Annotated in this window: 57 protein-coding genes (2 of these 57 running past the window's edge); 22 read left to right on the plus strand and 35 right to left on the minus strand. The window is 65.7% G+C overall.

The genetic code is table 11. The features are described 5' to 3' along the window. The 4 genes from FU260_RS11125 to FU260_RS11140 all read left to right on the plus strand — a co-directional run. On the plus strand, nt 1-617 hold the 3' portion of the coding sequence (locus FU260_RS11125; RefSeq protein WP_147917122.1) for a carbohydrate ABC transporter permease. It extends 250 nt beyond the left edge of the window; 617 of the gene's 867 nt are visible here — the last part of the coding sequence; its start codon lies beyond the left edge, outside the window; it ends in the stop codon at nt 615-617. Next, nucleotides 614-1,441, plus strand: a complete 828-nt coding sequence (locus FU260_RS11130) for a carbohydrate ABC transporter permease (protein ID WP_147917123.1) — start codon at nt 614-616, stop codon at nt 1,439-1,441. The genes FU260_RS11125 and FU260_RS11130 overlap by 4 nt, the downstream gene beginning before the upstream one ends. A gap of 185 nt (nt 1,442-1,626) precedes the next feature. Further along, entirely contained in the window at nt 1,627-2,763 is a 1,137-nt protein-coding gene (locus tag FU260_RS11135; RefSeq protein WP_168211744.1) for an enolase C-terminal domain-like protein, read from the plus strand. 56 nt (nt 2,764-2,819) lie between these two features. After that, entirely contained in the window at nt 2,820-3,827 is a 1,008-nt protein-coding gene (locus FU260_RS11140) for a ketopantoate reductase family protein (RefSeq protein ID WP_147917125.1), read from the plus strand. A 60-nt stretch (nt 3,828-3,887) separates the two neighbouring features. On the opposite strand, the gene FU260_RS11145 is transcribed toward FU260_RS11140, so the two are convergent. The 6 genes from FU260_RS11145 to FU260_RS11170 form a co-directional block, all read right to left on the minus strand. Further along, nucleotides 3,888-4,805, minus strand: a complete 918-nt coding sequence (locus tag FU260_RS11145) for an N-acetylmuramic acid 6-phosphate etherase (protein WP_147917126.1) — start codon at nt 4,803-4,805, stop codon at nt 3,888-3,890. A 7-nt stretch (nt 4,806-4,812) separates the two neighbouring features. Further along, nucleotides 4,813-5,676, minus strand: a complete 864-nt coding sequence (locus tag FU260_RS11150) for a carbohydrate ABC transporter permease (protein WP_147917127.1) — start codon at nt 5,674-5,676, stop codon at nt 4,813-4,815. Continuing rightward, complete coding sequence (locus FU260_RS11155; RefSeq protein WP_147917128.1) at nt 5,673-6,632, minus strand: carbohydrate ABC transporter permease; 960 nt, start codon at nt 6,630-6,632, stop codon at nt 5,673-5,675. The genes FU260_RS11150 and FU260_RS11155 overlap by 4 nt, the downstream gene beginning before the upstream one ends. Before the next feature lie 3 nt (nt 6,633-6,635). Beyond that, the gene (locus FU260_RS11160) at nt 6,636-8,012 is read right to left on the minus strand and encodes an ABC transporter substrate-binding protein (protein WP_168211745.1); all 1,377 of its coding nucleotides are present in this window, start codon (nt 8,010-8,012) and stop codon (nt 6,636-6,638) included. Between the two features lie 43 nt (nt 8,013-8,055). After that, complete coding sequence (locus FU260_RS11165) at nt 8,056-9,468, minus strand: sulfatase family protein (protein WP_210418253.1); 1,413 nt, start codon at nt 9,466-9,468, stop codon at nt 8,056-8,058. Nucleotides 9,469-9,807: 339 nt separating this feature from the next. Then, a complete protein-coding gene (locus tag FU260_RS11170) occupies nt 9,808-11,415 on the minus strand; it encodes an alpha-amylase family glycosyl hydrolase (protein ID WP_147917130.1) in 1,608 nt (535 codons plus the stop codon). Nucleotides 11,416-11,552: 137 nt separating this feature from the next. Between FU260_RS11170 and FU260_RS11175 the strand changes: the two genes are divergently transcribed. From FU260_RS11175 to FU260_RS11200, 6 genes are all read left to right on the plus strand, one after another. Beyond that, on the plus strand, nt 11,553-12,548 hold the full coding sequence (locus FU260_RS11175; RefSeq protein WP_147919443.1) for a LacI family DNA-binding transcriptional regulator: 996 nt from the start codon (nt 11,553-11,555) through the stop codon (nt 12,546-12,548). Between the two features lie 60 nt (nt 12,549-12,608). Continuing rightward, nucleotides 12,609-13,823: a D-mannonate dehydratase ManD gene (gene manD / locus FU260_RS11180; RefSeq protein ID WP_147917131.1), complete on the plus strand. Its 1,215-nt coding sequence runs from the start codon at nt 12,609-12,611 to the stop codon at nt 13,821-13,823. Nucleotides 13,824-13,828: 5 nt separating this feature from the next. After that, nucleotides 13,829-15,352 carry a mannitol dehydrogenase family protein gene (locus FU260_RS11185; protein WP_147917132.1) on the plus strand — a complete coding sequence of 508 codons (1,524 nt, stop codon included), beginning with the start codon at nt 13,829-13,831 and terminating at the stop codon, nt 15,350-15,352. Between the two features lie 76 nt (nt 15,353-15,428). Next, nucleotides 15,429-16,427 carry a TRAP transporter substrate-binding protein gene (locus FU260_RS11190; RefSeq protein ID WP_147917133.1) on the plus strand — a complete coding sequence of 333 codons (999 nt, stop codon included), beginning with the start codon at nt 15,429-15,431 and terminating at the stop codon, nt 16,425-16,427. 2 nt (nt 16,428-16,429) lie between these two features. After that, entirely contained in the window at nt 16,430-17,047 is a 618-nt protein-coding gene (locus tag FU260_RS11195) for a TRAP transporter small permease (RefSeq protein WP_147917134.1), read from the plus strand. Then, nucleotides 17,044-18,321 carry a TRAP transporter large permease gene (locus FU260_RS11200; protein ID WP_147917135.1) on the plus strand — a complete coding sequence of 426 codons (1,278 nt, stop codon included), beginning with the start codon at nt 17,044-17,046 and terminating at the stop codon, nt 18,319-18,321. Before FU260_RS11195 ends, FU260_RS11200 begins: the two co-directional genes overlap by 4 nt. 57 nt (nt 18,322-18,378) lie before the next feature. Here FU260_RS11200 and FU260_RS11205 read toward each other — a convergent pair whose 3' ends face one another. From FU260_RS11205 to FU260_RS11230, 6 genes are all read right to left on the minus strand, one after another. Further along, nucleotides 18,379-18,591: a PIN domain-containing protein gene (locus tag FU260_RS11205; protein WP_235912203.1), complete on the minus strand. Its 213-nt coding sequence runs from the start codon at nt 18,589-18,591 to the stop codon at nt 18,379-18,381. Between the two features lie 260 nt (nt 18,592-18,851). Next, nucleotides 18,852-19,847: a family 43 glycosylhydrolase gene (locus tag FU260_RS11210; protein ID WP_147917137.1), complete on the minus strand. Its 996-nt coding sequence runs from the start codon at nt 19,845-19,847 to the stop codon at nt 18,852-18,854. A gap of 27 nt (nt 19,848-19,874) precedes the next feature. Beyond that, the gene (locus tag FU260_RS11215) at nt 19,875-21,248 is read right to left on the minus strand and encodes an MFS transporter (protein WP_147917138.1); all 1,374 of its coding nucleotides are present in this window, start codon (nt 21,246-21,248) and stop codon (nt 19,875-19,877) included. Between the two features lie 71 nt (nt 21,249-21,319). After that, entirely contained in the window at nt 21,320-22,351 is a 1,032-nt protein-coding gene (locus FU260_RS11220; RefSeq protein WP_147917139.1) for an ADP-ribosylglycohydrolase family protein, read from the minus strand. Next, nucleotides 22,348-23,298 carry a carbohydrate kinase family protein gene (locus FU260_RS11225; RefSeq protein ID WP_147917140.1) on the minus strand — a complete coding sequence of 317 codons (951 nt, stop codon included), beginning with the start codon at nt 23,296-23,298 and terminating at the stop codon, nt 22,348-22,350. Before FU260_RS11225 ends, FU260_RS11220 begins: the two co-directional genes overlap by 4 nt. A gap of 38 nt (nt 23,299-23,336) precedes the next feature. Beyond that, nucleotides 23,337-24,071, minus strand: coding sequence for a GntR family transcriptional regulator (locus FU260_RS11230; RefSeq protein ID WP_147917141.1), 735 nt, complete (start codon nt 24,069-24,071; stop codon nt 23,337-23,339). 121 nt (nt 24,072-24,192) lie between these two features. On the opposite strand from FU260_RS11230, the gene FU260_RS11235 reads away from it, so the two are divergent. Further along, nucleotides 24,193-24,852, plus strand: coding sequence for a hypothetical protein (locus FU260_RS11235; protein ID WP_147917142.1), 660 nt, complete (start codon nt 24,193-24,195; stop codon nt 24,850-24,852). Nucleotides 24,853-24,968: 116 nt separating this feature from the next. Then, nucleotides 24,969-25,517, plus strand: coding sequence for a DUF421 domain-containing protein (locus FU260_RS11240; protein WP_147917143.1), 549 nt, complete (start codon nt 24,969-24,971; stop codon nt 25,515-25,517). Between the two features lie 62 nt (nt 25,518-25,579). Here the strand turns inward: FU260_RS11240 and FU260_RS11245 are convergent, their stop codons facing one another. Beyond that, on the minus strand, nt 25,580-26,527 hold the full coding sequence (locus tag FU260_RS11245; RefSeq protein ID WP_210418254.1) for a hypothetical protein: 948 nt from the start codon (nt 26,525-26,527) through the stop codon (nt 25,580-25,582). 182 nt (nt 26,528-26,709) lie between these two features. Between FU260_RS11245 and FU260_RS11250 the strand changes: the two genes are divergently transcribed. After that, entirely contained in the window at nt 26,710-27,240 is a 531-nt protein-coding gene (locus FU260_RS11250) for a hypothetical protein (protein WP_147917144.1), read from the plus strand. A 21-nt stretch (nt 27,241-27,261) separates the two neighbouring features. Here the strand turns inward: FU260_RS11250 and FU260_RS11255 are convergent, their stop codons facing one another. From FU260_RS11255 to FU260_RS11280, 7 genes are all read right to left on the minus strand, one after another. After that, the gene (locus tag FU260_RS11255; protein ID WP_147917145.1) at nt 27,262-27,747 is read right to left on the minus strand and encodes a PIN domain-containing protein; all 486 of its coding nucleotides are present in this window, start codon (nt 27,745-27,747) and stop codon (nt 27,262-27,264) included. Next, nucleotides 27,747-28,253 (minus strand): helix-turn-helix domain-containing protein, encoded by a 507-nt coding sequence (locus FU260_RS11260; protein ID WP_147917146.1) that lies wholly within the window; start codon nt 28,251-28,253, stop codon nt 27,747-27,749. Before FU260_RS11260 ends, FU260_RS11255 begins: the two co-directional genes overlap by 1 nt. Nucleotides 28,254-28,296: 43 nt before the next feature. Further along, nucleotides 28,297-29,451: a N(5)-(carboxyethyl)ornithine synthase gene (locus FU260_RS11265; RefSeq protein ID WP_413038330.1), complete on the minus strand. Its 1,155-nt coding sequence runs from the start codon at nt 29,449-29,451 to the stop codon at nt 28,297-28,299. A 2-nt stretch (nt 29,452-29,453) separates the two neighbouring features. Next, the gene (locus FU260_RS24380) at nt 29,454-29,588 is read right to left on the minus strand and encodes a hypothetical protein (RefSeq protein ID WP_268957770.1); all 135 of its coding nucleotides are present in this window, start codon (nt 29,586-29,588) and stop codon (nt 29,454-29,456) included. A gap of 87 nt (nt 29,589-29,675) precedes the next feature. Then, the gene (locus FU260_RS11270; protein ID WP_147917148.1) at nt 29,676-30,749 is read right to left on the minus strand and encodes an aminotransferase class V-fold PLP-dependent enzyme; all 1,074 of its coding nucleotides are present in this window, start codon (nt 30,747-30,749) and stop codon (nt 29,676-29,678) included. A gap of 2 nt (nt 30,750-30,751) precedes the next feature. After that, on the minus strand, nt 30,752-31,129 hold the full coding sequence (locus tag FU260_RS11275) for a RidA family protein (RefSeq protein ID WP_147917149.1): 378 nt from the start codon (nt 31,127-31,129) through the stop codon (nt 30,752-30,754). A gap of 17 nt (nt 31,130-31,146) precedes the next feature. After that, nucleotides 31,147-31,461, minus strand: coding sequence for a M20/M25/M40 family metallo-hydrolase (locus FU260_RS11280; RefSeq protein ID WP_147917150.1), 315 nt, complete (start codon nt 31,459-31,461; stop codon nt 31,147-31,149). Between FU260_RS11280 and FU260_RS24610 the strand changes: the two genes are divergently transcribed. After that, nucleotides 31,411-31,611 (plus strand): PAS domain-containing protein, encoded by a 201-nt coding sequence (locus FU260_RS24610; protein WP_147917151.1) that lies wholly within the window; start codon nt 31,411-31,413, stop codon nt 31,609-31,611. The two genes, FU260_RS11280 and FU260_RS24610, sit on opposite strands and share 51 nt — an antisense overlap. Continuing rightward, nucleotides 31,608-31,817, plus strand: coding sequence for a helix-turn-helix domain-containing protein (locus FU260_RS11290; RefSeq protein WP_147917152.1), 210 nt, complete (start codon nt 31,608-31,610; stop codon nt 31,815-31,817). The genes FU260_RS24610 and FU260_RS11290 overlap by 4 nt, the downstream gene beginning before the upstream one ends. Before the next feature lie 37 nt (nt 31,818-31,854). Here the strand turns inward: FU260_RS11290 and FU260_RS11295 are convergent, their stop codons facing one another. The 6 genes from FU260_RS11295 to FU260_RS11320 form a co-directional block, all read right to left on the minus strand. Then, a complete protein-coding gene (locus FU260_RS11295; RefSeq protein WP_147917153.1) occupies nt 31,855-33,372 on the minus strand; it encodes a DUF3604 domain-containing protein in 1,518 nt (505 codons plus the stop codon). Nucleotides 33,373-33,391: 19 nt separating this feature from the next. After that, entirely contained in the window at nt 33,392-34,321 is a 930-nt protein-coding gene (locus FU260_RS11300) for a LysR family transcriptional regulator (RefSeq protein WP_147917154.1), read from the minus strand. Nucleotides 34,322-34,342: 21 nt separating this feature from the next. After that, entirely contained in the window at nt 34,343-35,644 is a 1,302-nt protein-coding gene (locus tag FU260_RS11305) for a sulfatase family protein (protein ID WP_168211748.1), read from the minus strand. A gap of 85 nt (nt 35,645-35,729) precedes the next feature. Beyond that, nucleotides 35,730-37,055, minus strand: a complete 1,326-nt coding sequence (locus FU260_RS11310; RefSeq protein ID WP_147917156.1) for an extracellular solute-binding protein — start codon at nt 37,053-37,055, stop codon at nt 35,730-35,732. Nucleotides 37,056-37,081: 26 nt separating this feature from the next. After that, entirely contained in the window at nt 37,082-37,918 is an 837-nt protein-coding gene (locus FU260_RS11315; RefSeq protein WP_147917157.1) for a carbohydrate ABC transporter permease, read from the minus strand. Further along, nucleotides 37,918-38,850, minus strand: a complete 933-nt coding sequence (locus FU260_RS11320) for a carbohydrate ABC transporter permease (protein ID WP_147917158.1) — start codon at nt 38,848-38,850, stop codon at nt 37,918-37,920. Before FU260_RS11320 ends, FU260_RS11315 begins: the two co-directional genes overlap by 1 nt. 466 nt (nt 38,851-39,316) lie before the next feature. Between FU260_RS11320 and FU260_RS11325 the strand changes: the two genes are divergently transcribed. Both FU260_RS11325 and FU260_RS11330 read left to right on the plus strand, forming a co-directional pair. Beyond that, nucleotides 39,317-39,988, plus strand: coding sequence for a GntR family transcriptional regulator (locus FU260_RS11325; RefSeq protein WP_210418256.1), 672 nt, complete (start codon nt 39,317-39,319; stop codon nt 39,986-39,988). Between the two features lie 198 nt (nt 39,989-40,186). Then, nucleotides 40,187-41,401 (plus strand): MFS transporter, encoded by a 1,215-nt coding sequence (locus FU260_RS11330; RefSeq protein WP_268957774.1) that lies wholly within the window; start codon nt 40,187-40,189, stop codon nt 41,399-41,401. Nucleotides 41,402-41,465: 64 nt separating this feature from the next. On the opposite strand, the gene FU260_RS11335 is transcribed toward FU260_RS11330, so the two are convergent. The 9 genes from FU260_RS11335 to FU260_RS11375 form a co-directional block, all read right to left on the minus strand. Then, on the minus strand, nt 41,466-43,208 hold the full coding sequence (locus FU260_RS11335) for an IlvD/Edd family dehydratase (RefSeq protein WP_147917160.1): 1,743 nt from the start codon (nt 43,206-43,208) through the stop codon (nt 41,466-41,468). A 5-nt stretch (nt 43,209-43,213) separates the two neighbouring features. Then, complete coding sequence (locus tag FU260_RS11340; RefSeq protein ID WP_147917161.1) at nt 43,214-44,419, minus strand: mandelate racemase/muconate lactonizing enzyme family protein; 1,206 nt, start codon at nt 44,417-44,419, stop codon at nt 43,214-43,216. Between the two features lie 46 nt (nt 44,420-44,465). Further along, complete coding sequence (locus FU260_RS11345; RefSeq protein WP_147917162.1) at nt 44,466-45,434, minus strand: 2-hydroxyacid dehydrogenase; 969 nt, start codon at nt 45,432-45,434, stop codon at nt 44,466-44,468. Between the two features lie 11 nt (nt 45,435-45,445). Continuing rightward, nucleotides 45,446-46,723, minus strand: coding sequence for a TRAP transporter large permease (locus FU260_RS11350; protein WP_147917163.1), 1,278 nt, complete (start codon nt 46,721-46,723; stop codon nt 45,446-45,448). Beyond that, nucleotides 46,720-47,226, minus strand: a complete 507-nt coding sequence (locus FU260_RS11355; protein WP_168211749.1) for a TRAP transporter small permease — start codon at nt 47,224-47,226, stop codon at nt 46,720-46,722. Before FU260_RS11355 ends, FU260_RS11350 begins: the two co-directional genes overlap by 4 nt. Before the next feature lie 85 nt (nt 47,227-47,311). After that, on the minus strand, nt 47,312-48,346 hold the full coding sequence (dctP, locus tag FU260_RS11360; protein ID WP_147917165.1) for a TRAP transporter substrate-binding protein DctP: 1,035 nt from the start codon (nt 48,344-48,346) through the stop codon (nt 47,312-47,314). 38 nt (nt 48,347-48,384) lie between these two features. Beyond that, a complete protein-coding gene (locus tag FU260_RS11365; RefSeq protein WP_147917166.1) occupies nt 48,385-49,047 on the minus strand; it encodes an RraA family protein in 663 nt (220 codons plus the stop codon). Nucleotides 49,048-49,641: 594 nt separating this feature from the next. Next, nucleotides 49,642-51,087, minus strand: a complete 1,446-nt coding sequence (locus FU260_RS11370) for a sulfatase family protein (RefSeq protein WP_147917167.1) — start codon at nt 51,085-51,087, stop codon at nt 49,642-49,644. Further along, nucleotides 51,084-51,866 (minus strand): DeoR/GlpR family DNA-binding transcription regulator, encoded by a 783-nt coding sequence (locus tag FU260_RS11375; protein ID WP_147917168.1) that lies wholly within the window; start codon nt 51,864-51,866, stop codon nt 51,084-51,086. The genes FU260_RS11370 and FU260_RS11375 overlap by 4 nt, the downstream gene beginning before the upstream one ends. A 333-nt stretch (nt 51,867-52,199) precedes the next feature. On the opposite strand from FU260_RS11375, the gene FU260_RS11380 reads away from it, so the two are divergent. From FU260_RS11380 to FU260_RS11400, 5 genes are all read left to right on the plus strand, one after another. Beyond that, on the plus strand, nt 52,200-53,498 hold the full coding sequence (locus FU260_RS11380) for an ABC transporter substrate-binding protein (RefSeq protein WP_147917169.1): 1,299 nt from the start codon (nt 52,200-52,202) through the stop codon (nt 53,496-53,498). 104 nt (nt 53,499-53,602) lie between these two features. Further along, nucleotides 53,603-54,493 carry a carbohydrate ABC transporter permease gene (locus FU260_RS11385; protein WP_147917170.1) on the plus strand — a complete coding sequence of 297 codons (891 nt, stop codon included), beginning with the start codon at nt 53,603-53,605 and terminating at the stop codon, nt 54,491-54,493. Nucleotides 54,494-54,496: 3 nt separating this feature from the next. After that, nucleotides 54,497-55,411, plus strand: a complete 915-nt coding sequence (locus FU260_RS11390) for a carbohydrate ABC transporter permease (RefSeq protein WP_168211750.1) — start codon at nt 54,497-54,499, stop codon at nt 55,409-55,411. Between the two features lie 36 nt (nt 55,412-55,447). After that, entirely contained in the window at nt 55,448-56,314 is an 867-nt protein-coding gene (locus tag FU260_RS11395; protein ID WP_147917171.1) for a ketose-bisphosphate aldolase, read from the plus strand. Nucleotides 56,315-56,333: 19 nt separating this feature from the next. Continuing rightward, nucleotides 56,334-56,667 carry the beginning of a ketose-bisphosphate aldolase gene (locus FU260_RS11400; RefSeq protein ID WP_147917172.1) on the plus strand. The gene runs 527 nt beyond the window's last position, so the window shows 334 of its 861 coding nt (coding positions 1-334); the start codon lies at nt 56,334-56,336; its stop codon lies beyond the right edge, outside the window.

Consider the following 56,667-nt stretch of genomic DNA (forward strand, 5'->3'; position numbering starts at 1 on the left):
TTGGTATCGGTACCGCGCTCTTGCTCCGCAGACCATTTCGTGGGCACAACGCGGTCAAGACGATCCTCATCCTCCCGCTGGTGACGAGCCCGGTGGCTGTTGCTTCCATCTGGCTTCTCATGCTGGAGCCGAACCTGGGTATTGTGAACGAGGTCCTTGGCTGGTTCCAGATCGCACCACAGGGATGGCTCAAAGATCCGGGCCAGGCGTTTCCGACGCTCATCCTGCTGGACATCTGGCAGTTCACCCCTCTCATTGTGTTGATTACCCTCGCCGGTTTGAGTGGCCTGCCCGAAGAGGTCGAAGAGGCGGCTGTCGTGGACGGAGCCAACTATCTGCAGAGAACCCGTCACGTCACTCTGCCGCTTCTGCGCAACACCATCGTTGTGGCTGCTGTGCTCCGCGGTGTCGATGCCATGAAGACCTTCGACATTATCTATGCGACCGTCGGGCCAGGTGGTGGGGGCGGACACACCGCGGAAACGTTGAACGTGTACGTGTATGGCCTCAGCTTTGACTATATTGAGATCGGGAAGGCTGCGGTTGCTCTCATCGCGTTCTTCATTATGGTGCTGGCCGTCGCACTCCTTATTATCAGAAGGGCGGCACGAGAATGAGTATCGCAGTCAAGACTGGTCGCATCACCAAATCCATGCGCGCCCTCGCGATCGTGAGCGTGACCCTGGTAGCAGCGTTCCCCTTTGTGTGGATGTTGTTGGCGTCATTCAAGCACAATGTTCAGATCTCCGACGTGAGCCAGTCCTTCGTCTTCTCGCCGACTCTGGACAACTACGTGTCGGTGCTGGAGACCAACAACTACTTCCAGTATTTCGTCAACAGCCTCACGGTATCGCTCGGCGCCACGATCGCATCGCTGGTGCTCGGTGTGCCGGCGGCGTGGGCGATAGCCAAGTTCAGTATGGCGCGGTTGAATACGATGGTTCTACTGGCGCGGATCATCCCTGCTGTAACGCTTCTGGTGCCGTGGTACCTGCTATTCTCCAAACTAGAGATGGTCGGCGGATACCCAGCGCTGATCTTGAGCCATGTGTTCATCTGCATGCCCCTGATCATGTGGATCATGACAGGATTCTTTGCATCGCTGCCAGCGGAGTTGGACGAGGCAGGCCGGATTGATGGGTTGAGCGAGTTCGGAACATTTCTCCACATCTCCCTTCCGCTGTCCGTTCCTGGTATCGCGACCGGCAGTATTCTGGCTATCATCTTCAGTTGGAACAACTTCCTGTTCTCGCTGGTGCTCGCCGATACGAGTACCTTGACCCTGCCGGTTGCCATCTACCAGTTCATGTCTTATGCCGGCATCGATTGGGGTGGTCTGATGGCGGCCGCTTCGGTCATGACGTTGCCCATCATCGTGTTCGGACTGTTCGCGCAGCGCTACGTTGTCGCCGGACTCACCGCCGGCGCGACGAAGGGCTAGATGAAGGATCGTCCACGTGTGGGCTGCTCGATCAACGGGCCGCCCGGGTGTGGTGGACGTTGAGTGCCCCTGTGATGTGTGTCCGTTGAGATGAGAGGTCTCTTGTGGTTGTACTCGATAGCACGTTGATGGCTCCTTGGGATGATGGGACGTCGTCGCCCCGGATTGAGGACGTGCAGACGTTCGTGACGGCTCCCGAAGGCCTGAACCTGGTGGTGGTTCGCGTCGAGACGGACGTTCCGGGCCTGTACGGGCTGGGCTGCGGAACTCATGCCTTCCGCGCCAAGGCCGTGAAGGACATTGTGGACGACTACCTCACGCCCCGGGTGATCGGCCGCAGCGCTCGGGATGTCACCGACATCTTCCAGACGTTGAAGCTGGCGCCGTACTGGCGCGGGGGGCCGGTAGACAACAGTGCGTTGTCGGGCATCGACATGGCGCTCTGGGACATCAAGGCCAAACTGGCCAACCAGCCGGTGTGGAGCCTGACGGGCGGTCTGGTGCGCTCCTACCTGCCCACCTACATCTCGGTGTTCGCCACATCGCTCGAGGAGCTCGTGGTGGGAGTTCGGAAGCGTTGGGACGAGGGATATCGAAGCTTTCGGCCGATGATCGCCGGGCACGACTACGGGTCCCAGCGGTGCACCGGGCGTGCCTACATCGCTGACTGGGTCGCTACCTTGACCCGGCTGGTGGAGGAGTTCGGTACCGAGGCAGAGTACGTGGTCGACGTCCATGGGCGTCTGCAGCCGCAAGAAGTGTTCGAGCTCGCACGAGCCATGGATGAGTTCCCACTGGTGTATCTGGAGGACCCGTTCCCGCACGAGCTGACCCGGTGGCTGCCGCAGCTCCGTGGCTTCAGTTCGCTGCGCATCGCGATCGGTGAGACGTTCGCCAGCATCGAGGAGTTTCTCCCGCTGATCGTCGCATCGAGCATCGACGTGGTCCGGAGTCATATCTCGATGATCGGCGGGTTCAGTGCAGCGCACCGGCTGGCGACGTTGGCCGAGCAGTTCGGGGTGCAAACCGCCTGGCATGGCCCGCTGGACCTGAGTCCGCTCGGCCACGCGGCGAACGCGGCCCTGGGCCTGGCCAGCCCGAACTTCGGAATTCACGAGCATCACGAGCCCAGCGAAGCAGCCATCGAGGTGTTCCCCGGGGCGCACACAGCCGAGGCGGGCCGGATCGTGCCGTGGCACACGCCGGGCTGGGGCGTGGAATTCGACGAGGCCGCGGCACGCAGGCACCCCCCGATGTCCCCCTTCACCATCTCCCGTTTGGAGGCGAATCGTGCGCTGGATGGCAGCCTGCTGAAACCCTAGAAGGTGCTGCTGGTCGGCACGGAGCGTGCCGCGACTGACGATGGGAGCGTTGTGCCGTGAGGAAAAGTCGATACGTAGTGGTGGGCGCGGGCGGGGTAGGCGGGGTGGTGGCAGGCTTCCTCGCGGCGGCCGGTGAGGACGTGCTGCTGATCGCGCGTGGCGAACACGGCGACCGGATCCGTGCCCAGGGTCTGTTGATCGGCACGCCCCGGGGCAGCTTCGTGGCCCACCCGGCCGTGGTCGATTCGGTGGACGAGTGGCGTCCGCTGGCCCGCGACGTGCTCCTGGTGGCGGTCAAGTCGCAGGACGCGGTCGGGCTGTTCGCCGACCTGGCCGCCAAACCGGTGCAGGATTCGTTCGTGGGCCACCACGTTCCGCTGTTCTGCTTCCAGAACGGAGTCTCGAACGAGCGGAGTGCACTGCGCTACTTCTCGAGGGTGCATGGCGTCTGCGTCGGCGTCCCGGGCGTCTACCTGCAGCCCGGCAGGGTTGATGATCACGGCAGTCCGGTCCCCGGCGTGCTGGAGATCGGTCGCTTCCCACACGGCTCCGACGAGGGCGACGCTCGCCTGGTGGATGCACTCGCCCGTGCCGGCTTTCGCGCCTACGTGACCGAAGAGATCGGGCCGTGGAAGGCAGACAAGCTGATCGGTAACCTCCGCAACGCGATCGATGCGCTGTTCCCAGCCGATCGCGGAAGCAGCGCCGCCCAGCTGCTCACCGATGCTGCACGCAGCGAAGCACGCGCGTGCTTCCAGGCAGCATCGATGAGCGTGATCGATCCCACCGAGCTGGAGGAGCATCGGACGGGATTCTCCGAGGTACCGGTCGACGGCACGGCCCGGGCTGGTGGATCGACCTGGCAGAGCGTGGCGCGGGGGTTGTCCTCGGTGGAGACTGACTACCTGAACGGCGAGATAGCGCTGCTCGGGCGGCTGCATGGAGTTCCGACACCAGTGAACGACGCGTTGCAAGAGCAGATGTGGGCACTAGTGGTGGAGGAGCGACGCGACCGCGCGAGCACCGCCGCCGAGCTGCTCGACTCGCTCCGCATCGTGGCCTGAGCGGCAACTCCGCGTGGCAGGCCGCACTCGGCGTCTGCGGTCACGGTGCCACCGGGGCAGTCAGCCGAGCCTGCGCACCGCCGACCGCACCCCACCGCCGGCGGCCAACGCCTCCCGCGCCGCGGCCGGCGAGGCACCGGAGAGCATGGACGTCAGCGCGGCCGGCAGGTCACCGTCGCCGGCAGCCAGCGCCGCCCGGCACTCTGCCTCCGGCGCCTCGGTGGACATCACCAGGATCCGCACCGCTCGCTCGTCCAGCTTGGTGTTGGTGGCCAGCATGTGCGTCATCAGGTTGGACCAGGTGCGCCCGGCGCGGATCATCAGCGCCGTGGAGAAGGCGTTGATCAGCACCTTGGTGGCGGTGCCGGCCTTGAGCCGGGTGGACCCGGTCAGGGCCTCCGGCCCGGTGGCCGCCTCGATCGCCAGGTCCACACCGCGGGAGAGCACGGCACCGGACTGGTTGGTGATCAGCGCCGTGTACGCCCCACGCTCGTGCGCCGCGGCCAGCGCGCCGCGGACGTACCCGGTGCTGCCCGAGGCGGTCACTCCGATCACCACGTCCGCACTGGTGACCGAACCTGCCTCGGCAGCCCCGGCAGCCTCGGCGTCCTCCTCATCGATCGCCGAGTCCAGCAGCGCCGGCGCGCCACCGGGGAAGTGCCAGACGAAGGTGTCCTCCAGCCCGAAGGTGGGGCGGGACTCGGTCACGTCGATGAACGCCAGCCGCCCGGACGCCCCGGCACCGAAGTAGTGCACCCGCCCACCCGCCTGTAGGCGTTCGTGCGCGGCCTCCACCAGCACGGCCAGCTGCCCGGCCACGCCCAGCGCCGCCTGCACACCCACCAGGTCCTCGGTCAGGATCGCCTCGATCGCAGCCTGCGGATCGAGCGTGTCGATGTCCATCATGGCCGGGTTCCGGTCCTCGGTGGACAGCCCCAGAGGGCTGGCCTGCGGCCAGGTGGGGGTCTGGTCGGTCATCGCGTCCTCACTTCTCGGCGCCGGAGGCGAGGCCGCTGATCAGTAGCCGCTGGGCGAAGATGAACAGCACCACCACCGGGATGGTCACCACGATCGAGCCCGCGAGCAGGATCGTCACCGGGGTGTCGAACTCGGTGAGCTGGGCGATCCCCAGTGGTGCGGTCCACAGCTCGCGGGACTGCACCAGGAACAGTAGCGCGTACAGGTACTCGTTCCAGGCGATCATGAACATGTACATCGCCGTGGCGGCGATCCCGGGCAGGGCGATCGGCAGCACGATCCGCCAGATCACCCCCATCAGGGAGCAGCCATCGATCAGTGCCGCATCCTCGATCGAGGACGGCAGCGCGATGAAGTAGTTCCGCAGCATGTACAGCGAGACCGGCACGGTCAGCGCCACGTACACCACCACTAGCCCCACCAAGGTGCCGGTCAGCCCCGCCCGGGAGAGCAGCACGAACAGCGGTACGGCCAGCACCACCCCGGGGAACATGTACACGGCCACGATGATCGCGTTGCCCACGCTGCGTCCGGAGAACCGGATCCGTGCAGTGGCATAGGCGCCCAGGATGCTCACCAAGATCGAGGCGAGCACCGTGCCCACGGCCAGGATCAGCGAGTTGACCAGGAACCCGCCCAGGCCGTAGCCGCCGTCGGCCGTGGACCTCAGGGCATCGGCGTAGGCGCTGAAATCGAGTTCGCTCGGCGCGGGGAACAGGTTCAGCGGGTCGTTCAGCACCGCGGCGAACGGCCGCACCGAGAGCACGATCCCGTACAGCACCGGCCCGATGGACAGCACCAGGGTGATGATGATGATCGAGGCGCGCAGCGCCTTCACGCCGCCCGACTCTCTGCGAACCGAGGTACTCACATCGCCTCCTTCCGCCGGTTGGCCAACGCCCAGAGGATCCCGAACACGATCAGGATCGCCGTCATGCACAGCCCGTAGGCGGCAGCGCTACCGACATCGGCGCGCACGGTCAGCTCCTTGAACACCTTCACCGCCATCACCTCGGTGCCACCGGCGCCCTGGGTGAGCAGGTAGATGTCGTTGAAGTTCTGGAAGGACCAGATGAACCGCAGCAGCAGCAGCACCATCACCACGGTCCGCAGCTGCGGCAGCACGATGTGAGTGAGCCGCTGGCGGGCGTTCGCACCGTCGATCGCGGCCGCGTCCTCGAGCTCGGCCGGCACGTTCTGCAGCCGGGCGGTCACGAACAGGAACGTGAACGGCGCCGACTTCCAGATCTCGAACAGGATCACCACGATCAGCGCCAGCGGGATGCCCACCCCGGCCACGTCGAAGGACTTGGTGGTCAGGAACGCGATCGGCGCTTCCCAGCCGAGCACCTGCATCCCGAAGGCGTTGATGATCCCGTACTGCGGGTTGAGCATCGTGCGCCAGATGGTCGCCCCGGCGATCACCGGCAGCACGTACGGCACCAGGAACAGCGCCCGCACCACGTTCTGCCCGCGGAACCGTTTGCGCATCGCCAGCGCCACGATCACCCCGCCGCCGATCACCCCGATCGTGGTGAAAACGGCGTAGGCCACCGTGGTGCCCAGCGCGCCCCAGAACGCACCCGAGCCGAGCGCGTCCCGCATGTTCCCCAGCGACCACTCGATGTTGCCCAGGTTCAGCTGGGGGATGTCGATCAGCCGGAAGTCGGCGAAGGCGAACACCACCACCGCGCAGAACGGGATGAGGATCACCAGCGTGATCGCCAGGTAGGACGGTGCGGAGAGCAGGTACCCGTGCAGGTTGGCGCGCTGGGCCCGGCTCAGCCGGGACCCGCGCGCCACCTTCGTCGTGCGTGCGTCAGCCATCTACTAGCCGAGGTCGTCCTGCAGGGCCTGCACGTCCGCCGCCATATCGGTCACGACCTGCTGCGGGTCGGTGCCGGAGTAGAGCGCGTCCAGGTGCTCGGCCAGGGTGTTCTGCGCGAACGCTTCACCGGCGAGCACGGCGTCGTCGGTGCCCAGGCCCCACGCGGAGACGGCGTCCATCCCCTCTCCGAGTCCGGTCACCATCTCCTCGCCGTAGATGTCCGCCACGGTCTGCTCCGAGCCGGCCATCGGCAGGGTGCCCCACTCGTCCAGGTACTGGGTCGGGTTCTCGGCGTTGCCCGGGCGCAGCGGGATGCGGCCCTCCGGAGCGGTAGCGAGCATGTCCGCGTACCCGGTGGAGAGGATGTACTCCACGAACGCACTTGCCCCCTCGGCGTTGGCGCCTTCGGGGATCACGTAGTTCAGCGTGGTGCCGTACTGGGCGGGGAACTCCTCGTCCAGCACGGTGATGAAGTCGGAGTTCTCCACGAAGAAGTTCTCGTTGTCGGAGCACTCGGCGCAGGTCAGCGGGTTGTCCGAGTCCAGCCCGGCGAGCTCGTCCAGGATGTGCGTGGAGAACAGCAGGAACGCTGCCTCCCCGTTCAGGTAGGTGGACCGAGCGCTGGTCACGTCGAACTGCCCGGCGGCGCTGGACTCGGCCAGGGTGGCGAAGTGTCCGGCGGCCTCGGCGCACTCCGGGGCGTCGATGGTCACCGTGCCCTCGCTCACCAGCTGGCAGCCGGTCTGCTGGAAGGTGGACTGAATCCCCTCGGTGGCCGACGGCGTGCCCACCTGGGTACCGAACGCCATCCCGGTGATGCCCTGGTCCTGCCGGATCGTCTCGGCCGCGGAGGCGAGCTCTTCCAGCGAGGTGGGTACCTCCAACCCGGCCTCCTCGAGCAGGTCGGTGCGGTAGACGATCACGTGCGTCCACCCGTCGGAGGGGACCGCCTGGTAGGCGCCGTCGATGTTGATGAAGTCCAGCGCGCGCTGGTTGAACGTGTCCGCGCCGAGGTTCTCGATCACCGCGGTGGCGGCGTCGGAGTCGACCAGTCCCTGGGACTGCCAGGCGGACAGGTCCGGGGCGTGCAGGGCCACGTCCGGCACATCACCGGAGGCGGCACCGGTGACCAGCGCCTGGTCCTGGTCGGCGCCGGCCATCGCGACGATCTCCACCTCGATGCCGGTCTCCTCGGTGAACGCGGCGGCCACCTCCTCCTGGGCGGCCATCCGGTCCGGCTGCACGTGCGGGGTCCAGAAGGTGATCGGCCCGGAGTCGTCACCGCCGTCCCCGTCGCCGCCACCCGAACAGGCGGCCAGCGCCAGGGCAGAGGCCAGGGTCACAGCGACACCGCCGATGATCCGTCGGTCTACTTTCATTGTCCTGCTCCTTTGCATCGAGGTTCCGGGAACGGTGAACGGCTTACGAAACGAGCGAGGCCAGGCTCGGGGGAGGAACGTCGTCGGCCTCGTGAATGGACTGCAGCAGCAGCGCGGTGAGCTCTTCGCGCACCTGCGCATAGGCGGGATCGCCATAGACCGACTGCAGCTCCGCCGGGTCGGTCTCGGTGTCGAAGAGCTCCCACTCCGGCTCGCGCGGGTCATCGATGGCGCCGGTGATACCCAGCGCCTCCCCGTAGTAGTGGATCAGCTTGTACCGATCGGTGCGCACCCCGACGTGGGCGCCGACCCCGGCCTTGAGGTGCTCCCAGTACCGGTAGTAGATGTGCTCGCGCCAGTCCTGCGGCTGCTCACCACGGGCGATCGACCGCAGCGAGGCGCCCTGCATCCGGTCCGGCGCTTCGATGCCGGCGTAGTCCAGGAACGTCTGCGCCAGGTCCAGGTTCAGCGCCAGATCGTCAGAGACGGTGCCGGCCGGGATCTCCGCCGGGTAGCGCATCACCAGCGGGATCCGCAGCGAGTCGGCGTACATGAACCGTTTGTCGAAGTAGCCGTGGTCGCCGAGGAAGAAGCCCTGGTCGCTGGCGTAAGTGACCAGCGTGCTGTCGTTCTGACCGGTGGCATCGAGGTGGTCCAGCAGCCGGCCGGTGGTGCGGTCCACGCCGGCCACACAGCGCAGGTAGTCGCCGATGTAGCGCTGATAGAACCAGGAGGTGCGCTCGGCCTGGGAGTCGAACTCGGGGATGGTGGTCTTCGCGTCCAGCTCGTCCAGGTCCCGGCCCACCCGGATGATCGCTTCTTCGGCGGCGCGGGCGCGCCCGGAGTAGTCGTCGAACAGGGTCTCCGGCTCCGGGAACGTCACGCCCTGGTACAGGTGCTGCTCCTGTGGTCCGGGGAACCAGCGCCGGTGCGGGGCCTTGTGCCAGAGCAGCAGCAACCAGGGCTGATCGCCGTCCTGCTGCTCGAGCCAGTCCAGGGCGAGGTCAGTGAGGATGTCGGTGACGTAGCCGGTGTGCTGGGTGCGGCCATCCGGGCCGATCAGCTCGGGATCGTCGTAGTCGCCCTGACCATCCAGCACCTGCCACTCGTCGAAGCCGACCGGATCGTGCCCCGAACCGTGGCCGAGGTGCCACTTGCCGAACAGGGCGGTGCGGTAACCGGCGGCCTGCATCAGTGCCGGGAAGGTGGGCTGGGCCGAGTCGAAGCTCGTGGTCAGCGTCATCATTCCGTTGCGGTGACTGTGCGCACCGGTGAGGATTGCTGCCCGGGAGGGGGCGCAGAGGGCGTTGGTGCAGTCAGCCTGGTCGAACCGGATGCCCTCAGCGGCGATCCGGTCCAGGTGCGGAGTCTGGTTGAGCTGGCTGCCGTAGGCGCTCATCGCGTGCGCGGCGTGGTCATCGGTGAGGACGAACAGGATATTCGGGCGATCGGGCACGGCTGCACCTCCCTCCAGGCGTTGCGCCGAGGGTAGGCATAGGAGGCCGGCCGAGTCGCGCACCAGCGGCCAGATGAAAGCGACGGCGGGTCTGGCCGGGCGTGGTGACGGAAAGTGATGCTCCGAGTGGGTGGGGCAGGTGTTCCCGGCAGGGCGCGGTGGCCGGCGGGGCCAAGCTGGAGCGCTTCCGCGGAAGCGCCTCAGTGCAGAATCTGACCCTCCGGAGCGTCGCGGGGTCTCGCCTGAGCCCGAGGGAAGCGCTCCGGTGCCCGCTCGACCTCAGGACGCTTCATGACAGCACGACACCGTGCATGGTATTAAATGCCCCGGCTGGAGTGTCTACTGCTCACCTGGGCGGTACAGCCAGACGGCTTCCGCTGCGCGCAACGTGGCTGGATCACCGCCTGGTTGGGAGCGCCAGAGGGCCTCGGCGCCGGCGGGGCGCTTCAGCGGAAGCGCTTCAGTGCCGAAATTGATCTGAACCGCGAGGGCACCCCGGGTCAGAGTGAGCAGATCGTCGTGATGGTCGACGGCGGTGCTCACCGGGAGCGTGTCGCGCAGCCGGGCCCAGGTGGTCAGCAGGGAACGCCACCGGTTCAGGTGGCTGGTGTCGTTGCCGCGCTGCGTGGCGGCGGAGCCGTGTTCGGGCAGCGGGCCGTGGGCGAGCCAAGGTTCGGCACTCGAGAACCCGCGCCCGGGTTCGTCGGTCCACGGGATGGGGGAGCGGGCCCGGTCCCGACTGGCGTCCAGCTCACCGGCGCGGAGTGCGATCGGGTCCCGGGCGGTGCTCGGGTCGATCTCCAGATCGATCATGCCGAGCTCCTCGCCCTGGTAGAGCAGGTAGGGGCCGGGCATGGCGAGCACGGCGGCGGACAGGGCGAGGGCGCGGTCGGCACTGCCCAGGCGGGAGGCCGGGCGGGCGCGGTCATGGTTGGACAGGAACCAGCCGAATCTTCCGGCGGTGTCCGGGCTCGGGGTGCGCAGCACCTGTGCCACCTCGGCGGCGTCGAACGGGACCCGGTCGGTACCGAACCACATCGCGGCATCGAGGCGGCCAGACTCGAGGTACCGCTCCACCCGTTCGGGGTTCTCCAGCACGGTCTCGCCGAGCAGGAAGGGATCCTCACCGGCATGGGTGCGGGGGAGTCGCGCGCGGAGCTGGGTGTAGAGATCGACGACGTCGTCCTGGTCCACGTCGTAGACCCGGGCCAGGCCGCGGGCTGAGCGCACCCGCCCGGCGGGCACGTTCTCTGCCCGGGTGGGTTCGAGCACGGGGTTGTCCGGCAGGTCCGGGTGCTTCAGCAGGTTGTGCGCGACGTCGATGCGGAAGCCGTCTGCACCGAGCTCGATCCAGTGCTCCAGGATGGCGACCCACTCCTCGAACACGCGCGGGTTGCGCCAGTTCAGGTCCGGTTGCTCCGGGAGGTAGGCGTGCAGGTAGTACTGCTCGGACTCCGGTTCCCAGGTCCAGGCGGACCCGCCGAAGTTCGCCAGCCAGTTGTTCGGCGGTCCGCCGTCGCCGGCTGGGTCGGCCCACAGGTAGTAGTCGCGGTAGTCGACACCGTCCCGGCCCTCGGCCAGCGCGGCCTGGAACCACGGGTGCTCGTGCGAGGTGTGGTTCGGGACCACGTCCACCAGCAGGCGCATGCCGCGCTCGTGCAGCTCGTCGACGAGCCGGCGGAACGTGTCGGTATCGCCGAAGGCCGGGTCGATGCCACGGAAGTCGCTCACGTCGTAGCCGTGGTCGTGCCCCGGGGAGGGGAAGAACGGCGTGATCCACACCGCGTCCACGCCCAGCGCCTGGATGTGGTCCAGCCGGTCGATCACACCCTGCAGATCACCGGTGCCGTCGCCGTCGGAATCGGCGAGGGAACGGATATAGACCTCATAGATGACGGCGTCGCGCCACCACGGGCGAGGTGTGGCTGTCGGCGAGCGGGTGGGCACTTCTCCAGGGTAGAGGCTCGCCGAGTCGCCGCGGCTGAGGGCAGGTCGTCACCAGCAAGATGCAAGAAGTTGACAAGACTTGTACAAGACTGTCAAAGTCGTGTCATCGAGACCAGACAACCAGCGGAGCCATCGGCATGGGAGCCACACTGACTGAGGTCGCGCAGGCGGCCGGCGTGTCGCTAGCGACCGCCTCGAGGGCCTTCAAAGACCCGGATCGGCTCGCAGGTGCGACCCGAGCGCGAGTTCTGAAGGCGGCAGCTGACCTGGACTACAACACGCATACAAGTTCCTCCGCCCGCACCTTCGCGGTCGTGGTGCCCGATGCCGCGAATCCGATTTTCGCTGCGTTGACTGCGGCCATTCAGGAACAGGCATGGGCGGGTGGGCACCATGTGCTTCTGTACAACACCTCCGAGCATCCGTCGGTCGAAGCGGACGTGCTGCGCTCGCTGCCGGCTACGGTCAGCGGTGTCATCCTCGCCTCGCCGCGCCTGGCTGCGAAAGAGCTCACGACTGCGATCGGTAGCACGCCGCTGGTGGTCATCAACTCCGGTGTCACGTTCTGCATGTCTGTGCTGCTGGACGTTGATACCGGAATCGAGCAGGCCTTCGAACACCTTTTTGCCCTTGGGCACAGACATGTGGCCTACGCTCCAGGGCCTCGGTCCGCATGGGCCAACCAGCGCCGGGACGAGCTAATCCGCGCCTGCGCTGAGCGGTGGGCGATGAAGCTCGATGTTGTCGGCCACCAGGCAGCGAGCGTTGACGGCGGCCTGGCCGCCGCTGCCTCTGTGGTCGCCAGCGGCGCCAGCGCCGTGATTGCGTACAACGACCTGGTTGCGCTCGGTGTGCGGGCCGGCGCTCGCGCTTTGGGCAAGGAGTGTCCGCGTGATCTGAGCATCGTGGGTATCGACGACCTGAACGTCGCAGCGGTCTCCGAGCCGAGTCTGACGACCGTGCGGGTCGACATCACCGACGGTGGTGTGCGGGCCTATCAAATCCTTGCCGACGTGGTGTCTGGGAAGGTCATCGACGCAGGTCCGGAGCACCGGCCGTCGCAGCTCATCGTTCGGCACTCGACCGCCTTGGCGCCCGGCACGGGCGACCTCCGCCGAGAGAGCCACGCGTGACCACCATCTGTACGGGGCGCTGTCTCACCGCTTACCGGTCGGTTCCTGAGGAGACTTTGAATGCCTGAGACCATCTCTGCCGTCGATGTGATCGTCACCAGCCCCGGACGTAACTACGTGATCGTCAAGATCACCACCGACGCTGGGTTGGTCGGCTGGGGCGACGCGACGGTGAACGGGCGCGAGCTCGCCGTCGCCAGCTACCTACGTGACCACATCGCCCCCACCCTCGTCGGACAAGACCCAGGCAATATCGAAGACATCTGGCACTACCTGTACCGCGGCGCCTACTGGCGGCGCGGCCCGGTGACGATGGCCGCGATCGGCGGGGTCGACCTCGCTCTCTGGGACCTGCTGGGCAAGTCCCTCGACGTCCCTGTCTACCGGCTGCTCGGCGGTGCGGTCCGCTCGCGGGTACTCGCATACACGCACGCGTCCGGATGGAGTCAGGAAGAGCTCGAGGACGCCGTCGACGCCAAGCGTGCAGCGGGCTTTCGCGCGATTCGGGCCCAGTTTGGTGTGCCCGGTTTGGACGTCGTCTACGGGATCACCCGCGAAGCGGGCTACGAACCTGCTGCACGCGGGTCTCGACCGATGGAAGAGACGTGGGACGCCGGTGCGTACCTGCGACACGCACCGCAAACCCTGCTGCGTCTGCGCGAACACGTCGGACCCGAGCTGCACCTGCTGCACGACGCCCACCACCGACTCAATCCGACACAAGCGGCCAGGTTGGCCAAAGAGCTGGAACCTGTTGATCTGTTCTGGCTGGAAGACCTGATCCCCGCCGAGAACCCGGACCTGCTCCGGCGGGTGCGTGAACACTCCACCACCCCCCTGGCCATCGGCGAGGTGTTCAACACGATCTGGGACTGTCGCACCATCATCAGCGAGCGTTTGGCCGATTACATCCGTACCGCCGTCGGGCATGCGGGGGGCATCTCGCACCTGCGAAAGATCCTGCACTACGCAGAGGTTCACCAGGTCGACGGCGGGCCCCACGGTCCATCGGACGTCTCGCCACTGAGCATGTCCGCCTCCCTACACGTCGGGCTGTCTACCCACAACTTCAGCATCCAGGAGCTGATGGGATATCCCAGCCTCACCAGCGAGGTGTTCCAGTCCTCCTACACCTTCACCGACGGCTATCTGCACCCCGGTGAGGAGCCGGGACTCGGTGTCGAGGTGGACGAGAGGGCAGCCTCGGCGTTCCCGTACGCACCTGCTTACTTGCCGATCGCTCGTACGCGCGACGGCGCGATCACAGATTGGTGACCGGCATGACCACCACCGGAGAGCACACCCTGCCCACTCTCGGGCGCGACGTCGCCCTGGAGCGCGGGATGGCCGGAACAGCTGCGCCGAGTCCCGGCATTCTCCACCTCGGCTACGGCAACTTTCACCGTGCGCATCAGGCCGTCTACACCAATGCGGCCGTGCAGTCTCACGGCGGTGACTGGGGAATCGTCGGTGTGGCGAACTCGTCCCGCGAGGTCGTCTATGCAGTCGAGTCTCAGGACCATCTCTACACGGTGGTGACCATCGCGCCAGAGCGCACAGAGTTCCAGGTTCCACGCGTGCTCGCCGAGACCCTCGTCGCGGCGCAGCAAGCCGACCGTGTCGTGGCACAGATCGCCGCGGCGGAGATCAAGATCGTCACCCTGACCGTCACCGAGCATGGCTACACCTTTGAGCCATCGACAGGTGGCATCGACCTGGCTAATCCGCTCGTCCAGCACGACCTGCAGGTCGTGGACCAGCCGCGTACCAGCATCGGTCAGATCGTGCGCGGCCTGCAAGCGAGGATGCGTGCCTCCGGAGCCCCCATCTCGATCCTGAGTTGCGACAACCTTGGTGGTAACGGTGACCGCACGCGAGACATCGTCACCGACTTCATCGATCACCTTCCCGGTGATCAGGCACGTGACCTGCTGACCTGGGTCGAGTCCCAGGTGACGTTTCCCAACAGCATGGTCGACAGGATCGTGCCGGCAACAAACGACGCGCATCGAGACCGCGTGGCCACGATGTGTGGCTACCGGGACGCCGTGCCCGTACCTGCCGAGCCGTTTACGATGTGGGTGATCGAGGACCGCTTCGCGGCCGGGCGCCCGCGGTGGGAAGCCGGTGGGGCCATCTTCTCCACCGAGGTGGATCGCTACGAGCAGATGAAGCTGCGCCTTCTCAACGGAACCCACTCCCTGATCGCCTACCTCGGCGCCCTCAGCGGTGCTGAGACGATCCCGGCGAGTGTCGGGCAGGCGGCTGTGGCGGACGCAGCGCACCGGGTTCTCACCGGGGAGTACTTACCCAGCGTGGATCTCCCCGGCGGCGTCATCGCTGCCGACTATGAACGCGCCCTGTTCGGACGCTGGAGCAACACGGCCCTGGGACACAGAACGAGTCAGGTGGGCTCGGACGGGTCGGTGAAGCTGCCGCAGCGGGTGTGCACGCCGGCGCTGCAGGCGCTCGGCGAGGGCGTGATGCCGCAGCACCTGGCCCTGTCCGTGGCCGGCTATCTCGCCTGCATCGCTCCCTTGGACGGATTCGACCCTGGCCCACACGCGCACGCGATGAGCGATCCAGCACGCCCGGCACTTGGCGCACTAGCCGCTCGGAGCACCGACGGCCGCACCATGGCCCGGGCGGTCTTCGAGTCCGAGGAGATCTTTCCGAGCGAGCTCGCGGCCCAAGGGGACTTCGTGGCGCGCGTCGGCGAGTACGTCGACATCATCAGCACAGCCGGGGTGGCGTCGGCGATCGACGAGGCAGCTCTTACCCACCAGCCAACCACCCGAGCGTAACTCGCCCGGCTGAACGAACAACTGCGCCCTCTTCCACTCACCGACATACCAATCACCGAACGATGAAGGATCAACGATGAAGAAGTACATGCCAGTCGCCGTCGCCGGCGGCCTTTCCCTCGCACTCGGGTTGACTGCTTGCGGAGGATCCAGTGGCGGAGGCGATGGGATCCAGTTGCGGATGGCGTTGGCCGACAACGAGCAGAGCAACTACTACCAGGGCGCCCTCGCGATTGCCGAGGAGGTGGCCGAGCGCACCGATGGCCGTATCGAGATCACCGTGGTCGCCGGCGGGTCGCTCGGTGACGAGCGCGCCACGGTGGAGATGGCCATGAACGGTGATCTGGACATCGCGACCGGAGCCAACTCCGTCTTCACGAACTGGATCCCGGAGATGTCTATTCTGGATCAGGCTTACTTGTGGGAGAACGCCGATCAGGCCCATGCCGCTGTCGACGGCGAAGTGGGAGACCTGATCGAGGAGGCAGCGCTTGAGCAGAACCTTCACGTGGTCGGCTACATGGAGTCTGGCTTCCGTAATGTCTTCTCGACACGGCCGATCGAGTCGATCGACGACTTCGCCGGGTTGAAGATTCGTACGATGCAGAACGAATACCAGCTCGCCGCTTTCGAAGGGTTCGGTGCAGTCCCGGTCGGACTGCCGTCCGGTGAGCAGTTCACAGCACTGCAGCAGGGAACGATTGATGCCGTGGAGAATGCGACGTCGAACGCGCTGGCGAACAGCTACTACGAGGTGGCGCCGCACATCACCAACACCGAGCACACGTTCGTCTACATCGTCATGGCACTGTCCGACGACGCCTGGAACAAGATTCCGGAGGAACTGCGCGAGCCCTTCCTCGAGGGTATGCAAGCGGGGTACGAGCAGCAGCGCGAGTTCCTCGTCCAGGCGAACGACGAGGCTGAGGCCGAGCTGCAGGACGAGGGCGTGGAGTTCTACGACATCGACCAGGAGGAGATGCGCGCCGCCTGGGAGGACACCGTAGACGGGCACGGCTGGTCGTTCGACCCTGAGTGGCAGGACGCCGTCGACACGGCGCGCGAGCAGGGCTAACCATGGATGTGAGCGCACCCCGAGACTTCGTGCTCAAGCGGCTGCTCAAGGGGTTCGAGGACGTCGTTCTCGCCGGAACGTTCATCGTGATGATCCTGGCGATGGCCATACAGGTCCTCAATCGCACCTTCTGGCAGTTCTCCATGCCGTGGCTGGAGGAGACGTCTCTCTTCGCGATGCTCTACATGGTCCTCATCGGGACAGAGGCAGGCCTGCGGGACGGGTCCCAGATCGCCGTCACGATGCTCCCGGACAAGTTGAGGGGACGTGCGCGGCTGGCTGTGCAGCTGCTTGCCAAAGTGGCCGTCCTGGTGTTCTCGGTGGTGATGCTCATCGGTTCCTACAACCTGGTGCAGCAGCAGGTCACCAGCGGGCAGACAAGTCCCGCGCTCGGCTGGCCGATGTGGGTGCCCTACGGCTCGTTCGCGATCTCCTTCCTATTGATCGTCGTCGTGCAGGCTATTGCGCTGGTGCTTCAGGTTCGGGCGCTCATAGCGAATGACGAGTCGATCGCTATGAGGATCGACGTCCGCACCCAAGACAACGCCGAGCCGCTCACCGGCGCTGACGGAGACGGTCCCGACGCACCGATCGAGGAGAGGGGCGGTGATCAGCGATGACCATCGCCATCGTGCTCATAGCTTTCTTCGTCCTGCTGGTCATCGGTGTTCCCATCGGTGTGGCGCTCGGAGCCGGGGTGCTAGCGGCGATCCTCCTGGACCCCGGTACTCCGGTCGGGACCGAGGTGGTCGCGCAGCGGATGTACGGCGGGCTCGAGTCCACCGCGCTGATGGCGATCCCGTTCTTCATTCTGGCCGGCAACTTGATGACCCAGGGCGGGATCTCCCGAGGGCTGGTCAACTTCACCAACGCCATCGTGGGTGGAGTACGCGGCGGACTGGCCTACGTACTGGTCCTCGCTGCCGCCTTCTTCGCCATGCTCTCCGGCTCGGCGCCCGCAACCGTGGTGGCGATCGGTGTGATGCTCTACCAGGACATGGTGCGCCTGGGCTATCCGAAGAAGCGCCTGGCCGGCCTGCTTGTGGTCGCCGGCGGACTGGGACCTGTGATCCCGCCGAGCATCATCATGGTCGTCATCGCCGCACTGATGGGCACGTCCGTCGGTGACATGTTCGCCTCCGGACTGCTCGTCGGCGGGCTCCTCGCCTTCGCGCTGTTAGCGATGGTGGGATTCATCGCCCACAAGGAGGGCTGGCCGAAGAGCGCAGAAAAATTCTCGTTGAAGCGACTTGGCACATCCTTCGTCAAGGCGCTGCCTGCTCTGGCCCTTCCCGCCATCATCCTGGGCGGCATCTACTCCGGACTGTTCACACCAACCGAATCGGCGGCGATCGCCGTCGTCTGGGCGATGTTCGCGAGTCTCGTGATCTATCGCAAGTCCACCCTCAGGGACATCGTGAATGTCCTGATCGCCTCGGCCAAGAGCACCGCAATGATCCTGTTCATCACGGCTGCCTCGACTGCCTTCTCCTGGCTGTTCGCGTACTCGGGAACGTCCGGAAGGCTGGTGCAGTGGATCATGTCGATGGACCTCGGTCCCGTCACCTTCCTGGCGATCAGCGCTCTCGTGCTGGTCATTCTCGGCTTCTTCCTGGAGGGGACAGCCATCGCGATCCTCATGGTCCCGATCCTGTGGCCGATCGCTGACCTCCTCGGCGTCCATCCCATTCACTTCGGGCTGGTCGTTGCCCTGACAGCCGTCGTGGGGACAATGACACCGCCAGTCGCCGTCGGGCTGGTCGCAGCAGTCAGCGTCACCAAACAGAGTCTCGGCACGATCAGCCGGGCGGAGATACCGTTCTTCCTCATCTATCTGGCGGTCGTTGCGGCAGTCGTCTTCATCCCGTGGCTCAGTACGGTGCTCATCACGTAACCGGCAAGCACAGCGGTAGGAGGATCGGCACGCGCCGCAAGCGGCCGTAGCCAGCGATCATGCTCGCCGGGAGGCGTCGTCCAGCTGAAGTCCGACCACGTCGGCGAGTCGAGCGATGCCCGAATCCCAGGAGAGGAGCACGGCGTTGTGGCGCCACGCCAGCCGCCGTAGATCCGACTGCCGTGATTCAGTGCGCGCTCCGGCCAGGACCTCCATCAGCACAGGTTCCGTGACTGCTAGTTCGCCCCCAGAGGCGATCAGTGTCGTCACCCGTTGACCAACACTGCTGTCGCCATACACCTCAAGTGCACCTCACGTGCAAATCGCGTGTATTCGTCGTATCGATGCCACGGGGTGTGCCAGATTCAAAAGTCGAGCCTCCCGTCCAACTTAGAGGTGCAGGTCAGGGCGGGCGAGGATCCATCCCCCTCTCCACCACCTGGATCATCAACCTCGACATCGACGGTTTGCGGGCGCGGGCGAAGGGCAGGTAGCCGTGTCCACATCGCCCGCAGACCGCTCACCGCCGGTCAGCGCGCCGAGGACGGCCAGAGCTCAGCGCCCTGGTGGGTCGCGACGCCGATGCGCTCAGTGGTTCCGGTGCGCGCGTTGAACCACATCAGCCAGCGATCGTTCGCGTCGTCGAACACCACGAACGGCTTGTAGACCGCCTCGCTGTCCCATGCGCCCGGCAGGCCGGGGGAGAGGATCGGGTTCTCCGGGTGCCGTTGCCACCCCGTGACGCCGTCGCGGGAGCGGGCCAGGCCCACCCGCGCTTTGAACATGTCCTCGTACCCGATGTAGAAGAGGTAGTACCAGCCGTCGTGCTGGACGACCTGTGGGCCGGCCACCCGCTGCTCCTCCCAGATGTTGTTCTCGTCCGGGCCGAACACGGGTACGTCGTAGGGACGGGTCCAGCTCTGGCCGTCCTCGCTCTCTGCGTAGCCGAGGGCGTCCGGTTCGAACCAGCCGCCGCCGGAGTACCAGATGCGGTAGCGCTGCGTGGTCTCGTCCCAGAGGACCGTCGGGCACATCAGGGACTGCTTCTCCCACGGCGCTGCCGCTTCGAGCACCGGCGTGTCCTGGCGTTCCCAGTGATAGCCGTCCTCGCTGGTCGCATACCCGATCGCGGACGTGCCGTCGTCGTTGGCCGCCGCCTCCAGGTACACATCGGTCCAGACCGAGGAGGAGAGTTTGCGCCCCGCCGTCTGGCCGGAGTACCAGAGGTGGTAGAGGCCATCGCGGTAGACGATCGCCGGGCGGTTGACGTCATCCTCCCAGCCGGTCTCCGGCCGGGGTGTCAGGACGAGCTCAGGTTCGCTCCAGCTCAGCCCGTCCGGGCTCTCCGACACGGCGATCGCGTAGTGCTTGCGCCAGGAGAAGTACATCCGGTAGCCGTGTGCGGTCCTGATTACGTGATTGTCGAAGCGGAAGTCCCCGTCGGTGCCCATCACCGGGTTCTCCGGAAACTTCTCCCAGCCGCCACGGCAGCCGATGGTCCTGGCGAGCTCTGGGTAGTTGCTCATGGCTCTCCTCGTCTCACGAAAAGTGGGTCAGCTGCTGGTGCGATGGCGCTCTTGGAGGTCCTTCTCCACTGTCGGGTAGATCCGTTCGAGCTTGTAGAAGGCGAACAGCACGATCAGCACGATGAACAGCACCGCGGGGATATGGATGAACACGGCGCTGATGGCGGTGATCGCACTGTCCGGTTGGACGTCCTGGAGGCCGTCGTACCCGGCCGCGCCCATGATCCAGCCGAGGAGGGCGGCACCGAAGCCGTAGCCCGCCTTCTGGCCCATGCTCCCTGCGCTGTAGAGGATCCCTTCGACCCGCTTGCCGGTCTTCCACTCTCCGTACTCGATGGTGTCCGGGAGCATTCCCCAGATCGCACCGAAGATCGGGATGCGGCCGATCCCGCGGATCAACGTGCCGGCGATGGCGAAGGTGAGGTTCTCCGGATCGATCGCCATCACCACGGAGCCGATCACGAAGATGACAGCACCCACGATCATCGGGGCGATCTTGCCGAACCGGCGGTAGATCGGCCCCATGAACAGCATGCCGATCAGTGCCGGGATGTACAGCAGGAAGGAGACGAGGGCGACGAAGCTGGTGTTGCCGAGGAGGTTCTCGGCGTAGTAGGCGGAGGCGCCGGTATACATCGACTCCGCAGCGCTGAACACGATGAAGATTCCGAACAGCAGCACCCAGTACTTGTTCTTGACGGCGGCCTTGACCGAGTCCTTGAACCCCGGCTGGGAGACCGAGGCCGGCGGGTCGATGATGCGTTCCTTGGTGTTCTTGAACGTGACCAAGAACAGGGCGGTACCGATCAGGGCAAAGATGACGAACGCGGTGATCCAGCCCGGCTGCTCGCCACCCAGGGAGTCCACCAGAGGAATCGTCAGCACGGTCACCAGCAGGATGCCGGCAGTGGCAGCGAACATCCGGGTGACGTTGAGCCTCGACCGCTCCTGGAAGTCCCGGGTCATCCGGGTGTTGAGTGTCCCGTAAGGGATCACCACACCGGTGAACAACAGCACCAGGATGTTGTAGGTCACCGCGATGTAGACGAGAGTCCACCCGGGGGAGACATCCGGGACGGTGAAGATCAGGATCAGGCCGATCGCGAACGGGACCGCGAGTCGCAGGATCCACGGTCGGGCTCGGCCGTGCTTGGAGTTCGTCCGGTCCACCACGGCGCCCATCGCGACGTCGGAGACGCCGTCCAGGATGCGGGAGACCAGCATGATCGTGCCGATCGCTGCCGCGGCGGCGCCGATGATGTCGGTGTAGAAGAACACGATGTAGGTGGACATCGCGCCCCAGGCGATGTTGGTGGCCAGGTCACCGGCGCCGAAGGAGAGGCGTTCCTTGGTGCCGATCTTGGCGAATTCGTCTGTGCGCGGGGTCGCTCGTGCGGTCATGGGCTGTCCTCGTTGAAGGCCGGGCCGCGCCGCCGGCTGAGCGGCGGCGCGGCGTGGTGGTGGCTGTCGGGTTACTTGGCCGAGGCCTGGAGCAGGCTCTGGGCGAGCGGGTGCAGATCCAGTCCGTTCGCCTGTTCGACCGTCGTCACCGTCGCCGGGTCGATGGCGTCGATCCCGGAGAAGGCTCCGGCGATGCTGGCGGCCATGCAGCCGATGGTGTCGCTGTCACCGCCGGCGTTGGCTGCCAGCTCTGCGGTGCGGATCGGGTCGCCGGCGGCGGCCACGAAGAAGCCGATCGCCGCCGGTACTGCTTCGGCAGCGGGCAGGCCGACACCGATCTCGCCTTCGATGAGGTCGATCGCCTCCTCGTCGCTCTCGGCGGTCATCGCGAGTGCGACGGCGCGGTCGATCCGTCGGTCGATCCGGGCTCCCGGGACGTCCCGGCCCTGCGTGCGGCCGAGCTCGGCACCCTCGCGGGCACCGGCCTTGGCCGCGCGCACCACGCTGGTGAGGGTGGCCTCCTCCCGGCATGCGTCAGCGACGGCTGCGGCGACGGCGGCTGCCCCGGCGACTCCCGCCGTCGTGTTGTGGCTGGGCACGCAGGTGGTGAAGGCGGTCTGGACTGCCGCCTGCGGGTTGCCGTGGTGGAACAGGCCAACCGGTGCCACTCGCATCGCGCCGCCGTTGCTGGCTCCCTGGGTCATGATCGTGCCGGAGCGGCCGACCTGCCACGGGTCGGCGCCTTCGGCGAGCTGTTCGATCGCCGCGCGCGTGGTGGGTCCGGCGAAGTGGGGGTAGTAGTTCTCGTTCTTCGACCACTCGACGAGCAGGCCGGCCATGTCCTGCGGGGTGAGGGCTCCGCCGGTGCGGACCAGGAGCTCGGTGAGCATGATCATCTGGCTGGAGTCGTCGGTGATCTGCGCGGCCGAGCGGCCGCGGGCGTACGGTGCGCCGGGCAGCGGGTCGTGGAACTCGGTGACGTGGCCGTTGAACGCGGTGCGGATCTGCGCGCGGCTGAGCTCCTCGGTCGGAGCTCCGAGCGCGTCGGCAATACAGGCGGCGGCCAGGCTTCCGTGGATCGCGGAGAGGAGCTGGGCTGTCATCGAAGGGTCCTTTCGATCGTGAGGGGTTCGGTGGTGCTCGGTGCAGGGGCGGGTTCGGTCAAGTAGGTCCGGGATCCGACGCGGGTGATGCAGGCGGTCGCGTTGGCTACCGCCGTGCGTAGGCAGGCCTCGGGGGAGCGGCCCTGCAGCACGCCGGCGAGGAAGGAGCCGGCCAAGGCGTCACCAGCGCCGGTGGTGTCCACGACTGGCACGCCGGCCGGTGCGTGGGCGGTGACGGTGGAGCCGTCGGCCAGGGAGCAGTAGGCGCCCTGTTCTCCGCGGCCCACCACCACGGTGCCGGGACCCAGCTCGTGCAGGGCAGCGGCAGCGCGGGCATGACTGTGCGGATGGAACTTCTGTGCCGAGGCAGTGTTCAGGAAGACGTACTCGGTCAGGCTGAGCAGCTGGTGCAGCTGGGGATCGTCCGGACCGAATGCGTCAGGTTCCAGATCGATCGCCACCTGAGCTCCGCCGTCGACGGCACTCTGGGCGATGCGTGCCGCCCAGTCCAGATCGTCCGCCAACGGCGCGACGATCCTCGCCCCGTGCAGGGCGCTCGGATCGATCTCGTCCCGCTGCGGGATCTTGATGCCGGTATCGGCGCCGATCAGCGCCTTCTCGCCGGTGGAGTCCAGCTGCACGAAGCACATCCAAGTGCGGTGCGTGGCGTCCTGCACCGAGTAGGTGACGTCCACGCCGAGATCGCTGAGCGCCTGGAGCTCGCTCGGACCCTCACGGTCGGTGCCGACCTTCGTGACCAGGCGGGTGCGCGCTCCCTGGGTGGCGGCTGCTGCGGCGAGGTTGGCGCTCATCCCGCCGCCGAATGCGCCGAGATAACGCCCGATCGCCTTGTTGTCGCTGGTGGCCAGGTGGGGGACCTGGACGTAGTGGTCGATGCTGGCGTCGCCCACGACCACCAGATCGGGGGACGTGCTAGGAGTACTCATCACGGGCCTCTGCTGTAAACGTCGAGTGGGTGGAAGGCTCAGGCATGCATCTCGAGATCGATGTCCATCTGGTACCGAGTGCCGAACGAGGTGTGCCGGGTGAACTCGATCGGACTTCCGTCCACCAGGTAGGAGGTGCGTTCTCGCACGAGAGCGGCACCGCCGGTGGGCGCGTCGAGCGCCTCGGCGTCGGCCGCGGAGAGGCTGCCCGCGAACACCCGCTCGTGGGCCCGACTCGGCAGCGCATCGTGCAGGGCGAGGAAGTCGTAGAAGGAGCCGCCATCGAAGGCGGCGTAGTTGATACCGGGAACGAGCGGCAGCCAGTGGTAGAGGAGGACTGTGGGTTCGCCGTCGGCGCGGTAGAGGCGGCGGATGTGCCGCGCCTCGCTCGACGGCGGGAGGTGGAGGTGGGCCAGGGCGTCCTCGCCGGCCGCTTCGGTGCTGTTGGCGAGGATCTGTGAGGTCACCTCGTGGCCGCGCTGGCGTAGCTCCTGGCCGATACCCAGCATGGTGCTGGCGGTGCGGATCTCGCTGGAGGTGACCATGCTGCCGCGCCCCTGGAAGCGCTGGATGAGACCGAGCCGGCCCAGCTCGAGCAGTGCCCGGCGGGCCGAGGTGGCCGAGACCTGGTGCGTCCGGCAGAGCTCGCTCTCGGACGGCAGCCAGTCTCCGGGCTGGTACTTGCCGTTGCGAATGTCGTTCTGGAGTGCGCGCTGCACCGCCCGATACAGGGGCATCGTGCCGCGGTAGGGGCTCGAACCGGCGATGGTCATGTACTTAGTATACTAGGTATGAAGAGTTGGTGTTCGCCACCCATCGGGGTCCTTGCGCTGGGCGAGTATCCGGGCTCGGCGGACCGGGGCTGCCCGCCGGCCGATTGCTAGGGTGACTGCCGTGTGGTCGGACCGGAAGCGAAAGCGCGCCGCCAGGAAGGTCAAACCGGGGGATGGGCGCCCGCTGCAGCGCTACCGCTGGTGGCAGCCGTTCACCCGCTCACTGCTGCACCTGCGCCTGCCCGGTGAGGGTGGCGAGGAGATCTGGTCCGTGGACGTGCGGCTGTGGGGAGACTCCGACGGCGAGGTCCGCGCGAAGCTCTACCGGGACGGCCTCCAGCACGCCATCTCCAAGCTGCCGGCCGCATTCCCGGTGCCCGGCGGCACCGTGGAAGTGGTGGTCAGCGGGTACGGGCTCCGGCGCTGCCACTATGTGAGCGACGCGGGCCGGGAGCGCCAGCTGGTGCCGGATCCTGCCTCGGCCGAGGGGCGGCGCGCCCGGCTGGAGCAGGAGCGACCTGCGCTGGGCCGCGCGATTGGCGCCGTCTCCGTGATCATCCTGATCGTCGCGATGATCCTCGGCGTGCCGCAGATCGTCGAGCAGATCACGCACATCCCGCCGGTGGCCGAACACGTCGGTACGTTCAACTCGCCGATCGCGCTGCCCGGCTGGCTGAACATCGCCCTCACTGTCGCCGCGCTGCTCGCAAGCACCGAGCGTGCCTTGCGCCTGCGCTACCACTGGCTGCTCGACGGTGGGTTGTTCGACGGCGAGGACTAGCCCCTGTGCTGCCGATGTGATGTTCGACCGACGGCGCCGGGCGAGTCGCGGGTGGTGGCAGGGCACGACAACCCTCTGCAGAGGCTTGGTTGCGGTGTCCGTGTCAGCATGGCCGGATGGACTCTAGCTACTTCTGGGCCGGATGGACGCCCATCTGGCACACCCTGCTGATCGGCACGGTCGGCTACCTGACACTGGTGATTCTGCTGCGGGGTACGGGCCCTCGCACGATGGCGAAGATGACACCGCTGGACTTCATCATCGCGGTCAGCCTCGGATCGGTGTTCGGCCGCGTGGTCACTGCCGCGGACGTGGGCCTCGCTCAAGCCGTCGTGGCCTTGATCCTGCTGGTCGCCGTGCAGTGGACGCTGGCGATTGCCCGGTCACGGTGGCGCTTCATGCGCCGGCTCCTGGACGCGCCTCCGGCACTGCTCTACTACGACGGCGAGTGGCAACGGAAGGCTTTGCGCCGGCACCGGCTGACCGAGGTTGACGTCCACACTGCTGCCCGCCAGTCCGGGCACGGATCCCTTGCTGACCTCCAGGCGGTGATCCTGCAGCAGGACGGCTCGCTCGGTGTCATCACGAAGGACTCGATGGGGGACGGCTCCAGTGTGCTGCCGTTCATCGAGCGTCATCGGGCTGACCGGGAAAGCCTCGCGTAGGCCCGTTGCCGCGTCACGCCGGTCACGGTGATTCCTGGGACACCTCACCACGGTCGCGAGTCTCAGTCGGTGACGAAACCGTTGAAAGAATGCACGCCGTCGTGGTTACCGTCACCGCTGGCCTTGGCGCGATTGGTGTTGAAGTACAGCGTGCCGTCGGCGATCCCGAGGCTCTCGATCTCGAACAGCTCTGGATAGGCAGATGAGGTGATCCGGAAGGACAGATCAGGGTCGGAGGTCACTGTGCCGGAGGTCTGCTCGGTGATGTTCCGGTAGACCAGCACGATGCTCCGGTTCTTCTTGGTCAACGGGTAGAAGAGGTCCTTCGTGGCCGGGTGGTACAGGAAACCCTGGTTGGTGAAATCCTCCAGATCCGGGACCGGTTCGCCGTCCACCAGCGCGCCGGCGACCTTCAGGTCGAACGCCTCGGTGAGGTCGATCGTGCCGGAGTCGTCATGCAGCCCTATCCTGCCGCGGTAGATGGCCCGGCCGCTCTTGAAGAAGAACGTCAGGGTACTGCCGGTCTGCGCGAGGCGGCTGATCCCCGAGACAGCCTTGGCTTCGCCGTCGAGATGGACGTTGAAGGAACCGACCTTGTAGTACGTGGTGCCGGAGTAGTGCAGCTTGACCAGCTGAGCACCCTCGGCACTCATCGTCACCACGAAGAGGTGATAGTCGCCGTCGAGGGAGAGCACCGCCAGGTCGTTCGCGTGGCCCAGCCAGGAGTTGTACGGCGAATCGTCCGTGCCATTGGTCATGATCACCGTGGAGCCGGTGTTCCTGTTGGTGCGGTAGATGAGCGCCCTGGTGTCATCCAGACCGATCTTCACCGAGTACAAGTACGTGGTTCCGGCGCCAAAAGCTTGTGCCGCCGTGCACTCGTGAGCTGTCGGAATTCCGGCAATGGTCGTGTACTCGTTGTAGTACGCAGCCTGCGCACTACGTGCCGGCACCGCGACGAGGCCCACACTCGCCGCCAGGACTAACGCGGACCGCCTGCTGATATCCATCGGAGTTCCCCCTCCATGTGTTGTCGACTGCCCCCTCCACCGCCCTCTCGACTGTGATCTCTGGGTGCGGCGAGCCTTCGAGGCTAAGGAACACCGGCGCAGGCGTCAACAGTCCAGGGGGCGTGCGGACGGCGGTGAGTACCAGCACATCTCCGGTGCGCGGCTCCGCTATTCTCAACGTCGTGACAACTTCACCCCGCTCTTCACGGTGGTTCGTGCGTGCCGCTGTGCCTGCCAGCCTCGGCCTGACTCTGACTCTCACGGCCTGTTCCGGTACCGAACAGCTGGAACTGGGGAGTGTGGTCGCGCTCGAGGCGCAGGAGCCGCTGGGAGTGGACTTCGCCGTGCTGTCGGTGACGCAAAGCACGATGGCCGAAGCTGGGCTGGAGGGGCTGGCCGGCACTCAGGTGAGCGGGCAGCCGTGGCTCGTTGGGTACCGGATCGAGCTCACCTCTGGCACGCGGGACGACTTCTCCTGGGATGCGGTCAACGACCTGACCAGTCCCGCGTGGGTGGCGGACACCGGGCGGACCGAGGTGCCGGCCAGCATCGTCAACGGCTCGGCGGCCGCCGAACTGCCGTGCGCCGAGTTGGGCACCGAGGTGGTCGAGCCGGTGCTGATGTACGGATGCCAGGTGTTCATGGTCCCCTCGGGCCAGGACATCGAGTCGGTCACCGTGACCGATCTGGGTACCTGGGGCGTGGCTGACTGAGCCCGCGGTTGCCGGGGCAGTCTAGGTTTCGAGCGCGGACCAGACTTCATTCGTGAAGTCAGGCAGGCCCGCCCGGCTGAGACTCCGAAGTAGACCATCGACGGTCTCTGGTGGGTTCTTGCGCTGCTCAGACATCGCGATCAACGCCGCCTCGGGGAAGTCCTTGATGTTGTCGGTCACGATGGCAGCTGCGCGACCGTGAATGGCTGCTGCGACGACGTGTCGATCGTTTGAATCTGGTGGGCCGGTGATGTGTTGTTCGAGCCCGTGCCGATCGTCGACCAGGGCATCCTCGAATGCGTTGTTCATCATCTGCACGCGCATCTGCGCTCGTTCGTCGGTGACCCGTCCCTTGGTGGCGCTCGGAATCGCCTGAGTCACCTCATCGAGGATCCGCGGGCTCCACAGCGGGTGGAAGGCTCGACGATTGGCCAACTGCAAGAGGAGGTCGGCCTTCGTGATCGGCACGAGCACGCATGCATCGAGGATCACGCGAAAGCCGGACATCAGTGTCGGCGGGCGGCGCGTACCGCTTCACGGAAGTCGGCGGCCGGAACGTCGTAGAGCCCGGCATCTTCGGCGTCTTCGACCAGCGCGCGCAGCGTCTGGTCTCGCTCGTTCTCCCGGCGCCGCTGATAGGCAAGGACATCGGCAAGTCGGAGGCGGCGATGTCGGCTGCCGGTCAGCTTCTCGCAGCTGAGGTCGCCTTGGTCGATCAACTTGATGACGGTCGGGCGACTGATTCCCAATAGGTCGGCCGTCTGTTGCGTAGTCAGCCGCTGATCGACCGGTGCGATAGTGACCGCGCGCTGTGCCTTCATCGCGTGCACTGCCTCCACCAGCACCGTGTACACCTCTGCTGGAAGCGGGGTCTGCTCGCCGTCGGGTCCGACTAGCACAGCCGGCTCGGTGTGCTGGTCGAGGAAGTGGGACAGGTTCAGCAGGTCACTCAGGTCCTCAGGCGGAAGGACCGTTCCCTCGCGTCGGCGGCCCTGGACGGGTTGGCTGCTCATATCTCCATCGTGCCGAATATTCGAAATAGTCGCAAGCCGCCCGCTACTGACCGCCCACCGGGTGCGGGTACTCGGCCGCGCGGTGCTGGAAGGCGAGCACGTCCGGGTTGCGAATGTGCCCGTCGCGGATCTCGATGGCCCGGTCGATCGTCTGGCTCTGCGCCCACCCGCTCGGCCCGGTCATCACCGGCCGTAGGAACGGCAGCAGCGCCTCACTGTTCACCCAGGTCGCCGACTCCCAGAGATGTGACGGGCTGTGGTCCACGGCGTAGTGGTGGACGTCGTCCCCGACGGTGAACATCGGATCCGCGAACGAGGTCGCCCGCGCCCAGCTGAAGCCCATTCCCTCGTCGCAGGAGACGTCCACGATGATGCTGCCGGGCCGGAACGCGGCCAGGTCCTCGGTGCGCAGGTAGGTGATCGGGGCGAGCGGGTCCTGCAACGTGCAGTTCACCACGATGTCGCTCTCCGCCAGGAACGGAGCCAACGGCACGCGACCCTCCTCGCTGATCACGTAGCCGGGCCGGGTCGGCTCGTCGTCGTGATCGAGCTGGAGGATCCGTACCGAGGGGATCGGTGAGCCGACCGCGGCGACCTCCCGATTGGTCAGCACCTGCACGTTGTGAATTCCCTGGGCAGTCAGTGCCGTGACGGCCCCGCGGGCGGTGGCGCCGAAGCCGATGACGACGGCGCTCAACCAGCGCCCGTAGTTGCCGGTGAGGCCGCGCAGCTGCAGGGCGTGCAGCACGGAGCAGTACCCGGCGAGCTCGTTGTTCTTGTGGAACACGTGCAGCCCGAAGCCGCCGTCCTGTTTCCAGTGGTTCATCGCCTCGAAGGCGATCAGGGTGAGCCGTTTGTTCACGGCGAGCTGAGTGATCTCGTGATCCTGCACGCAGTGCGGCCAGCCCCAGATGGCCTGGCCGTCCCGGACCTCTGCCAGGTCGCTTGGCAACGGCTTCGGCAGCACCAACACGTCCGCCGCTGCAATCACCTCGGAGCGTGGGCGCACTCCGGCCACGAATTCGGCCAGCGTGGCGTCGGCGACGTCGAACCGCCTCCCGTAGCCCTCCTCGAGCACGATGCGGGCGCGCAGGTCGGCGTCGATCCGGTCGAGGTGGAGCGGGTGCACGGCCAGGCGGCGTTCATCCGCCTTGGCCGAGGACCCGAGAACACCGAGCGTCAGGAGGTCAGCGGCCACCCTCAGCGCTTCTTCTTGGCGACGGCGGTCTCCACCGCGCTGGCCTGCTCGGCACTACGAGCTCGTTTGCCCGCTTTGTCGGCGCGCTTTTCCTTGAGAGACTTCCCGACCTTCTTGGCGTTGGACTTGTTGCTCATGGCAAAACTCCCTTGTCACCGAGCCGGAAGTGGCTCATGTGCTGAGAGTAAGCCACTTTGGGGTGCAGAGGTACCTGCCCGGGCCAGTCAACCGTTGGGACGAGACCGAATCTCGGCATCGAGCACAGCCAGCAACGCCTCGATGTCTGCTTCCTCGTTGTAGGTGTGGAAGCCGGCGCGGATCCGACCTTGACGATGAGCGACCCGGACTCCCGCTGCTGCCAGACGCTCTCTGAGGTCGGCGGAGGCGTCCGCTGCGAAGGACACGATCGGGCTGGGCAGATCGGTCGGTTGCGGTGTGAAGCCTCGGGCGAGCAGCTCTCCGCGGAAGTGTTCGGTATGGGCGAGCACCCGCTGAGCGTCGTCGGTCCGCGCGGACTCCAACGATGCCCGCAGTCCACCTTCCGCCCCGACCCAGCTCAACCAGGCCGGTGACTGGTCGAGCGCCTGAGCACCGCCCTTGGGCAGGTAGGGCGGCCCGTACCCGCCCTGGACTGCGTCGTCGCGCGCTCCATACGGACTCGCGGTGCGAACCCTGGTGAGGACACCGTCACGAGCGAAGGCATACGCCGTGCCCCGCGGGCCGCGGAGGCCCTTGTAGCCGGCGCCTGCCAGGAGGTCCACATCTGCGGCCGGGATGCCCAGAGGCACGATGCCTAGTGATTGAGTCGCATCGACCACCAGAGCGGCATCGACGGCGCGGCACGCGTCTCGAATGACCTCAAGTGCGGGCCGGGCGCCGTCGTGCGAGGCCACGGAGGAGATGAAAACCGCTGATGTCTCGGTATCGATGTGCTGGACGAACGATTCGGCACTGTAGTCACCGTCGACCCAACGGATCCGGTCCTCGGGCATCGTTGCGAGCACCGGGAGCAGCAGCGATCGGAACTCGCTCCGGTGGGCCACCACTGTGCCCGCTCTCTGACCGAGCGAATCTGCCACGGCCGCCACTGCCGGGACGATGGAGGGAAGCAGACCCACCGAGTCCGCACCGACGCCCACGATCTGGGCGAACAGTCCGCGGCACCGCTCCATCGCTTCTTCCCAGGAGCTGTACCGCGCGGTGCCCGCCTGCCAGTCAGCCAGGGCACCAGTGATGGCGTCCACGGTCTGCGCAGTGGGCAGTCCCATGCTGGGCGTGTCCAGATAGTGCACGGCCATCGTCAGCTGCTTCGGATGGCGACGGCGTCGATTTCCACCAGGATGCCCGCGAGCGTGCTTCCTACTGTGGTCCGCGCGGGATACGGTTCCTCGAACATCTCGGCGTAGACGGCGTTGAAGAGCTTCGTATCTCGGTCGAGGTGGGCCAGATGCACTGTCGTCTTCACCACGTCCGAGAGGCCGAGACCGACTTTCTCCAATGAGCCCTGGACGTTCAGGACCACTTGGCGGGTTTGCGCTTCCACCCCTTCGGCCACCGCTCCGGTCACCGGGTCCTGTGGCCCGAAGCCGGCGGTGAAGACGATGCCCCCGCACTCCACCACATGGGAGTAGGCGCCTGCTGGTGCGGGCAGGTCGGTGGATACGATTCCGTGCTTCACGAGATTTGCTCCATCATTCAGTCAGTGGGACCGGTCAGCGATTCAAAGAGGCGGGTGTAGAGCTCCACGGCGGTGTACAGGTCTCGGACCGGAACGTACTCGTTCGGGCCGTGAGCCACACTCAAGAGACCTGGACCCAGACTCGTGACGGTCGGTATCTGGCCCCTTCCCAGGAAGTAGCTGGCGTCCGTTCCGCCGGGGTAGGCGTAGATCGCCCTGATATCACGGACGTCACGGTAGACGTCCAGAAGATCGAGGATTATGTTGTGCTGCAGCCAGTAATGCGGGCCATATCTAGCACAGTCGGGCCGCACTGTGAAGTGGTGCTGCATGATCTGAGCTCACGATCGATGGACCGGACGATCTACGCGGCCGAGAACGGTCATGTGACGGGCGGCGAGCCAGGTGGTCCGTCCACAAATTTCGGTGCTGGTGTGCTTCAAGACGAGACGTTGGAATCCAAAGTGTGCTGGCGGAGATGATCGACCGAGCAGTCGGTTTGAGCGGCAAGCCAGTCAGCGTGATGAGCAGGAAGGACCGGATCGAGGTGCTCCGGAACCTTGAGGAGCGCGGAGCGTTCCATATCAAGCGGGCGGTGGACCAGGTAGCGGCCCGACTCGGTGTCTCGCGCGTGACGGTCTATGCCGATCTGGACATTGTCCGTAACGGTGGCCGCACCACGACGTGACCCTGGTCGCTGACCGACACGACCCGATGACGAGTAGTTAGGCCTCGACCCACGTCGGGCTCCCGAACGCCCACTGGTCGTTCGTTTGCCGGACCCGCACGTGATACCAGTCCCGCCCGGTGGGTTCGCGCAGGTCCTCGACATCCAGCTCCAGCTCGCGTTCGGCGTCCGACACGGCCCGATGGAACTGGAACGCCGGGCTGACGAAGCCAGCGGTGTAACCAGACCGTGGCCCGGCACGCAACTCACCCACGGTGTGGGCCACCGGCTCTCCGTTGATCACCGCCCGCACCACGGTGCGATCGGTTCCAACCACGCGCAGGACCATCTGCTGGGTCGCATCCGTCATCACCGTCGGGTTGGCCACCGTTCGGGTGCGCAGCCGCACGGATTTCTCCCCGGTGCGTTCCCAGGCGCTGAAGGCGTACGACGACGGCGCCGGGCTGAGCGGATCGACGATGTCGATCCCACGCAGCCGCGGTTCGACTTCGATGATCGAGCCACCCTCGATCTCGAGCTGGACGTCCCAGTCCGTGGTGGCGCCGGCCTGCCCCCACCCCACGCTCAGACCAACCAAGCCGCTGAACGCGGACCCGGGCTCCGCCGTCGGCCCGGTACCGGACCAGATCACCTCACCGTTGCGGATCACCTCGACCAGGTCGATCCGGTCCCGAGCCTGGATGCTTGCGCTCACCCGGCGCTCCGGATCAGCCGATGCGATGCCGCCCATCGGCACGCCATTGACGGCGGAGCGCAGCTGGATACGGTCGCCGGTGATGGCATAGGTGCGCCGGTTCACGATGGCGTCCCAGATCCCTGCCCGGGTGAGCTCGGTCGCCCATACCGCCATCCGTCCGTAGCCATGGCTGCCCGGATGGGCGCTGTGGTGGTCGGTGGAGCCGATGAAGCCGAACACGTGCCCGGCGTTCAGTCCGTAGTAGGCCATGCTTTGCGCATCGCGCGGGCCCATCGTGTGCAGGTAGTTCCGGGGCGCCCGGTCCGACTCTCCGCATCCGTGCATCGAGACGATCTCCGCCACCGGTGAGAGCTCTTCGGTGTAGGTGTCCCAGTTGATCCCGCGAAAGCCCTTCCGGTACCCGATGTGGTGCGGAATCGCGAGTGCAGGCCGTCCCGATGCCGCCTGGACACGCAGCGCGCCCCGCAGCTCCTCCAGACTCGATGCCCGCACGATCGGCCCGTGGGAGTCTCGGTAGTACACGCAGTGGTCGCCGTAGGTCATGCTGTGCCACTCGAAGGACAGGAACGAGGCGAACGTCCCGTCCTCGTGCACGGCCGCCGTCACCTCCTGGACCTCGTCCCAGCAGTCCGCGAGCCGCGCAAAACCTTCGCGGTGGTAGGCCTCCTCCGCAGCGAGCCGCGGGTCATTCACCGGCATGTCGTGCCACCAGGCGTGGCCGGTCACGCTGGCGAAGTCCAGCTGCAGCCGGGCGTTGCGGTACGCGTCCTCGATGCTGCCGTGGCCGTAGCTGATGCCGCAGTGGTTGTGGATGTCGCCGACGTAGCAGTGCAGGTCCTGGTAGGCCTCTAGAGTCAACGGTCTGTCGTCCCCGGTCTCATTGTGGGTGGGTGGAGGGCCGGCCGTAACGCTTCTTCGTGAACGCCATCAGCTCGTGCAGGAAGACTTCGGCAGCGGGGGAGAGGCGCCGCGTGCTGGCCTGGTAGGCGGCGATCTTTCGAGACGCGGCCGGGTGGTGCAGCGGGCGGAAGGTCACAGCGGGCGGGGAGAACATCTGCGCGGGCAGCGCGCCGATCAGGCCGAGTCCGAGTCCGGCTTCGACGAAGGCGTAGACCGTCGTCGGCTGACTCACCGCGAGGCTGCGCTGCCGGTCCACCTCGATGTCGGCCAGGAACTGCCGGTACTCGGCTCCGATCTTGGCGTCCAGGCCGGGTTCCCCGGTGGTGATCAGCGGGTATCCGGTGAGCTGCTCCAACGAGATCGCGTCATTCTCGGCGAGCTGGTGCCCGGCGGGGAGTACCACCACGATCGGGTCGTCCATCAGCACGTGGTGCTCGGTGGCGCGCTGCGGTCGCACCTGCAGCAGCGGACGCAGCGCGATCTCGATGGTCCGGTGCGCGAGCGCCTCGTCCAGCCAAGAGTTGGGGCCTTCGTGCACCTCGAACGTCACCCGCGGGTGCTTGCGGCCGAACTGCGCGAGAAACGGGCCGAGGATCTGCGAGCTGACGCTCGGCACACTGCCGACCGCGACCGTCCCGCTGATGTCTCCCCGTCTGGCCTCGACGGCGGCAACGGCGGCCGACCATTCATCGGCCATCCCGCGGGCATGCGGTAGGAACGCCTCACCGGCCGGGGTGAGCGTGGCCGGGTGGACGTCCCGGTTGAACAGCACTTCCCCGAGGTGATCCTCCAGGCCGGCGATGTGCGCGCTGATCCTGGACTGCGATCGGTGCAAGGCGCGTGCCGCCGCCGAGAACCCACCCAGTTCGTAGACCGCCACGAAGGACCGGCACCAGCTCAGCTCCATTGCTCTACCTCCGCGGGCACGCTAGCAGGACGCCCGGGAATCTCGGGCCGGGACCGGGGGAGCCGTGATGTCGCCGGCCAGGATCGGGTCCGCCGTGGCGTGCAAGTGGTGGTCCAACCGGCTGGCAAGCTCAGCGCGAAGCTCCTCAAACGCAGCAGCATCGGCCAGGTTGTGCAGCTCGGCCGGGTCGTCGCGGAGCAGGTAGAGCTCTTCGGCTGGTTTCGGACCGAGCAGGTGGTCCATCCCGCGGCGGGTGGGGCTCTCTTCCAGGTCGAGGGCCAACGGCACCTGCGGTCCCGGTTTGAAGTTCCGGATGTACTTGGCCCGGTCGGTGCGGATCGCCCGGATCGGGTCGTACCGGTCATGGTGAGACTTCTCCAGGAACAGCTCGCGGGTCGGGTTGGCGAGGCTCTCGTCCTGGAGCGTGCCGAGGAAGCTCTCGCCCGCCAGGTCCTCCGGCGGCTCGCCACCGGCGAGCTCGACGAGGGTCGGTGCGACGTCGAGGTGACTGGTCAGTGCCGAACGGCGTCCGGGTGCCAGCTGCCAGTTACGGGGCGGCCGCACGATGAAGGAGACCTGCACCCCGGAGTCGTACAGGGTGCTCTTCGCGCGCGGGAACGCGGCGCCGTGGTCGGTGGTGAAGATGACCATGGTGTTGTCCGCGTGCGTCGAGGCATCGAGTGCACTGAGGATGCGGCCCACCGCCTGGTCGAGCTGGCGGATCGAGCCGTGGAAGGTGGCGATGTCGCCGCGGGTATCGGCGTTGTCCGGCAGGTAGGCCGGAACGTCGACGGCGTTCGGGTCAGCTGCTGCGTAGTCTTCTGCGGGCCAGGGGCGGTGCGTTTCCCAGGTGCCGAGGGTGAGGAAGAACGGAGCGGAATCCTCCCGGGGTTGTGCGAGCCACTGTTCGGTCTGCCGGGCCACCTCCATCGCCCTGGGCAGGAAGCCCAGGCCGTGTACTTCGTCGTAGCCGAGCACCCGCGAGTCGAGGTCTTCGTGCTGCAGCCCGATCAGCGCGGAGTGGTACCCGTGCGGGCGGAGCAGCTCGGGCAGGGTCTGCACGCCAGGGCGGTAGCGCCAGCCGCTGTGCACGAGTCCCATCAGACCGTTCTGGTGTGGCTGCAACCCGGTGAACAGAGACGACCGGGCCGGCGTGCAGAGCGGAGCGGTGGCGAAGGCCTGGTCGAAGACGATGCTCTCGTCGGCGAACGTGTTCAGGTGGGGGCTGGGTACGGAGGGCATGCCGTAGCACGGCAGCCAGGTGCCCAGATCGTGGCAGTGGATCAGCACGATGTTCGGCTGGGCGGGTACAGGCAGGGGCATTCTCATCCTCGACGGCGGTGGAGTCGTTGGTCAGGGAGGGGGCGGTGCGTGGCGGTGTAGCCGCCGCCCCGCACCGCATGGGGCATCAGCCCATCGGGTACTCGCCCTCTTCGATCACGGCGGTGAGCTCTTCCTGCATCTGGGCCATGCCGTCCTCCGGGGTGACCTCGCCGGCGGCAATGTTGGCCAGGATGGGTTCGGTGACGTTCAGGAAGTCACCGATGAACTCGTACCGCATCGGGCCCTGGGCGGTCTCAGCGGACTGCTCCACGGCGTCCAGGTAGGCACTGTCCTGCTCGCTCAGACCCTCGGCGTCGAACGCGTCCGAGCGCACCGGGATGCCGCCGTTCTCGGCGAACACCTCCATGCCGGCCTCGGAGGTGGCCCAGGTGATGAAGTCCAGGGCGGGGCCCTGACGGTCCTCGGGTAGGTCGGCCGGGATGCCGAGGTTCCAAGTGCCGGTCGGTGAGGCGGAGCCCGGCAGCGGAGCGAAGCCGACGTTACCGACCACGTTGGAGCTGGACTCGTCGTTCATCGCGCTGGCACCGGCGGCCACAGTGTCCAGCTGTGCGGCGTCGCCGGCGAGCATCGTCGCGATCGCTTCCGCCTGGCCGACGGTCTGCGACTCCTCCGGGCCGGTCGCGGCAAGGTCGCGCAGCATGGTCGCGGCCTCGATCGCCTCCGGGGAATCGACCGATGGGGTCCAGTCGGTGCCGGGTTCGGTGAAGAAGCTCCCGCCGAGGCCGTAGAGGATTCCGGAGAAGTCGTAGGTGACCTGCGGCGAACCGGCCACACCCTGGGTGCGCATCACGAAGCCGTACCGGGCGGCGTCACTGTCCACGACCGCCTCGGCATTCTCGAGCACGCCGTCCCAGGTGGTCGGCACTTCAAGGCCGAGGTCTTCGTAGATGTCGGTGCGGTAGATGAAGATCTGCAGGTTGCCCATCAGCGGGATGCTCGTCAAGGCACCGTCCTCGCTGAACGCGCCGGTCTCGGTGTTCCAGTAGGGGAGGTTGTCGTAGGTGAACACCTCGGGGTCGAGGGTGAACTCTGAATCGACGTCCGTCAGGGGCAGGAGCAGACCGTTGTCGTTGAACTGCGCCATGTCCACTTCGTTCACCTGGTAGACGTCGAACGCGTGGTTGCCGCTCTGGGCGTCGTTCAGCATCTGCGTCTTGACTTCGTCGTTCGGGAACGCGCGCACGTCGACGCTGACGCCGGTCTCTTCCTCGTAGGCGGCGATCACCGCGTCGTAGGCGGGGTTCCACGGCGCCTGGCTGGTGATGATGGTGACGGCGTCTCCGGATCCCAGCGCACCGCCGTCGGCTCCTCCGTCACTACAGGCGGCCAGCGAGGTGGCTACTGCGGCGACGGTGGCCAACGCGGCCAGTCGGGTCTTGGGTCGGGACATGATGTGCTCCTTTGCTCAGGTTCTGATCAGCCTTTGACTGCGCCGGAGGTGAGGCCGGCGACGATGTGACGGTTGGCGACGATGGCCATCGCGATGATCGGGATGGCCGCGACGGTGCCGGCGGCGGCGAGCTCACCCCAGGTGATGGCGTACGGCTGCAGCAGGCCGGCGATCCCGACGGTGACCGGTGCCGTGTTGCCGCCGGTGGTCAGCGTCAGGCCCATCAGGAACTCGTTCCAGGCCATGATCCCGGTGAAGATTCCGGTGGCCGCCAAGCCGGGCTTGACGATCGGGAGCATCACGGAGAGGAACGTACGAGACTCCGATGCGCCGTCGACCAGGGCAGCCTCTCGAAGCTCGTTCGGCACGGTGGAGAAGTAGGAGGACATCAGCAGGGCAGCGAACGGGAGGTTGATGAAGGCGTTCACCAGCACCAGTCCGGTGAGGGTGCCGAGCAGGCTCAGCTGGCCGAGGAGGATGTAGAGCCCGGGCACCAGCGTCATCGGTGGGATCAGCGGGATGAAGCCGGTGATGATCAGTGCGGGGAGGGTCAGCCAGCGGGGCGGGTTGAGCCGGCTGAGCGCGTACCCGGTCATCGATCCGATGGCGAGGCAGATCGCCACGGCACCGATCACGATGACCACGCTGTTCCGGATCTGAGCGAGGAACGCGCCGCCGTCGAAGAGGGTGGCGAAGTTGCCGAGCCAGAACGTGAACTGCCACCCGGAGTCGACGATCGCGCGGTTCGGCAGGAACGCCAGCACCAGGGTCCAGATGATCGGAATCACGGCTACCAGCAGCACGAGACCGAGGGTGATCTCGACCCAGAGGCGGCGTCGTGGGGTCTCAGTCAAAGAACTCATCACCGCTCCACTCGTGATCGGACGAACAGCACGACCCCGAGCACGATCGCCGTCGCGAAGACGACCACGAGGCTGTAGGACGCCGCTTCGCCGAGCCGCAGACTGTCGAAGAACAGGCTCTTGATGTGTTGGGAGACCAGCGTGGTGGCGCCGTCTGGACCGCCCTGGGTGAGCAGGTACATCTCGTCGAAGACCTTGACGCCCATGATCGTGCGCACCAGGGCCACCGCCATGATGGTCGGGCGCAGCGCCGGCAGGACGATGTAGCGCACGATCTCCCGCTCGTTGGCACCATCGACGCGGGCTGCCTCGAGCGTGCTGGCGTCGATCGCCTTGAGCGCGGTGTAGAAGAAGAGGAAGACCACCGGGGTCCAGTGCCAGACATCCACCACGACGACGGCGGCCATCGCAGTACCGCTGTCGCCGAGCCAGCCTTGCTCGGGCAGGGAGAGCGTCCGGAACAGCTTGTTCAGGCCGCCGGCGGTCGGGCTGAGGATGAGCAACCACATCAGGCTGACGACCACCGGCGCGATCACGGCCGGCCAGATGAGGACGTTGCGGGCGAGGGGGAGAAGAGTGACGGCCCGGTCTACCAGCAGGGCGAGCGCCAGGCCGAGCACGATCGAGACGAGCACGGAGGCGACCACGAACACCACGGTGTTGCCGATGACCTCCCAGGAGACGCCGGAGCCGAGGACCTTGGTCAGGTTGTCGGCGCCGGTGAAGGTCCACTCGAACTGCCCGCTGCGAATCTGGACGTCGGAGAGGGCCATCCGCACGACCTGGCTCATCGGGTAGACCGCGAACACGAGCCCGAACAGGAGGAACGGCAGGACGGCGAGCAGCGTGAACGGCGTGGCCTTGCGCGCTCTGCGCTTCTGCGGTGGCGCAGCGCTGGCGCGCAACGCTTCTTGGGGTGGTACCGAAGTCACGTCCAACCTCGCTGTCCGGGCTAGTGGTTGAACGGCACACTATGGACGCGTTCGTCCATCCGTCAAATGCGTACGGCGGAATGTGAATATCCGTCGTACGGATGGCGGGTGGCGCCTCGGTCGTGAGAGCAACGGCCGCTGGACCGGGTGAGCACACCACCGGGGATGGAGCGCGGCGGAGAGGTGCTCCACCACCCGGTAGGTAGCGATACGTAGAGCGGCGGAATACACGTCGTTCGTGGACTGGCGGCAGTTCACGTGCAGCAGACGCGGTCTCGCCCGAGGGCGCCGGAGTGACGTTCAGATAGCGCAGCACGATGCTCCGGTTGCGTTTCGATGTGTAGGAGCCCGCCGAGGATGCTGGCACAAGTAAAGCCTGTGAGCCGTAGTATGCATACACTCCGGAATTTTGTTTCGGCGCCTGCTGCTGGACGCCTGTCTGTACGCTACGCGGAAGGAGCTCGTGTTGACTGACAACGCTGCGGCCCCGGTTGCCCACCGGCGCACGATGGTCGGCGATGAGGTCTACGAGCGCACGAAAGCGTTGCTCATGAATCACGCGATCGAGCCTGGCGATCGGATCTCGATCGACGGTCTGGCCCGAGATTTCAACGTGTCTCAGACCCCAGTGCGCGAGTCGTTAGCGCGTCTGGAGTCTGAAGGGTTAGCCGCAAAGACTCCGCTGCGTGGGTACAGGGCGGCACCGCTGCTCGATGAGGCGCAATTGGATGAATTATTCCAGTTCCGGCTGTTGATCGAACCGTGGGCAGCTGGACAGGCTGCGGCGCGGATTGATGATGCTGGGCGCGAACTTCTTGAGGCAGAGTTCGCATCGATTGAGGCTCCGCACGAGTCCAACTACGAGGCGTATCGTCCGCTCGCGGCGCATGATCTGCGGCTGCACCGGCTGATCGCCGAACTCTCCGGTAACGCTCAGGTACGAGCGGCGCTAGAACGCACCAACTTTCACCTGCACATCTATCGTCTCCGGTGGAACTACACATTCGGTCCAGGAACACTGGCCGAGCACCGTCGAATCGCTGACCTGATCATGGTGGGTGACGTCCAAGGCGCAGAGAAGGCAATGATCACCCACCTTGAATCCGGGATGCACGGCCGTCTTGGCGGAACGTTCTAGTGGGCCGCGTTCGTGGACCATCTTGCAGGTTGACGTACCCGGCTCGCACGGTCCGCTGCGTAGCCACCCGGGGGGCAACAGCATCCTGGCGCCGGAGGAACTCACGGGAGGTCATCGATCACACCCGAATCTGAGGCGCAAGCTCCTGCCCCGCCACGGCTCGCGTATCTCGTCTGGGGAACTGGCGTCGCGGCTTACATCGTCGCCGTCGCGGGTCGTACTTCGCTCGGAGTAGCAGGCCTGCAAGCTGTCGACCGGTTCGCGATCGGCGCCTCCGCGCTGGCGCTATTCTCCGTTGTTCAGCTCGCCGTCTATGCTGCCGCGCAGGTCCCGATGGGAATGCTGCTCGATCGGTGGGGCGCCAAACGACTCATCATCGGCGGCACGATCGTGATGGCTGCCGGTCAGCTAGTACTGGGCGTCGTGGATACTCTGCCTCCCACCTTCATTGCGCGGGCGTTTATCGGATTGGGAGACGCCGCTGTACTGGTCTCCTTGCTACGTCTGATTCCGCTGTGGTTTCGGCCCAGAGTCGTACCGGTCATTACCCAGATGACCGGTATTCTGGGCCAGTTGGGGCAAATCGTCTCGGCTGTGCCGTTCCTGGCTGTTCTGCTCTCTTTTGGGTGGACGGCCGCATTCGGTTCACTGGCCATGGTCGGTCTACTTATTGCTCTGGTAGCTGCATTGACAGTGCGTGATCGGCCACCGGCGCGACCTGAAGGTGACGATTCGAACTCCGGCCAAGGGTCAGCCAGTCCCAGCTTGGCCGCTCCTGAATCGGCCCCCGGCGGATTGCGGTCGGTACTGACAACCCCGGGTGTGTGGCTGGGGTTCTTCACTCATTTCGTGACGTTGTTCCCTTCGAACACCTTCCTGTTCCTCTGGGGCGTGCCCTTCCTGACGGCTGGGCAAGGCGTCAGCCCAGCGAGGGCGAGTGCGGTGCTCACGATCGGCACCGTTGCCGGCATCATTGCTGGGCCGGTGATGGGTGAATTGACCGCGCGCTTCCCCGAGCGGCGCTCCTGGCTGGTCCTGGGAACTGTCGCGGCGTCAACGGTGATATGGGGGGCTGTGCTCATTCCCTCGACACCCCGACCTTTCTGGTTGCTCGCACTTCTCGGGGTGGTGGTGACTATCGGGGTAGTGGCCTGCACGATCGGCTTCGACTATGCGCGCACTTTCATCCCGGGCCCCCAGTTGGGTACAGCGATCGGAGTAGTGAACGTGGGCGGCTACTTCGCTTCGCTCGTGAGCATTCTCATCGTGGGAGTGGTGCTCGATGCTGTCCGTCCGTCCGGTGAGTATGTCCTCGGCGACTTCCGTCTCGCGTTCGCTGCCCTGACGCCGCTGCTACTGATAGGGATGACTGGGTTGCTCCTTGCCCGGCGCGCATCTCGGGCACGTGAGTAGCTGCGGGTCCGCCTGCTCTGCTCTGTGCCCGCACCAAATCTCGCTTCGGACCGCGATCGGCGGTCTAATGGGATTCCCGCGGCACATGATCTCCGCTGCTGCCCACGAGGAAGTCCAGATCGGCGCCGGTGTCGGCTTGCTGCACGGTGTCGATGTAGAGGCGCTGCCAGCCGCGCGCCGGGTCCGCAAAGGCCTCTACTGCTTCCGGGTTGGGGCTGCGAGCGGCCAACTCGTCGTCGCTGATGTCGATGGTGATGCTCCGCGCTGGCACATCCAGCACAATCGGGTCGCCGGTGCGTACCAGGGCCAGTGGGCCACCTGCTGCAGCCTCGGGGGCGACATGTAGCACCACGGTTCCATAGGCGGTGCCACTCATGCGGCCGTCGCAGATTCGCACCATGTCTCGTACACCCTGCTGCAAGAGCTTGGTGGGCAAGGGCAAGTTTGCAACCTCTGGCATCCCCGGGTATCCCTTGGGCCCGCACCCGCGCAGAACGAGCACGGAATCGGCATCGACCTCAAGGTCGGGGTCGTCGATCCGTGCGTGCATATCCTCGATAGAGTCGAATATCACGGCGTTGCCGCGGTGCTGGAGCAGGTGCGCTGACGCTGCGGCGGGTTTGATCACCGCTCCATCGGGCGCCAGGTTGCCGCGCAGGACGGCGATTCCGGCTGAATCCTGCAGAGGCTCTGCTCGTGGCCGGATCACCTCCCGATCCCAGACATTCGCGGTCTCGAGGTAGTCCACCAACGGCCGCCCGGTCACGGTGACGGCTCCCGGTTCGAGCAGATCCTGTACCTCGCGGAGCACGGCGAGTAGCCCGCCCGCCCGGTAGAGATCGTCCATCAGGAAGCGGCCAGCCGGTTGCAGGTCAACGAGCAAGGGGACGCCCGCGCCGATCTTGTCGAAATCGTCTTGCGTCAGGTCGACCCCGAGGCGACCCGCAATCGCGAGGAGGTGCACCACACCATTCGTCGAACCTCCGATAGCGGCAAGGGTGACGATGGCATTGACGAACGCCTCCCGAGTCATGATGTCACTCGGCCGACGGCGCTCGGCCACCAGTTCCACGGCCAGGGCGCCAGTGGAGTGAGCGCCTTCCAGCAACCGATTGTCCGTGGCCGGGGTACCGGCCATACCGGGGATCGTCATTCCCAATGCTTCACTCAGCAGCCCCATCGTGGAGGCCGTGCCCATGGTGTTGCAGTGACCACGGCTGCTGATCATTGACCCTTCCGAGGCGAGAAAATCTCGCTCCGACATCGACCCGCCGCGCACTTCCTCACTGAGCTTCCACACATCAGTGCCACAGCCGAGAGGCCGGCCCCGGAAGGTACCCGATTTCATTGGTCCGCCGGGGAGCACGATCGCAGGCAGGTCAACCGAAGCAGCCGCCATCAGCAGGCTGGGGATGGTCTTGTCGCACCCACCCAGAAGGACGACGGCGTCAATCGGGTTTGCCCTGATCATCTCCTCCGTAGCCATGGCTGCCATATTGCGCCAGAGCATCGCAGTCGGTCGGACCAGGGACTCACCGAGGGAAACGGCCGGCATCTCCAGAGGGATGCCACCAGCTTCGTAGACCCCGTTCTGTACGCTGCGGGCGACCTCGGTCAGGTGCCGGTTGCATGGGGTGAAGTCCGAAGCGGTGTTCACCAGCGCAATGTGAGGGCGGCTTCCGTCGAACGCATGCGGTGGGAGCCCGCGTCGGCTCCAGGCGCGGTGGATGTAGGCATTGCGGTCATCTCCGACGTACCACTGGGCGCTGCGCAGTGCGGCCGCTGGTTGGGGCTCGTCGCTGGTCATCGCCATCACAGGGCGCTCGTGCGTACGGTGGCGTCGGCGCGGGTGAGCACCTCGGGGTTGAGCTCCATTCCGTGTCCCGGGCCCTCCGGGGGAGCGATCATGCCATTCTCGATGCGGGGCAACTCGGTGACGAGGTCCCGGTACCAGGAGGTGTAGAACGCGCGCACCGTCTCTTGGATGAATCCGTTCGGCAGGTGGCAGGAGAGGTGCGTGGAGGTGGCGAGCACGATCGGTCCAGTGCAGTCATGCGGGGCGATCGGCAGGCTGTGCGCCTCGGCCAGGTTCCCGACACGTTTGGCTGCTGTCACGCCCCCGACCCAGCCCACGTCGACCATGGCGATGGCAGCGGCCCCGGAGGCGAACAAGTGCTCGAAGTTGACCAGCCCGGCCATCGTCTCGCTGAGAGTCAGGGGAGTGGCGGTGCGGTCCGCGACTCGGCGCAGTCCCTCCGTCTCATAGGCGGGGAGCAGATCCTCGTACCAGAACGGGTCGTACTCGTCGGCGGCTTTGACGATGCGCAGCGCCGCCGGAGTGTTCCAGAAAGAGTGGAACTCGAGCATGACGTCCATCGCATCGCCGACCTGTTCCCGGATGAGGCGCAACGGCTCTAAGCCGACTTTCAGCTGCGCGGCGGTGATGAACTGGCCGTGGTTCTCTTCGGCCGCCTGGTCGAACGGCCATATCTTCATGGCCGTGATGCCCTGATCGAGCAGGCTCTGGGCGAGCTCGCCGGCATTGGTCAAGAAGGCCTGCAGATCCTCGTACGGACCGGCAGGCTCGCCGGTCGGCAAGCCCCAGTTGCCGCTGCCGACTCCCGTGCCGGCGCCACGCACGTACCCATACCCGGCGCAGGTGTTGTACATGCGCACCTGATCGCGCACCTTCCCGCCCAGCACCTGATACAGCGGCTGCCCGACGACCTTTCCGAAGAGGTCCCACAACCCGATATCGATTGCGGAGCTGCCTCGAGACTCCACACCGGCACCGTTCCTGCCGAGCACATCCCGCAATCGCCGGGCATGGGCCTCAATGGTCAATGGATCCTCGTCCAGGAGCTTAGGAGCGGCAGTCTCGTGGATGTAGGACTCCACGGCCTCGGCGCCGATGAATGTCTCCCCGAGTCCGGTCACGCCCTCGTCCGTGTCAATCAGGACGTACAGCAGGTTCGGAAACTCCTCTAGACGCAGAGTCCGGATGCGATCGATCTTCACTGCCTTCTCCTTTATACGGCTGCCACGGAGTTCGAGCGCAGCACTTTCACACGATGCGGTGGTGGATCTCTTCCCCGGCGGCCAGTCGGGCGATATTCGCTCCGATCTCCCGCGCGCGGCGGCGGAACGTGTCTTCGGTGACGCCGGAGTAATGGGGGGTGAGTATGACGTTGTCCAGATCTCCGAACGGCGCTGTCGCAGGCAGCCGACGGGCCGCGGCCGGTGGCGGTGCGGCGTACCAGACGTCGAGGCCGGCGCCTGCGATCGTGCCCGCGACCAGGGCGCGGTACAGCGCCTGCTCGTCCACGATCGGCCCGCGCGCCACATTGATCAGGTGCGCTGTCGGGCGCATCATCGCCAGCTCCTCGGATCCGATCAGTCCGCGCGTCGCATCGCTCAGCGGCACCGTCACCACCACCACGTCGGACTCGCGCAGGATTCGGGCCAGATCAGCTGGTCCGCCAAGGAATGTCAACGGGGCCGGGGTCGGGCCGGGTGAGCTCCTGATGGCTTGCACTCTCATACCGAACAGGTGTGCTAGCCGTGCCACCGCTTGGCCGATGTGCCCATACCCGATCAGTCCCAGCGTTCTGCCGTTCAGCGTTCGATTCAGGCCGAGAGAGTCGTCCACGGCGGCATTCAGCCACCGACCCCGGCGCAGGTGCGCATCTGCCGGCAGGAGGTCACGTGCCAGCGCAAGGGCGACCATCAGCACGTGCTCGGCGATCGAGTCCTCGTGTTCGAAGACGTTGGCGACCATCACCCCGCTACCCAGTGCCGCGAACGCGATCCCGTCTGTTCCTGCCCCAGCCGCGTGGACCAGACGCAATGCCGGTGCACTCTGGGCGAGCTCCGCCGTCAACGTGCCACTGACGAGCACTTCCGCCGCAGCCAGCGCACTGCGCAGACCCGATTCATCACCGGGATCGCAATAGGTGAACGTCGCCCCTGGCAGCGGCGCTTCCAGTTCGTCTCTGAATCGCTGCAGGGCACGATCTGCGACTACAACGTGCACGTCTGCCACCTCTAGAATCCGAGAGCCCGCGGCAGCGTCAGCGTGATCGCCGGGACGAATGTCACCAACAGCAATGCTGCCATCAGAGGGATGTAGAACGGGGCTACGCCCCGGAACACACTGGAAACGGGGACGTTGGTGACATCGCTGAGCACGTAGCAGATCAAGCCCACTGGAGGAGTCACCAGCCCTACCATGAGCGACAGAATCACGACTGAACCGAAGTGCAGTGGGTCCACTCCGAAGATGGTGGCAGCGGGCAGCAGGACCGGGACGAAGATCAGCAGCGCCGAGGCTGGCTCCAGCAACATCCCCGCCAGCAGCAGAATCACCACAGTCATTCCTAAGAAGACCGTAGGACTGTCCGAGATGCCTGCCAGCGTGTCGGTCATCAACCGCGGCAGGCCCTCGAGGGTCATCACGCGGGCGAAGACCGCCGCTGAGGCGACCAGAATGAGGATGGCACCGACGTTGCGGGCTGCCCCGGTCAGGGCCCTGATCAGACCTTTCAGCTGCAACTTGCGCGTTACGAATCCGAGGACGAGCAGGTAAGCGACGGCAATACCTGAGGCTTCCGTGGGAGTGAAGATCCCGCCGAGGATGCCGCCGATGAGGATGACCGGGGCCATGAGCGCAGGTATGGCATGCAGAGTGGCCATCCCCACTTGCCGAGCCGTGGCCCGTTCGGAACGTAGTTCGGGGCGCTTCCTGGCCCAGATGAACACGTATATGGAGAGCAACACCACCAGCAAGAGTGCAGGCAGGATTCCCGCGATGAGCAGACCACCGAGGGAGACGCTGGCAGCAACGGCGTAGAGCACGGCCGGAATGCTTGGCGGCATGATCGGGCCGATGATGCCCGAGGCCGCGGTCACACCGGTGCTGAAGCGTTCGGGGTATCCGCGCTTCAGCATGGCTGGCACTTCGATGCGGCCAAGGGCCGCCGCGTCTGCCACTGCGGACCCACTCATCCACGAGAACCCGAGACTGACTGCGATATTGACGTAGCCGAGGCTGCCGCGAAAGTGTCCGAGGTACTTCTCGGCGGCATCGAAGAGTTTGTCTGTCACTCCGGTTTCGTTCGCCATCACACCCATAAGAATGAAGAGCGGCAAGGCGACGAGAGGAAAACTGTTGATTCCACCGACCGCACTCGGAATCACCGCCGTCAAGGCCGTGGGGCCTTCGAAAGCAAAGTAGACGAAGGTGGGCAGGAGGAGCGCGAATGCCACAGGAACGCCGAGGACCAACAGGAGCAGGACGCCGAGGATGATGAGAAGGATCGTCATGACAGCTGCTGTCTTTCTGCCAGGGATCCGTCTTCTCGCTCAGGATCGACCTGCCCATGGAAGGCGAGATTCGCCAGATTGCGTAGCGCGTGGACGGCGATCAGGCCGAAACCAACCACTACTGAGAGATAGACCACGGACATCGGTATCTCCAGCGAAGCGGAAGTGACGTTGGCGCTACGCTCTAGCGTCTCTTTTCCCAGGAAGAGAACCCATACGCCAAGGACCAGCGCCACGACATTGGCCAGCCCATCCATGATTTGTTGCCGCAACCGGCTACCGGTCCCGCGGATCACGAGTACGGCAATGTGCTGGTCGCGAGCCTGTGTCAACGCCGCTCCGATGAATCCCAACCAGATCATGGCAAAGCGAGCGAACTCGTCCGATACTGCCAATGGCTCGTGCAGCACGAACCGCATGATCACTTGCACCACAGCAGTACCGAGGACAACGGCGAGGAGTAATGCGCAGAGAATCGACTCCGCCTTCGCCAAGACGTCCACGAATCGATGGACACCTCGCCCTACCGTGCGAAGCCTCGATGGAGGTTTAGGCATGAACTCTCCTTTACGTCGCGATCGCTCGACGTCAGTTGTTGCCAGTCATCTCCAGATACGTCTCGCCCCAGAGCTCGGCGTACTCCGATCCCTCTCCGGTGTAAACCTCGAGTGCGTTCTCCCGGAATGCCTCGATGTCGAGCTCCTCCAGCGGAATGATCGTGATCGCGTCATCTTCTTCCCAGGCAGCGAGAATCTCTTCCTCACCATCGGCGATGCATTGGTCTACGTTCTCGGCCGCAGCAACTGCGGCGTCATCGACGACCTGCTGCTGGTCGGCGCTCAGGTTCTGGTAGCTGGACTCGGACATCGCCAGGATCGAGACGTTCACGATGTGGCTGGTCATCATGATGTAGTCCTGAACCTCGGTGAGGTTCGCTGAGTCGATCTGGACCAGCGGGTTCTCCTGTGCTTCGACCAGACCCTGGGAGAGGGAGAGGTAGAGCTCGGAGAAGTCCACCGGGGTCGGCGTACCGCCCAGTGCCTCCGTGGTAGCCCGGCTCGCCGCAGTCTGTTGGCTCCGCATCGGCACACCTTGCAGGTCCGCCGGAGAGTGGACTTCGAAGTTGGCCGTGATGTGCCGGTTGCCCAGGGCCCAGAGAGGACCGACCACACGCACATTGGCCGATTCGCGTAAGGGTTCGAGGACAGTCGTTCCGAAGTCACCGTCGACGAAGGTCTGCAATTGTTCTTGGTCCTCCACGGAGAATGCTGTCTCCACGGCGCCGACACGCTCATCGAAGATTGTCAGGCTGCCGATTCCCGGTACAGCGAAGTCGAGCGTGCCCGCTTGGAGCTCTTCCATATTCTCTTCGTTGGAGCCGAGTTGGGCGCTCGGATAGGTCTCAAGCGTGATGTTGGCTTCGGGATTATCAGCGAAGTAGTCCTGCATGAACTCCAGACCGCACACCTGGTACGGGTGGGCTGGATCTTGGGCGTGAGCCGCTCGGAGGGTGACAGCCTCGTTCTCACCATCGCCACCCCCACTGCCGCCGCCACAAGCGGCTAGCAGCAAAACTCCGCCGATAGTGAGGGACGTGATCTGTACATTCTTCCTTCGGGACATGCTCAAATCTCCTTCGATTTGTAACGCCTTGAGGGTGTTCAGAACTTGCGGTATTTCAGGTAGGCCTCCTGCGGCGGTGTGCCGGCGCGAATCGCCGCGCGAACGAGGCTCTCTTGCTGCATCGCCTCCTCAGCGGCCTCGATCACGTCCAGGATGTTGTCTGGCTGCAGCGTGAGCACGCCGTCGCGGTCGGCAACGACATAGTCGCCATTGTTGATCTGTACGCCGCCGATGATGATCGGTTCTTCAAGCTTCTCCGGCACCCATCGGCCGCGGATGTCGGCCGGAGTGGTGTAGCGACACCAGACGGGGAATTTGATGTCGCGGATGAAGTCGGTGTCCCGACATCCGCCGTCCACGATGTATCCCCGTACGCCCCGACCCTGCAGCGTCTCGGCGGACAACTCTCCCATGTGCGAGATCGTGGAGTCGTTCGGCTGGCACACCATCACGTGGTCCTTCGGCGCCCGGCCGAGTAGCCCCGTCCACTCCATCATCGTGGTGTGGGTGTCGAGCGACTCGTCGATCCGGCCGCTCATGGTGAAAACCCGCCCAGCCAGTCGGCCACCGTTCTCCAGCGAGGTGATGGTGTGTGGAAGTACGTCAACGCTGCCGCCGGCATCGCGCACCACGTCGTAGAGCACTCCGGTGTAGATGGCGGCCAGTCGGTCACCGATCTCCCTGGCGTCTGGTTCGGTCATCCTGCCAACCTCTTCCCCTGTGCCGGTACGGGTTCCGCGGGCTCTGAGATGCCGGTGCGCCGCTCCGCTGCCGCCGACTCTCATCCGTGTTGGATTCCAACTCTAGAATCGTGCACGATTTCTAGCGGACATAGTCTCTCGTCCGATCGGTCGCGTCAACCCCTCGTTTCACGACGACGGCCGCCTGCAGGTTGGGGACGGACGATCGACGGTGCTGGCGTGCGGAGTAGCGGCGGGCACGTCGGCTTGCCGTCTCGCACTGCCGGACTGTGAATCTCCAGGTAGTGAAATCGGGTAGGCGACAGCGATTCTCGTTAGCTGTCACGCCGCTGCGACCTCACCGAAACGCCGGCCACGCCCGCCCAGCCGGCACCACGCCAACCAGCACGACAGCCGTCGCAGCGCGCACCACCCAGTCCAGCCCGGCGACTCGCAGAGTGCCCAGCCGCAGGGCTCAGGCGTCCGGTGCGCTCTAGGTGAAGCCCTTGGTCTCCAGCGGCTCGATCGGCCTGCGCACGTTCACCGCCGTGCTGAGGAAGATCGGGGAGAAGCCCCCGGACGGCTGACGGAGACTGACGTGGACTCGAGATGCCGCTAGTGCACCAGTTCGTTCCACCACTCGCGCGAGCTCAGTAAGACCTCTGTACGCCACGCGGCCACTCGCGCGAGGAGGGCTGTCTTGACCTCCGCAGCGTCCGGGTTGTCCCACAGGTCGTGCAGCTCTTCCGGATCGGCCTCCAGGTCGAAGAGCTGGCCGTCGTCGGCATCGGTGAAGCACACCAGCTTCCACCGAGCGTCGGCGATCATCGTCATCATCTCGGAGTCCTGCTGGATCGAGTCTCGTGCCTGCTCGGCGAAGACGTAGTCCCGGCTGTTCCACTCCGAATCGCCCTGGAGGACCGGGAGCACCGAGCGGGCTGCAACTCCCGGACGCTGTTCGATCCCGGCAAGCTCCAGGATCGTAGCGCCGAGGTCGAAGTGCGAGATTGGGGTCTTGATGGGTTCCCGTGGCTGGATATACGCCGGCCCGTGCACGATCGCGGGGACGCGCACGCTCGGGTCGTACATGGTCCACTTCTGCGACAGGCCGTGGTCATTGAGTGCATCACCGTGGTCGGAGGTAAAGATCACGACGGTGTCCTCCAGGACACCACGTCGCTCGAGCGCCTCGAACAGTTCCCCGATCTGCTCATCGATGAGAGTCACGTTGGCGTAGTAGTGCGCCCGCTGACGGCGGAGCTGTTCCGGCGTCGGATTCTCCAGGTGAACGATCGAGTCGTGGTCATTGCTGAGGTGCTCGCGTCGCACGGTGGCGATCTGCGGGGGCATGGCGGCGAACTCCTCGGAGGTGCGCACGACCGGCGGCAGCTCCCGGTCGGCATACTGATCGATGAGCCGCTGCGGCGCGTCGTAGGGCGGATGTGGCCCGGGGAAGCCGATCTGCAGGAAGAACGGCTCCTCGCCCGGGTACTCCTCCAGCCAGCGGCAGGCGAGCGAGCCGACGAACGCGTCCGCGTGCAGGTGCTCGGGCAGCGTCCACTCGAAGGCGCCCAAGCGTTCCTGGTAGTCCGGACGGGAGCGGAGGGTCCGCCGATCAGGCTTGACCACACCGCTGACATGCAGTGCCTTGTCCCAGTTGTCGAAGAAGAACGGCACGGTCGGCGTGCCACGGTCCTTGTTCTCCACCACGTGCCGTTCGTGGAACCCGGTCGGGGCCTCGTACGGGTAGGTGTGCATCTTGCCGATGCTCACGCACCGGTAGCCCGACCCGGACAGGTCCTCGACCCAGGTCCGTGGCCAGGGGTCGTCGTTGCGGAAGACACCGTTGCCGGACGGGTACAGCCCGGTGAAGAAGGAAGCGCGAGAGGGTGTGCAGGACGGCGCGGTCACGTAGTTGCGCTCGAAGGCCACACCCTCGGAGGCGAGCCGGTCCAGATTCGGCGTCACCATGTGCGGGTAGCCGAGGGCGGCGATCGTGTCGTACCGCTGCTGGTCGGTCATGACCAGCACCACGTGGGGTCGTCGCCCGGACGTGGTCATCGGGCGTCTCCATCGGTCGTCGCATCACAGTGGATGGTGACCTGGTTCTCCGCCAAAGCGTCCGCGACGTCCTCCGGTGGCAACGCATCCGTGACAAGGTCGTGGGCCGCGTCCAAAGGTGCCACGAGCGCGAACTGGGGCCGGTTGTACTTCGTTGCGTCCGCCACCACGATCACCCGGGAGGATCTGCTGATCAGGTGCCGCATCATGGAGGCCTCGGCAAGCGTGCTCACCGAGTACCCCTCCACGGTGATTCCACCGACGCCGATCACGGCGACGTCGAAGTGCACCGAGCCTGGGTTGCCCAGGTCCGGGAACGCCGCCGGGCCGACGGTCACCTGCGAGGAGAAGCGGACGTCGCCGCCGAACACGTAGAGGTTGCGCACCGCCTGTGGCGGGATCTCGAACGGGATGCTGAGGTTGTTGGTGGCTACGGTCAGTTCCCGGTGATCGGTGAGACTGCGTGCGACGGCCAAGGTCGTCGTTCCGCCGTTGAGCGCTGCGACCGCGCTGTTGTTGATCAGCGTCGCTGCGAGCGCTCCGATCCGCTTCTTTTCCACGTCCTGGAGCTGTTGGCGGATCCGCAGCTCGCGGTCGGGACTGTTCACCGCCGAGTTGGCTATCGCGCCGCCGCGGGTGCGGGCGACGAGCCCGTCTTTGTCCAGCGCGATCAGGTCGCGGCGGATGGTGTCGGGGGAGACGTCGAACTCCCCGGCAATGTCATGGATGCTGGCCTGACGCATCGATTCCACGTAGGTGGCGATGCGCGCACGCCGCATCGCTGGCAGCTCCGTGCCCCCTGTCTCTGCAGACTCTGCACTCACCTGCGAGTTCTCCCTCGTTGCGTCGCCGATTGTCCTGGTCAACGTACCGCGGTCGATCCACGCCAGGTGGCGTGATGCAGACGATCGTGCCCTGTGCGATGCCGAATCGCGGCATCCGCACGTTGGCACCTAGCGGCACTTTCATGCATGTTCTGTGCCGACTCTTGCATAGAGGTGCAGAACTATGCAACTATCGACCACTGCTTCGGCACAACCATGCAGGTCTCGACAGTCACGGATGACGTCCATGCGCTGCCGAGCCACAACCAGCTAGTCATGGAGGAAGTTATGAACAGCGCTGTTCGTTCGCGTAAGACCTCGCGGCGCCATCCGAGCCAGGTCGGGCTCGCCCTGCTCGGCGTCATTGCCCTGGCCGCCGGCTGCGGCGGTGGCGGCGAGGGTGGGGGAGCCGACGGGGAAGTCACCATCGAATTCATGCAGTGGTGGGAGCCCGAGCTTCCCGATGGCGCCTTCCAGTCCCTCATCGATCAGTTCGAGGAGGAGAACCCCGGCATCAACGTGGAGGTCCTTTCCGGTCCGTACGCCTCCATCAAGGACCAGGTCATCGCCGGGTCGGCGTCGGGCACGATGCCGGACGTCCTGGGCCTGGACGGTGCCTGGGTGAACGACTTCGCCACGCAGGGCTCCATCGCGAACCTCAGCGAGGCGATGTCCGAGGCCGGCTACGACGACTCCCAGCTGGCCGCACAGGTCCAGATGGACTCGTCCACCTACATGATCCCGGTGGTCAACTTCGCCTATCCGATGTTCGTGAACAACGAGCTTCTCGAGGAAGCGAACGTCGAGGAGATTCCCACCACTCGCGGTGAGTTCGTCGACGCGGCGCAGGCCGTCACCGACGCCACCGACGCCAGTGGCTTCGTCGCCGCACTCGGTCTGGAGAAGCCGAACGGTGTGCAGATCGACATCTTGCCGTGGGCCTGGGCTTCCGGCGCCACGATGTTGACCGAGGACGGCGCTCCTGCGATCAACAACCCCGACATCGTCGAGAACATCGAGTTCATCAAGAGCATGTGGGATGACGGGCTGATCGTCCCGGGCGGGCTGACCATGGCCGAGCAGGACAAGGTCGAGGAGTTCACGAACGGCCGTGTGGCGATGATGATCTCCTCCCTGGCGCACATCAACCTGATTCGGGAGAACAACCCCGACCTGGATTTCTCGGTCGCTCCGGTTCCGGTGACTGAGGGCTACACCGGCGAGTCCGGTGTCCGGTACGCCTCCTGGGGCATCGGGATGTCGGCCAGCACCGAACACCCCGAGGAGTCCTGGAAGCTCATCGAGTTCCTGCTCAGCGAAGGCGCGAACGGTGAGCTCGCCGGATACGCCAACGGCTTCCCCGGCAACGTGAACGTCACCCCGGACTTCAGTGACTCCGACCCGCTGTTCGAGGACGCGTTCGAGATCTGGCAGGCCGGGTACCCGGTGAGCGAGTTCACCGGGCTGCCGATGGCCGATGAGCTGATGCGAGTCCTGGACGAACAGCTCCAACAGGTGCTCGCCGAGGACAGACCGGTGGACGACGCACTGGGTGACGTCCAGACCGAGTGGGAAGGGATGTTCTAGGCCACGCCGGGACCTCAACGTCTCGGAACCGGTGGTGCGGGTCGGCCCAGCCGCATCCGCACCACCGGACCACCTGCCCAGAACTCATCAGAAAGGGCTTCGTCATGGCGAACCGGCGACCGACCGGCCACTCCAACGCAGCGGCCTACGCCTACCTGTCTCCGACGATCGTCCTGCTGGTGGTCCTGATGGCGATCCCGATCGGGATGGTCATCTGGTACTCGCTGCAGAACAACGTCATCACCAACGCCAACCCGCAGTTCGCCGGATTCGAGCACTACGTCACGATCTTCACCGACCCGCAGTTTCACGCGGCGGTTCGCAATACCGCGGTCTTCGTCATCGCGTCGGTCGCGGCGCACATCGTGCTCGGGATCGGCTTCGCCGTGCTGTTGAACACCGACCTGCTCCCGAACGGGGTCAAGACTGCCTTCCGGACAATCTTCGTGCTGCCGTGGTTACTGACCGTCGCGATCGTCGCCGTGCTCTGGCGACTGATCCTGAACCCGAGCGGTGTCTTCAACTACCTGCTCACCCAGGTCGGCATCATCGACGGTCCCAAGGAGTGGCTCTCCGATCCCAGCCTTGCGCTGTTCGCGGTCACCCTGATCAACATCTGGTACGGCTACCCGTTCTTCATGGTCAGCATCCTCGCCGGCCTGCAGGGCATCTCCGCCGACCTGTACGAGGCGGCTTCCGTCGACGGTGCGGGCCCGATACGCAGGTTTGCCTCGATCACGATCCCGCAGCTGCGCCCGATCATCATCTCGATGACGCTGCTCGACCTGATCTGGACCTCTCACCAGTTCGCCCTGATCTGGATGACCACGGGCGGGGGACCACTGGACCGGACCGAAATCCTCTCCACGTACACCTACAAGCTCGCCTTCTCCCAATACATGTTCTCGACGGCGTCCGCTTCCGCAGTCTTCTTCCTGGTGGTCTCGGCGCTGCTGGCCATCCTCTACGTCCGGCACCAGCGAGCGAGGGACTGACCGATGACCACAACCACCACCCAGACTGCGCAGACCACCGCAAGGACGGCCGTCGGGCAGGGAAAAGAACCCAGCAGACTGACCAACCAGCAGCGCCGACGTATCGCACGGGGACTCACCCTGGTGGGCCTTGTCCTCGGCGCACTGTTCGCCGGCTCACCGATCCTGTGGATGCTGGTGTCCGCATTCAAGGCCAACCCCGAGATCTTCGCCTACCCGCCGCAGCTGATCACGGAGAACTCGTCCCTGCAGCCATTCCTGGCGATCCTGCAGGACCCCCGCCAGATGCGGTTCTTCTTCAACTCCTACGTCGTGGCGCTGTCCGTCGTGGCACTAACCCTGCTGGTCGCCGTGCATGCGGCCTACGCCTTCAGCCGGTATGACTTCCCCGGGAAGAACATCGTCAACGTGCTGGTGATCGCCGTGCAGGCAGTGCCGCCGATCACGCTGCTCATCCCGTACTTCGGGCTGATGGTGGTGCTCGGGCTCTACGACACCTATGCCGGTCTGATCCTCACCTACATCGTGTTCACCCTGTCCTACGCGATCATCATGATGACCGGGTACTTCAACACGCTCCCGCGGGAGCTGGACGAGGCCGCCCGAGTCGACGGCACCTCCTCGTTCGGCGCGCTGTGGCGCATCCTCATCCCGATCGCGGTGCCCGGGCTGGTCTCGGTGGGGCTGTACACGTTCATGATCGCGTGGAACGAGTACCTGTTCGCGCTCACCCTCACGCGCACCGATGACATGCGCACCGTCCCGATCGGCATCCAGCTGCTGATGGGCCAGCACTCCTACGACTGGAACCAGATGATGGCGATGAGCGTGCTCGGCTCCCTGCCGGTGATCGTGCTGTTCATCTTCTTCCAACGCTTCTTCATCGGCGGCATGACGTCCGGCTCTGTGAAGAACTGACCTGCAACCACCATTACGAGAGGCAGCAGCACACTCATGACACTCATCTCCGGCGCCCGGATCCTCGGACCTGCGAGCGAACACGGGTTCGCCGTACCTGCGCTGAACCTGTCCGACTACGGCATGCTGATGGCGGCGTTCGAGACCTGCGAGGAGTTGAAATCGCCCCTGATGGTGGCCCTTGGTCCGAAGGAGGGCCGCTGGATCGGTGAGGACTTCATCCCCGCGATCCTGCGCCGTGCGGAGCGAAGCAGCATCCCTGCTGTGCTGCACTGGGATCACGGCGCCTCGCTGGCGGAGGTGGTCCGCGCCATCCGGCTCGGCTATACGTCGGTGATGATCGACGCGTCTCTCGAGCCGTTCGAGCAGAACGTGGAGATCACCAGCAAAGTGGTAGAGATCGCCCATGCCGCCGGTGTCTCCGTGGAAGGCGAGCTGGGCACGATCGGCAAGATCACCGGCGCTGATGAGGGCGGCACCGACGACATCCTCTACACCGTGCCGGCCGAGGCGAAGGAGTTCGCCGAACGCACCGGGATCGACTCGCTGGCCATCGCGATCGGCACCCGGCACGGCATCTATCCGAAGACCCTCAAGCCGGAGCTGCGGCTGGAGCTGTTGGACGAGATCGATGCCCTGCTGGACATCCCCCTCGTGCTGCACGGCGGCTCAGACAACCCGGACAGCGAGATCCGCGAGGCCTGCCAGCGCGGGATCAACAAGGTCAACATCTCCTCCGACATCAAGAAGGCCTTCTACGGCGGTATGCGCACGGTCTTGGAGGACCACAGCCTGCTCGATCCGCGCCTGATCGTTCCCACCGCCATGGACGCTGCCAGCGAGCTTGTCCGGCACAAGGTCGACCTGTTCGGCTCCGCCAGCACCACTAGCTACTACAACTGATCCACCGAAAGGAACCCACGTGCTGCTCACCGGAAACGAGCTCCTCCAGCCCGCCGCTGCGAACAACTTCGCCGTGCCGGCCTTCAACATCAGCGACTACTCGATGATGAACGCCGTGTTCGAGGCCTGTGAGGAGAAGAAGTCCCCGCACATCATCGCGATCCACCCCGACGAGGTCGCGCACATCGGGAGGGACGTGCTGCCCGCGATCATCGACCGCGCCAGGGTGTCCTCGGCGCCCACCGCGATCCATTGGGATCACGGCGCCACCTTCGAACAGGCACTGCAGGCGATCCAGTACGGCTTCACCTCGGTGATGATCGACGCGTCCCTCGAGCCGTTCGAGGAGAACG

The sequence above is a fragment of the Ruania zhangjianzhongii genome, from assembly GCF_008000995.1.
GTDB classification, from domain to species: Bacteria; Actinomycetota; Actinomycetes; order Actinomycetales; family Beutenbergiaceae; genus Ruania; species Ruania zhangjianzhongii.

Excerpts from the sequence above, each read along its gene's own strand:
- FU260_RS11335 (WP_147917160.1), bottom strand. The coding sequence starts at position 43,208 with ATGACCAGCGACGAGCCCCAACCAGCGGCCGCACTGCGCAGCGCCCAG.
- FU260_RS11375 (WP_147917168.1), bottom strand. The coding sequence starts at position 51,866 with ATGCGGCGTGCGCGCATCGCCACCTACGTGGAATCGATGCGTCAGGCC.
- FU260_RS11210 (WP_147917137.1), bottom strand. The coding sequence starts at position 19,847 with ATGAGCAACTACCCAGAGCTCGCCAGGACCATCGGCTGCCGTGGCGGC.
- FU260_RS11305 (WP_168211748.1), bottom strand. The coding sequence starts at position 35,644 with ATGCCCCTGCCTGTACCCGCCCAGCCGAACATCGTGCTGATCCACTGC.
- FU260_RS11200 (WP_147917135.1), top strand. The coding sequence starts at position 17,044 with ATGACCATCGCCATCGTGCTCATAGCTTTCTTCGTCCTGCTGGTCATC.
- FU260_RS11370 (WP_147917167.1), bottom strand. The coding sequence starts at position 51,087 with ATGACCACGTCCGGGCGACGACCCCACGTGGTGCTGGTCATGACCGAC.
- FU260_RS11195 (WP_147917134.1), top strand. The coding sequence starts at position 16,430 with ATGGATGTGAGCGCACCCCGAGACTTCGTGCTCAAGCGGCTGCTCAAG.
- FU260_RS11245 (WP_210418254.1), bottom strand. The coding sequence starts at position 26,527 with ATGGATATCAGCAGGCGGTCCGCGTTAGTCCTGGCGGCGAGTGTGGGC.
- FU260_RS11300 (WP_147917154.1), bottom strand. The coding sequence starts at position 34,321 with ATGGAGCTGAGCTGGTGCCGGTCCTTCGTGGCGGTCTACGAACTGGGT.
- FU260_RS11315 (WP_147917157.1), bottom strand. The coding sequence starts at position 37,918 with ATGAGTTCTTTGACTGAGACCCCACGACGCCGCCTCTGGGTCGAGATC.
- FU260_RS11215 (WP_147917138.1), bottom strand. The coding sequence starts at position 21,248 with ATGACCGCACGAGCGACCCCGCGCACAGACGAATTCGCCAAGATCGGC.
- FU260_RS11160 (WP_168211745.1), bottom strand. The coding sequence starts at position 8,012 with ATGAAAGTAGACCGACGGATCATCGGCGGTGTCGCTGTGACCCTGGCC.
- FU260_RS24380 (WP_268957770.1), bottom strand. The coding sequence starts at position 29,588 with ATGAGCAACAAGTCCAACGCCAAGAAGGTCGGGAAGTCTCTCAAGGAA.
- FU260_RS11350 (WP_147917163.1), bottom strand. The coding sequence starts at position 46,723 with ATGACGATCCTTCTCATCATCCTCGGCGTCCTGCTCCTGTTGGTCCTC.
- FU260_RS11395 (WP_147917171.1), top strand. The coding sequence starts at position 55,448 with ATGACACTCATCTCCGGCGCCCGGATCCTCGGACCTGCGAGCGAACAC.
- FU260_RS11130 (WP_147917123.1), top strand. The coding sequence starts at position 614 with ATGAGTATCGCAGTCAAGACTGGTCGCATCACCAAATCCATGCGCGCC.
- FU260_RS11280 (WP_147917150.1), bottom strand. The coding sequence starts at position 31,461 with ATGCAGCACCACTTCACAGTGCGGCCCGACTGTGCTAGATATGGCCCG.
- FU260_RS11190 (WP_147917133.1), top strand. The coding sequence starts at position 15,429 with ATGAAGAAGTACATGCCAGTCGCCGTCGCCGGCGGCCTTTCCCTCGCA.
- FU260_RS11380 (WP_147917169.1), top strand. The coding sequence starts at position 52,200 with ATGAACAGCGCTGTTCGTTCGCGTAAGACCTCGCGGCGCCATCCGAGC.
- FU260_RS24610 (WP_147917151.1), top strand. The coding sequence starts at position 31,411 with ATGCGGGCCATATCTAGCACAGTCGGGCCGCACTGTGAAGTGGTGCTG.
- FU260_RS11145 (WP_147917126.1), bottom strand. The coding sequence starts at position 4,805 with ATGACCGACCAGACCCCCACCTGGCCGCAGGCCAGCCCTCTGGGGCTG.
- FU260_RS11175 (WP_147919443.1), top strand. The coding sequence starts at position 11,553 with ATGGGAGCCACACTGACTGAGGTCGCGCAGGCGGCCGGCGTGTCGCTA.
- FU260_RS11290 (WP_147917152.1), top strand. The coding sequence starts at position 31,608 with ATGATCGACCGAGCAGTCGGTTTGAGCGGCAAGCCAGTCAGCGTGATG.
- FU260_RS11385 (WP_147917170.1), top strand. The coding sequence starts at position 53,603 with ATGGCGAACCGGCGACCGACCGGCCACTCCAACGCAGCGGCCTACGCC.
- dctP (WP_147917165.1), bottom strand. The coding sequence starts at position 48,346 with ATGTCCCGAAGGAAGAATGTACAGATCACGTCCCTCACTATCGGCGGA.
- FU260_RS11260 (WP_147917146.1), bottom strand. The coding sequence starts at position 28,253 with ATGAGCAGCCAACCCGTCCAGGGCCGCCGACGCGAGGGAACGGTCCTT.
- FU260_RS11365 (WP_147917166.1), bottom strand. The coding sequence starts at position 49,047 with ATGACCGAACCAGACGCCAGGGAGATCGGTGACCGACTGGCCGCCATC.
- FU260_RS11255 (WP_147917145.1), bottom strand. The coding sequence starts at position 27,747 with ATGTCCGGCTTTCGCGTGATCCTCGATGCATGCGTGCTCGTGCCGATC.
- FU260_RS11230 (WP_147917141.1), bottom strand. The coding sequence starts at position 24,071 with ATGACCATCGCCGGTTCGAGCCCCTACCGCGGCACGATGCCCCTGTAT.
- FU260_RS11155 (WP_147917128.1), bottom strand. The coding sequence starts at position 6,632 with ATGGCTGACGCACGCACGACGAAGGTGGCGCGCGGGTCCCGGCTGAGC.
- FU260_RS11390 (WP_168211750.1), top strand. The coding sequence starts at position 54,497 with ATGACCACAACCACCACCCAGACTGCGCAGACCACCGCAAGGACGGCC.
- FU260_RS11225 (WP_147917140.1), bottom strand. The coding sequence starts at position 23,298 with ATGAGTACTCCTAGCACGTCCCCCGATCTGGTGGTCGTGGGCGACGCC.
- FU260_RS11310 (WP_147917156.1), bottom strand. The coding sequence starts at position 37,055 with ATGTCCCGACCCAAGACCCGACTGGCCGCGTTGGCCACCGTCGCCGCA.
- FU260_RS11270 (WP_147917148.1), bottom strand. The coding sequence starts at position 30,749 with ATGGCCGTGCACTATCTGGACACGCCCAGCATGGGACTGCCCACTGCG.
- FU260_RS11185 (WP_147917132.1), top strand. The coding sequence starts at position 13,829 with ATGACCACCACCGGAGAGCACACCCTGCCCACTCTCGGGCGCGACGTC.
- FU260_RS11240 (WP_147917143.1), top strand. The coding sequence starts at position 24,969 with ATGGACTCTAGCTACTTCTGGGCCGGATGGACGCCCATCTGGCACACC.
- manD (WP_147917131.1), top strand. The coding sequence starts at position 12,609 with ATGCCTGAGACCATCTCTGCCGTCGATGTGATCGTCACCAGCCCCGGA.
- FU260_RS11220 (WP_147917139.1), bottom strand. The coding sequence starts at position 22,351 with ATGACAGCCCAGCTCCTCTCCGCGATCCACGGAAGCCTGGCCGCCGCC.